Source organism: Pseudomonas sp. p50(2008), from assembly GCF_015351605.1.
Lineage (GTDB): Bacteria > Pseudomonadota > Gammaproteobacteria > Pseudomonadales > Pseudomonadaceae > Aquipseudomonas.
This window is the reverse complement of sequence record NZ_JACMYF010000008.1, coordinates 1-56,511: the sequence shown is the minus strand read 5'-3', so window position 1 is coordinate 56,511 and position 56,511 is coordinate 1. Positions and strand designations below refer to the sequence as shown.

Below are 56,511 nucleotides of genomic sequence, written 5' to 3'. Positions count from 1 at the left end.
AACGGCTGTTCGGGAAGCGGCTGGTCAGCTGGGCGAACTCGTTATAGGAGTCGCGAGCAGCGCCCGGGTCACGCTTGGTCATGTCCAGCGGCAGGAAACGCGACAGCAGGCCGACGTCCTGGTCGAAAGACGTCAGACCCTTCAGGTAATAAGCGTAATCCACGTTCGGATGCTGTGGGTGCAGGCGAATGAAACGCTCGGCAGCCGATTTCGCAGCCTCAGGCTCGGTGTTTTTGTAGTTGGCGTAAATGAGCTCGAGTTGAGCCTGATCGGCGTAGCGACCGAACGGATAACGCGATTCCAGGGCCTTCAGCTTGGCTGTGGCCGCGGTGTAGTTATCGTTATCCAGATCGTGCTGAGCCTGCTGGTACAGCTCGACCTCGCTCAGGTTTTCGTCTACGACTTCCTTCGATGAGCAAGCAGCGGTCAATGCGAGGATGGCGATCAGCAGCAGGTGTTTCACTTGCATGGCGGCTTGCGTCCCTATGACGGCCGCTGTCTTGGGCGAGGCCGTCCTGTTATGATGAGCGCCCCGTTGAAAAGCCTCGGGGCAAAAGACGCCGTATTTAACCACAAGCGCGCAGCCGAAACCAAAGGCTGTGCCGACGCCTAGTCTGAGCATGTCCGATAAAATTGAACTTCGCGCAGAGGTGCCGTCCGAATTGGGCGGCCAACGCCTCGATCAAGTCGCCGCACAATTATTCGCTGAGCACTCGCGCTCGCGCCTTTCCGCCTGGATCAAAGACGGCCGCCTGACTGTGGATGGGGCGGTAATACGCCCGCGAGACATCGTTCACGGTGGCGCCATTCTTGAGTTGACTGCCGAGCAGGAAGCTCAGGGCGAATGGATCGCTCAAGACATCGAACTGGACATCGTCTATGAAGACGACGACATCCTGGTGATCAACAAGCCTGCGGGCCTGGTGGTGCATCCGGCTGCCGGTCATGCCGATGGCACCTTGCTCAACGCCTTGCTGCACCATGTGCCGGACATTATCAATGTGCCCCGCGCCGGTATCGTGCATCGCCTGGACAAGGACACCACCGGTCTGATGGTGGTGGCCAAGACCATTCAAGCGCAGACACAACTTGTCACTCAGTTGCAGAGCCGCAGCGTAAGCCGGATCTACGAGTGCATCGTGATTGGTGTGGTGACCGCTGGCGGCAAGATCAACGCCCCGATCGGTCGTCACGGCCAGCAGCGCCAGCGCATGGCCGTGATGGAAGGTGGCAAGCAAGCCGTCAGCCACTACCGCGTGCTCGAGCGTTTCCGCTCCCATACTCACGTGCGGGTAAAGCTGGAAACCGGTCGTACGCACCAGATTCGTGTGCACATGGCTCACATCAACTACCCGTTGGTCGGAGATCCTGCCTACGGCGGTCGTTTCCGCATTCCGCCGGCAGCCAGTGTGACCATGGTCGAATCGTTGAAGGCGTTCCCGCGCCAGGCATTGCACGCGCGATTCCTGGAACTGGATCACCCGACGACCGGTAAGCGCATGAGCTGGGAATCGCCATTGCCGGACGATTTTGTCTGGTTGCTGACCCTGCTCAAGCAAGACCGTGAGGCGTTCATCGGATGAGTGACTGGCTGATTCCCGACTGGCCTGCGCCTGCCGGGGTAAAAGCCTGTGTTACCACCCGTTCGGGCGGCGTCAGTCTGGCGCCGTTCGACAGCCTCAACCTCGGTGATCATGTCGATGACAGCCCTGAAGCTGTTGCCGAAAATCGCCGACGCCTAACCGATTGTTTTTCTATTCAACCTGCCTGGTTGCAGCAAGTTCATGGCATTGCCGTGGCTCATACTGATCCGGGCGTGGTAGCCACGGCCGACGCGAGCTGGACGGCAACCCCGGGTATCGCCTGCGCGGCGATGACGGCGGACTGCCTGCCTGTGCTGTTCTGTGATCGTGCCGGCACTCGCGTCGCGGCAGCTCATGCCGGTTGGCGCGGGTTGGCGGCGGGTGTGCTCGAAGCAACTCTCGATACCCTGGCGTTGCCTTCAGCAGAAGTGCTGGTCTGGCTCGGACCGGCCATTGGCCCACAGGCCTTTGAAGTCGGCCCCGAAGTCCGTGAAACCTTCATCCAGCAGTTACCCGAAACCGAGAAAGCCTTTGTCGCCAGCCAAAACGTCGGCAAGTACATGGCCGACATCTATGAGCTGGCACGCCTGCGTCTGGCGGCTCGCGGAGTAACCGCTGTCTATGGTGGTGATTTCTGCACGGTCACCGATCCACGCTTCTTTTCTTACCGCCGTTCATCCCGTACCGGCCGGTTTGCCTCCCTTATCTGGCTTGAACGCTAGACTTCCCTGACCTGCATCAACTGATCAACGCTTGAAACTCCCAGAATCGACCGCATCTATAACGGTATCTGGCAGGTTTCTTCATTCAGGATGTTTTATAGGTCCGGCCTGCTCAAAAGGAAGGTGACTTATGCGTATCGATCGTTTAACAAGCAAATTACAGTTAGCGCTATCCGACGCCCAATCGCTGGCGGTTGGCCTTGACCATCCGGGCATTGAACCGGCGCACTTGATGCAAGCCATGCTCGAACAGCAGGGTGGTTCGATCAAGCCTCTGCTGATGCAGGTAGGCTTCGACGTCAACAGCCTGCGCAAAGAGCTGACGAAAGAGCTCGACCAGCTGCCAAAAATCCAGAACCCGACCGGCGACGTCAACATGTCGCAGGATCTGGCGCGCCTGCTCAACCAGGCCGATCGTCTGGCACAGCAGAAGGGCGACCAGTTCATCTCCAGCGAGTTGGTATTACTGGCGGCGATGGATGAGAACAGCAAGCTCGGCAAATTGTTGCTTGGCCAGGGTGTCAGCAAAAAAGCCCTGGAAAATGCCATCAACAACTTGCGCGGTGGTGAGGCCGTCAACGACGCCAACCACGAAGAGTCGCGTCAGGCGCTGGATAAATACACCGTCGACCTGACCAAGCGTGCCGAAGACGGCAAGCTTGACCCGGTTATCGGCCGTGACGACGAAATTCGCCGCACGATTCAGGTGCTGCAGCGTCGTACGAAAAATAACCCGGTACTGATCGGTGAGCCTGGCGTTGGTAAAACAGCCATCGCTGAAGGTCTGGCGCAACGGATCATCAATGGCGAAGTGCCGGATGGCTTGAAAGGCAAACGCCTGTTGTCCCTGGATATGGGGGCGCTGATTGCCGGCGCCAAATATCGCGGTGAGTTCGAGGAGCGTCTGAAATCCCTGCTCAATGAACTGTCGAAGCAGGAAGGGCAGATCATCCTGTTCATCGACGAACTGCACACCATGGTTGGCGCCGGTAAAGGCGAAGGCTCGATGGACGCGGGCAACATGCTCAAGCCGGCATTGGCTCGGGGTGAGCTGCACTGCGTGGGTGCTACCACGCTCAACGAGTACCGCCAATATATAGAGAAGGACGCGGCCCTCGAACGGCGCTTCCAGAAAGTCCTGGTAGACGAACCGAGCGAAGAAGACACCATTGCCATCCTGCGTGGCTTGAAAGAGCGTTACGAGGTTCACCACAAGGTGGCGATCACCGATGGTGCGATCATTGCTGCGGCCAAGCTCAGTCATCGCTATATCACCGACCGTCAGCTGCCGGACAAAGCCATCGACCTGATCGATGAAGCTGCCAGCCGCATCCGCATGGAGATCGATTCCAAGCCGGAAGTGCTGGACCGTCTGGAGCGTCGCTTGATTCAGCTGAAGGTGGAATCCCAGGCGCTGAAGAAAGAAAGTGACGAGCCGGCGATAAAACGCCTGGAAAAACTCCAGGAAGAAATCGCCCGCCTGGAGCGCGAATACTCGGACCTGGAAGAAATCTGGAACGCGGAGAAAGCTGAAGTCCAGGGTTCTGCGCAGATCCAGCAGAAAATCGAGCAGTCGCGACAGGAGCTGGAAACGGCCCGCCGCAAAGGCGACCTCAACCGTATGGCAGAGCTGCAGTATGGGGTTATCCCGGATCTGGAGCGCAGCCTGCAGATGGTCGACCAGCACGGCAAGAGCGAAAACCAGTTGCTGCGTAGCAAGGTCACTGAAGAAGAGATCGCCGAAGTCGTCTCCAAGTGGACCGGTATTCCCGTATCGAAAATGCTCGAAGGCGAGCGCGACAAGCTGATGAAGATGGAAAGCCTGTTGCACCAGCGTGTGATCGGCCAGGACGAAGCGGTGATTGCCGTTTCCAACGCGGTGCGGCGTTCGCGGGCAGGGTTGTCCGATCCGAATCGTCCGAGTGGCTCGTTCATGTTCCTCGGCCCGACCGGTGTGGGTAAAACCGAGCTGTGTAAGGCTTTGGCCGAGTTCCTCTTTGACACGGAAGAGGCGATGGTGCGGATCGATATGTCCGAGTTCATGGAAAAACATTCCGTGGCTCGACTGATTGGTGCGCCACCAGGGTACGTAGGGTATGAAGAAGGCGGTTACCTGACTGAGGCAGTGCGTCGCAAGCCTTACTCGGTGATCTTGCTGGACGAGGTCGAGAAGGCCCATCCCGATGTGTTCAACATCTTGCTGCAAGTGCTGGAAGATGGCCGCTTGACCGACAGTCATGGCCGCACGGTGGACTTCAAGAACACCGTGATTGTCATGACCTCTAACCTGGGATCGGTACAGATTCAGGAGTTGGTCGGTGACCGTGAGGCTCAGCGCGCTGCGGTGATGGACGCGATTTCCACACACTTCCGTCCGGAGTTCATCAACCGGGTCGATGAAGTGGTGATCTTCGAGCCTCTGGCTCGCGATCAGATCGCCGGCATCACTGAGATTCAGTTGAGTCGCCTGCGCAGTCGTCTGACTGAACGGGAACTGAAGCTTGATCTCAGTCCTGAGGCCATGGACAAGCTGATCGCGGTGGGTTACGACCCGGTATACGGCGCACGGCCGCTCAAACGAGCGATCCAGCGCTGGATCGAGAACCCGCTGGCACAGCTGATCCTTTCGGGTCGGTTCATGCCTGGCGATACCGCACAGGGTGTCGTGGAGAACGACGAAATCGTCTTCGTCTGATCCAAAGCGGCAGCAAAATAGAAGAGGCCTCGCATTGCGAGGCCTTTTTTTCGTTAGGCTGTTGAACTCAAAGGAAAAGGCTTGTAAAGTGCGCCCCGCAGTAAGTCACCCGGAAGGGTTTCTGCTCCCCAAGCAGAAATCTGAAATAAGTTGCAAATCATTAACTTGAAAGCAATTTAGGGGGTTGACAGAGGTGCTTAAGATTGTAGAATAGCGCGCCTCAGACACACGAACGCAGCGATGCGAACGGGTCGAAGAGAACGCTGTAAAGCTTCAATGTTGTAAATTGAAATATGTAGTTCCGTGATAGCTCAGTCGGTAGAGCAAATGACTGTTAATCATTGGGTCCCAGGTTCGAGTCCTGGTCACGGAGCCAATTTCAAACCGGGGTATAGCGCAGTCCGGTAGCGCGCCTGCTTTGGGAGCAGGATGTCAGGAGTTCGAATCCCCTTACCCCGACCATTTTTGGGTCGTTAGCTCAGTTGGTAGAGCAGTTGGCTTTTAACCAATTGGTCGTAGGTTCGAATCCCACACGACCCACCATTTTTGAAACCAGTTAACGCTGGGATCAGATCTTAAGATCGGAGGCCAAAAGCACTGATCGAAGAAGGCGACTGATAAGGTCGCCTTTTTTTTACCGGGGTATAGCGCAGTCCGGTAGCGCGCCTGCTTTGGGAGCAGGATGTCAGGAGTTCGAATCCCCTTACCCCGACCATATTAAAAATCCTCGTATCGAAAGATACGGGGATTTTTTTTGCCTGCTGGAAATGCACATAAAAAAGCCTCGCGTCTCTTGTTGAGAAGCGAGGCGTGGGTGCGACGTTCAGGGCTTAGCTGTTGTCCTTCAGGTGCTCGAACAAGCCTTTTGGCATTTTTTTGCCATTGGCTTCGTAATTAGCCTTCACGTTATCAAATGCCTCCTGCTCATCGATCTGCCCGTCATGATTGGTATCGATCTTGTCGAAGTCCGCTTTGGGCGCCACTTTCAAAAATTCTGCGCGGGATACTTTGCCGTCACCGTCGGTATCGGTCCGGGCCATCGACTCGTCGCCACACTTGCCTTCACCACATTTTCCTTCAGGGGTCTTCACGACCTGTTCGGCCGACGCCAGCAAATAGCCCTGAGTCAAAGGCTGGGAGGCAAATACGGAGCCGGACAACATCATGCCGCCGGCCAGTACAGCGCCGAGCAGACCAAAAGTGTTCTTGCCGAGAGTAGGGATGCGGGACATTAGAATTCTCCTGGGTTGCACGACACAACCGCTCGATAAAGGGTCTGGTAGCCAGAGCAGGCGGGTTGCCTTGCTCGGGTGTGGCCATTTAGCGGGATGGGTGTATCGCTACTGTGTCGCGCCAGGGGGAGGTTTGTAAGCGAAGGGGCTGTATCGGGGAGGGGATACAGTGGGACACAGTTTGCGCAGGTTAAACCGAGGCGACCGCATCGTCGGAATGCCGCCCAGACCAAGCCACGCTCCCACAGGTTTAGTGCTGGACCCGGATTCCAAGATCAACACCTAACCTGTGGGAGCGGGCTTGCCCGCGATGAGGCCCTGACGGGCGCCGAAATTTAATGCAGTTTCAAACGCGGCTCAGTCCCGCGCCCGATCTTGCTGCCCAGCATCAACATCGCCGTGCGAAACGCGCCATACAGCGCCATCTGGTGCATGCGATACAGCGACACATAAAACATCCGAGCCAGCCAGCCCTCAAGCATGACGCTACCGGTCAGGTTGCCCATCAAGTTACCCACAGCCGAAAAACGCGACAGCGAGATGAGCGAGCCGTAGTCGGTGTATTTGTACTCGGGCAACGCTTTGCCTTCGATGCGCAGCTTCAACGATTTGGCCAGCAATGACGCCTGCTGGTGCGCGGCTTGCGCCCGTGGCGGCACGTTGCGATCTGTGCCCGGTTGCGGGCAGGCCGCGCAGTCACCGAAGGCGAAGATGTTTTCATCGCGAGTCGTTTGCAGGGTCGGCAGCACCTGAAGCTGGTTGATGCGGTTGGTTTCCAGACCATCGATGTCCTTGAGGAAACCCGGTGCGCGGATCCCCGCGGCCCAGACTTTCAGGCTGGCATTGATCACTTTGCCATCCGCCGTAATCAGGCTGTCAGCCGTCACTTCACTGACTGCAGCATTGGTCATGACGTTGACCCCAAGTTTCTCCAGGGTTTTATGCACGGGCCCGCCAATTCGCTCCGGCAATGCTGGCAACACCCGTGGTCCGGCTTCAATCAGGGTGATGTGCATATTCTCTGGTTTGATCCGGTCCAGTCCGTACGCTGCCAGTTCATGGGCGGCGTTGTGCAGCTCGGCGGCCAGTTCGACACCCGTTGCACCTGCGCCGACGATGGCGACGCTGATTTGCTCGACCTTGTCGGTTTGTCCGGCGTGGGCGCGCAGATAATGATTCAGGAGTTGCTGGTGAAAGCGCTCGGCCTGTTTGCGGGTGTCGAGGAACAGGCAATGCTGCGCCGCACCCTGTGTGCCGAAATCGTTGGTGGTACTGCCAACGGCAATCACCAGCGAGTCATAACCCAGTTCACGGGCAGGCACCAGTTCTACGCCCGCTTCGTCATAGGTCGCGGCCAGCTGGATCTTCTTCTGGGTGCGATCGAGCCCGCTCATGCGCCCCAGCTGGAACTCGAAGTGGTTCCATTTCGCCTGGGCGACATAGTTGAGTTCATCTTCGGAAGAGTTCAGCGATCCAGCGGCCACTTCGTGCAACAGGGGTTTCCAGATATGGGTCAGGTTCGCGTCGACCAGCATCACGCTGGCTGTGCCGCGCTTGCCCAGAGTCTTACCCAGACGGGTAGCCAACTCCAGACCGCCGGCGCCGCCGCCAACGATGACAATACGATGAGTCATGGGGATATCTCGCAAGGCTAAAAGAAATCGGTGCAATTACCCGAGCGAGCGCGAGGCGGCTCATAGCGTCAGGTAACTGATGAAACGGCTCAACAAGCCCAAACCAATGGTCACTGCCAGCACCAGCACAAGGAGCATCCACGGCCGGAAGGGCCGGCGCTCGACTTGGTGTTGGGACAGGTGCAGGTACTCTTCGACATGCTTCTGGTCGTCCGGGTTCAGGCGGCTGGTCATAAAGGCCTCATCAGGTAGACGTTGCTGAATGTATAGAAGCTACAGGCTGATTTAACGCACGTTGAACGGAGCATAGCCGCTGTCCGGAATGGGCTCGACGCTCACGGTGTCGTTTAGGCGAATGATTCCACTTTGTAACACTCGAGCTGTGATTCCGCCATGTCCGCGAACGGCCTGAAACGTACCGGGGCCGAGGTTGTTCTGCAGGCGTGCACAGGGCTGGCACCAACCGGTGGTTTCGAAAATTGCCTGGCCAATCCGGAAGCGTCGACCCTTGAGGCTGAACAGATTGATCCCGCTGATGACCAGATTGCGTCGCAAATCCTGTGGTAACACCGGGTTATCGACCGAACGCCCCATGAGTGAACTGATCACCGCCAGGTGTTCCCACTGAATGAGCGTTACCTGCCGGGCATTACGCACGCCGGGGCGGGCGCGATCGCCGGTCAGGCCTGCCTCGAGGCGCGCTTCCACGGCATCGAGTTCGATCATCGGCACGTGCGGTTCCGGTCGCACGCCAATCCAGCGAACGTGGCCGGTTTGCGGGACTTCAGCGAGCAATTCCTGCAATGGGCTCACAGACTGATTCCAACGTCGAACACAATGCTGCGTCCCAGGTTGCTGCGCAGGAAGTCCGGGGCGTCCGGATGCGCGAACAGCACGCGGGCGAAGGTCGGCCCGACCAGCGACAACGAGCGCCAGCCTTGGCGCAGGTATTCGGTGGGCGGTGGAAAGTGGCTGTTGAGGTCGAGGACTTCACGCTTGAGGCTGGCAAAGGCAATGATGTCCAGTTCCCCCAGGTCCATGCCGCGCTCTTTGTAGTTGTGCGCTTTTTTACGCAGGGTCGGCGCCAGTCTCATCAAGAATTCATTGGCCGGAATGCGTTTGGGTTTTGCTTCGCGGCGCACCAGGGAGCTCAAGGAAAATGCGCTGCGTCGGCGCTGCAGTTCATCGCGCCATTCGTCATTGAGGCGTCGGCCTTCGTCGAGTACGAAGAACACCTCGAAACTGGCGTCGCGAAACAGCACGTCTGGCGGCTCCCCGGCGGGGGCGAATTCGTCGGCGCGGTAGGGAATGTTCAGGCCTTGCAGCAGGCGCTGGCAAACCCAACGCTCACGCTCCCATTTGCGGGCATTGGACAGGAACGCGTTGGCTTGCTCGGCCGCAATGGTCAGCAGGCGTAAGTAGTCTGAGTCATCCATAGGCCCAAGCTTAGCGTTCAAATGCGACAAGCAGAAAGCTTTGCATCAGGTGGAGCGACTTTTAGGCCGGTGTAGACTGCTGATATGAGCTGCACTCAGCCAAGGAGACTACGGTGGTGTTCAAAGGAGTAGGCACATGATCGGCGCCGAGTTGCTGTCACCGGAAAGTCTGACGGTGGGCTGGCTGATTTATTTACCTGTGGTGATGTGGGCGATCTGGCGTGCGCCGTGGGTCGAATTGTTCACCGACCGGCGGCGTCAGCATTTACTGTTTGGCACGGTGTTCGCACTGTTCATGCTTTGGCTGGTGCGTCGGGATTTCGACACTGGCGTGAGCTATCACTTCATCGGTCTGACGGCGGTCACTCTGCTGCTGGATTGGCCTTTGGCAATCATTGGCGGCCTGGTGGCGCAAATGGGCCTGGTTTTCCTCGGGCGTCAGGACCTTGCTGCCGTGGGGGTCAATGGCGCCTTGCTGATTTTGCTGCCGGTGCTGATTACTGAATGCTGCGCCATTCTGGTCGAGCGCGCGCAGCCGCGTAATCCCTTTGTCTACATCTTCGTGTCCGGGTTCTTTGCGGCGGCGGTGTCTGCGTTGCTGTGCCTTCTGCTTGCGCTTTGGCTGCTGTGGTTCGATGGGCGTTTTGCGATGCCGTATTGGCTGGAGGATTTTGTCGGCTATCTGTGGCTGATCATATTTCCCGAAGCGTTCATCAACGGCATGGTGGTCAGCGCATTGGTGGTGTTCTGCCCCGAGTGGCTGGAAACTTTCAATCGTACGCGCTACCTGTCGGCACCCTGGAAAGACGACGATCCAGAATCCTGATTCTGAATTGAAGTCTTTCGCCCTTGGATTTGAAGCTCCGCCTGGGTCGTCCTCTTAGTGACGGGGTTCGAAGTCTTCGCTGAACAGGTCATCTTCGGCGTCCGGGCTGACGGGAATCTTGTGTTCTTCGGACGCCCAGGCGCCCAGGTCGATCAGTTTGCAACGGTCCGAACAGAAGGGCCGGAAGGTGCTGGTGGCACTCCATTCGACAGGAGCGCCGCAAGTTGGGCAGTTGACGGTTGGGGTCTGGCTCATGACTGGCCTCCACGCAAAGTAAGGTAAAAGTGATGCAGGCGTTCGACCTCGCTGTGCAGCCAGGCGAGGTCGCGGTCGTTGATCACGACATCGTCGGCATGGCTCACGCGATCCTGACGGCTTGATTGAACCTTGAGGATCGCCTGGACCTGTTGCTCGCTGGTCTGGTCGCGCTGCAGGGTTCGTTCGATCTGAAGCTGTTCGGGGGCATCGATGACCAGGACACGTTGCGTCATGGCGTACTGGCCGGATTCGATCAACAGCGGCGACACCAGTATCGCGTAGGGCGATTGTGCCTTGCCCAGGTGTTCGACGATTTCCTTCGCGATCAGTGGATGCAGCAACGCTTCAAGCCACATGCGCTGCTCTGGCACTTCGAAGATCAGCTTGCGCAACGCCGCGCGATCCAGCTGCCCGTCAGCCTGTAAGACACCAGGGCCGAAGTGCTCGACGATTTTCGCCAGCGCCGGGCGACCGGGTTCCACCACCCAGCGCGCTGCGTGGTCGGCGTCCACCACGTGCACCCCAAGATCGATGAAGTGCTGTGCAGCCGCGCTTTTGCCGCTGCCGATGCCGCCGGTGAGGCCGAGTATCCAGGGTTTTTCCACAGGGGTATTCATTTCAAACCGACAAACTGCCAATAGAAGTCGGTTATTTGACCACCCCAGAGCAACGCAATCCAGCCGGCAATTGCCAGATAGGGGCCGAACGGGATCGGTGTGGAGGTTTTGGCATTGCGAAAACGCAGCAGGGTCACGCCGATGATGGCGCCCACGAAGGACGAAAGCAGCAGGGTCAGCGGCAGAATTTGCCAACCGCCCCAGGCGCCGAGCATCGCCAGCAGCTTGAAATCTCCGTAGCCCATACCGTCCTTGCCGGTGATCAGCTTGAATAGCCAGAACACCGACCACAACACCAGGTAGCCGGCGATCGCGCCCCACAGCGCCTCATGCAGCGGCACGAACAGGTCGAAACTGTTGACGATCAATCCCAGCCACAGCAACGGCAGCACCAGCACATCCGGCAACAGTTGATGTTCTGCATCGATGAGACTCATGGCCAACAGGCCCCATGTCAGCACCAGCACCAGGCAAGCCGGCCAGCCGAATCCGAAGTGCCAGGCAATAAACGCCGACAAAACACCGCAGGCCAACTCGGTCAATGGATAGCGCTTGCTGATCGACGCCGCGCAGTTTGAGCAACGTCCCCGCAGAAACACGTAACTGATGAGCGGAATGTTTTCCCAGGCTCGAATGCTGTGATCACAGTGCGGGCAATGGGAGTGGGGCAGCATCAGGTTGTAGGTCGGCTGCGGCGTATCCAGCGGTTGACCGAGTATGTCGTGAGCTTGCAGGCGCCAATCACGCTTAAGCATTTTCGGCAGGCGCCAGATCACCACATTCAGAAAGCTGCCCACCAGCAAACCGACCAGCAGGGCAAGCGCGACAAAAGCCATTGGGTACGCAGTAAGAATTTCATTCAAGGGCATGTCAGATCGCTGAGCCGAGTTGGAAAATAGGCAGGTACATGGCCACCACCAAGCCGCCGACGATAACCCCCAGCACCACCATGATGAACGGTTCCATCAGGCTGGTGAGGTTATCCACCATATTGTCGACTTCGGCTTCATAGAAACCGGCCACCTTGTCGAGCATGTCGTCCAGGGCGCCAGACTCCTCACCAATCGCTGTCATCTGGATCGCCATGTTTGGAAAAACGCCAGAGGTGCGCATGGCGAAGTTCAGCTGCATGCCCGTCGAAACGTCCTGCTTGATCCGCAATACCGCACGCTTGAACACGATATTGCCGGTCGCCCCGGCAACGGACTCCAAGGCTTCTACCAGTGGTACCCCCGCGGCGAAAGTGGTCGACAGCGTGCGGGCATAACGAGCGACGGCGGACTTGTACATCAAGGTGCCCACCAAGGGCAGCTTCAACAGCCACGTGTCCATCTGGTCGCGAAAAGCTTGAGAGGTTTTAAGCGCATGGCGTACACCGAAGATTGCAGCGATCAATAGCCCCAGTATGATCCACCACCACTCCTGCATGAACTCCGAGAGGCCGATGACCATGACGGTAAAGGCGGGCAATTCAGCGCCAAACCCCTTGAACACGGACTCAAACTGCGGCACCACTTTGACCAGCAGAATCCCCGTCACAATCAGCGCGATGAACACCACGAACAGCGGATAGGTCATGGCTTTCTTGATCTTGGCCTTGAGGGCTTCGCTTTTTTCCTTATAGGTCGCGACCCGTTCCAGAAGGGTATCCAGGGCGCCCGCCTGTTCGCCCGCGTCCACCAGGTTGCAGTACAGCTCATCGAAGTATTGGGGCTTTTTACGCAAGGCGGCAGCGAAGCTGTTACCCGCCGCGACTTCCTGTTTCACCTCGTCCACCAGTTTGCGCATGGCCGGATTCTCGAAGCCTTCGCCGATGATGTCGAACGATTGCAGCAGCGGCACGCCGGCTTTCATCATGGTCGCCATTTGCCGGGTGAACAGGGCGATGTCCTGGGCTTTGATACGTTTGCCCAGGTTGAGAATCGAGACAGACTTCTTGCGCACCTTGCCCGGGTTAATGCCTTGCTTGCGTAACTGAGCCTTGATCAGCGCCGGATTCTGACCGCTCAACTCGCCGGTCATTTTCGTGCCTTTCCTGTCGGTGCCTTCCCAGGCGTACACGCTGATTTTTACTGCTTTGACCGCCATGTTCAGTCCTTGGTGACCCGGTTGATTTCTTCAAGGCTGGTGATGCCTTGCATGGCCTTTTGCAGACCGGAAGTACGCAGATCATCGAAACCGTCCTTGCGCATCTGGATATCGATTTCCAGTGAATTGCCTTCGGCCATGATCAAGTGTTGAAGCGCCGGCGTGTTTTTCACCACTTCATAAATCCCGACCCGGCCTTTATAGCCGTTGTTACAGAGGTCGCATCCGACCGGTTCAAAGATCGTGAACGAGCCGATGCGTTCCTCGGGAAAGCCTTCCTTGAGCAATGCTTCGCGCGGAATATCGATGGGTTTCTTGCAGTGGCTGCACAATTTTCGCGCCAGGCGCTGAGCGATGATCAGGCTGACGGACGTCGCAATGTTGAAGCCCTGAACGCCCATGTTGTGCAGGCGGGTGAGGGTTTCCGCCGCACTGTTGGTGTGCAGGGTCGATAACACCAAATGCCCGGTCTGGGCCGCTTTGATGGCTATTTCAGCGGTTTCGAGGTCGCGGATTTCACCGACCATGATCACGTCCGGATCCTGCCGCAAGAATGAGCGCAAGGCCTGGGCAAAATCCAGGCCTTGCTTGGGATTGACGTTGACCTGGTTGACGCCTTCCATGTTGATTTCCACCGGGTCTTCGGCGGTGGAGATGTTGATGTCCACGGTGTTGAGAATGTTCAAGCCGGTGTAGAGCGATACGGTCTTGCCGGAACCCGTGGGGCCGGTGACCAGGATCATGCCCTGTGGCTGCCTCAGCGCGGCCATGTACAGGTCTTTTTGCGCGGGTTCGTAACCGAGCGCATCGATGCCCATTTGTGCGCTGGACGGATCAAGGATCCGGATCACCACTTTCTCGCCCCACAGGGTCGGCAGGGTATTGACCCGGAAGTCGATGGATTTGCTTTTGGACAGGCGCATTTTGATCCGCCCGTCCTGAGGCCGGCGTCGTTCGGAAATGTCGAGGCTGGCCATGACTTTCAACCGCGCGGCTATGCGACCGGCCAGTTGAATCGGCGGTTTGGCGACTTCGCGCAGCATGCCGTCGGTACGCATCCGTACGCGGTAGGTCTTTTCGTAAGGCTCGAAGTGCAGGTCGGAGGAGCCGCTTTTTATCGCGTCGAGCAGCATCTTGTGGACGAAGCGAACCACTGGCGCGTCATCGGCATCCTGTCCAGCGATCGCGTCCGCTTTGCCGTCGTCGGCTGAATCAATGTCCACGCCATCAAGGTCAACGTCGGCCATGTCTTCCAGGCCGGTGGAGTGGGTGTCGAAGAGTTTTTCGATGGCGTCGCTTAGCTTGTCATCCTCTACCAGAATGGCTTCGGTGGTCAGCCCGGTACTGAACTGGATGTCATTGATGACTTGATGGTTGGTCGGGTCGGAAACCCCCACGAACAACTTGTTACCGCGCCGCCAAAGGGGCAGGACCTGGTGTTGGCGCACGAGCTTTTCGCTGACCAGTCCTTTGGGCTGGGCTTCCTTGTCGAGGGCATTGAGGTCAAACAACGCCATGCCGAAATGCTCGGAAGCGATTTCGGCCACCTGCCGACTCTTCACCAGCCTGTTCTGCACCAGATGGCTGACCAGGGAGATGCGGTTGCGTTGGGCTTGCTGATACGCCTGTTGCGCGCTTTTGTCAGTCACCAGCTCGGCCAGGACCAATTGCTTGGCCAGGCCGCTAAGAGCGATGTCATTCATTGGGATACCGGACGCAGACAGTTCATGACTTATAGCCTAGTCAAGGGACGGAGCCAAACCAGCCGTGGTGAAGTGACAAAAAGTGTCAGATAGTGCGGTTTACGAGGGCCGATCAGGCAGATCATTTGCGCTTGCCCCCAGCGTGCAGGCGTTATGGAAATTGGCATGCGCTGTGCTGGGGTAAATTCAGATCATGAGATTCCGACTCATGCATGGAGCTTGTCTATGAATAACCAAAAAGGTTTTACCCTGATCGAGCTGTTGATCGTTGTGGCGATCATCGGGATCCTGGCGACGTTTGCCATTCCGGCTTATTCGAAATATCAGGCGCGGGCGAAGGTGACGGCGGGGGTGGCGGAGCTTTCGGCGCTTAAAGTGAATTATGAGGACAAGGTCAACTCAGGTACGGCTGCCCCTGCGGTTGCTGACATCACTTCGACGGCCACCACACAAAACTGCACAATTACAGTCGCTACAAGTCCGACTGGCATCGTCTGTACGCTTGTAGGAGCGCCCGCTCAAGTTTCTGCCGCGACCATTACCCTGACTCGTGATGCCACCAGCGGTTGGTCTTGCAAGACCAGCGCTGCGGCCGATTTCGCTCCAGCGGGTTGCCCTCATGGTTAATGGCAGCTGAATTTTTGTAGATGATAAAACCCCGCCTCGCGGGGTTTTTTTTGCGTTGTGTTTAGAGAAAGCGACGCTTCGTTCTCTAAAAAGTAAAAACTTCATAAATTCATGGCCTTAGGCCCACGCCAAAACCCGCAACTTGCATGTCCATTATTTCCAACTCATGCAAATTGCATGATTCCGAAAATCGGCCTGTTTGCTAACCTTTTGATTTATAACGAATATTTAGGTGTCTCAAAGTTGGCACAGCGTTCGCAATATACCCAGTAACCCTGCTGACAAGACACGCAGCAGACTTTCCAGAAAAACAGGAGTTACTCGTATGAAGAAGTTCGCTATCACTGCCGCTGCTGCTACCGCGCTGACCCTGACCATGGCCGGTTCCGCATTTGCACAAACTACCCAGGCTACCCAGTCACCAATGGTGCTGGCTGCTGGTGAAGTGACCGAAGCCAAAGAAGCTACTTCCGATACCTGGATCACTACCAAAGTCAAAGCTGACCTGGTTACCGAAAAAGGCATTCCTGGTACCGACATCAAAGTTGAAACCAACAAAGGCGTTGTTTCCCTGTCGTCCACTGTTGCAGTGACTGACGCTCAGAAAACCACCGCAGTGGCTATCGCCAAGAAAATCAAAGGCGTCAAAGCGGTCTCCGCTGACGGCCTGAAAGCCGAGTAAACGGCACGACTTCTCGCCTGAACCGGGAGAAGGCGCGATAGACGGGCCGAGCTATACGTCTGTCGCAGCTTTGGAGTTCATGCGAAGGCCACAAGGACGTGGCCATTACAGGCCTCGGCATTCGTGTCGGGGCCTGTTCTATTGTGGGAGCTTGAAAATGTAGTGCGCTCTCGCTCCTGTAGCCGCTGGCGAAGCCTGCGTCCGGCTGCGAAGCAGTCGTGAACTCTCGCGATGTGGTGCATCAGGAAGACCGCATGCTCTGTTTTTACGACTGCTTCGCAGCCGGACGCAGGCTTCGCCAGCTGCTACAGGGAATGTGCTGGCGTAGGGGATTTATCAGCTTCCGCGCTTGCTGGTGATCTGCACCAGGCGGTTACCTTCGAACCGCAAGTACTGATACATCCCGCCATTCGGCCCGTAAGTCCATTCTTCGACCTGGAATTCTTCCCGTCGGTTAGCGCTGCGCTTATAGCCCAGCGGGTCTCGTTCGACGGGCTCCCCGCACTTCTGCAAGACCTCGCTGGAACGGTCCCCGATACTGATCAATTGACTGCCGCAGCGTAGGGTGTTGGCTGCCGAGGCATGCCCCGCAATCAATGTCAGCGCCAGGCTGAATAACACTTTGCGAATCATCACTCAGCATCCAGGTGCAGCGGCGTAATGACCCGGCCGTCGCTTTCTGCTTCGCCAAGGTTGGCGTCAACGAAGTAAACGCGGTCATCGGCCAGTTGCCCCTTGTCGACCAGATAATCCTTGATGCTGCTGGCGCGGTCCTGACCCAGCTGACGTAACAGCACGTCACTCGAACTCCAGAACTTGATAACGCCTTCGCGCATTTTCGCGGTGCGTTCTTCCTTGCCCAGATCCTTCCACTCGGCAGGAGGTTGAGTCTTCAGGCGTGTGCGGTAGATCCCTTCCAGCAGTGCGCCCTTTTCGCCGTCCGGCACCTCCAGAAGAGAGGCTTGGGCCGGCACTTTGTCGCCGCGACGCTGGAGCATCTTGTAGTAGTTGTATTGGTATTCCCGCTCCAGACGTTGCTCGGCGATCAGCGGGCCGTCACTGCTGGCCGCCGCAGTCCCTTCAATTTCCAGGCGCAGGGCTGGGCGTTCCTTGAGGGCCTGGGACAGTTTGATCAATGCCTCTTCGGCATCCTTGCTCAAGTCACTTGAACCTGGGGCGAAGGAGACGGTGCCCAGATCCTGCGAGCCACCACCGCTGACCAGTCCGCCGATCAATTTGAAGGGGGCGGCAGCCGCTTTCACGATCAGGTTGCGCAGGGTTTGCCAGACGATCGGCATAACGCTGAACTGGGGGTTGTTGAGATCGCCAGTGACCGGCAGTTCGATCGAGATCTTGCCGTCGACGTCTTTGAGCAGCGCAATCGCCAGTTTCAACGGCAGGCTCACCGCATCGGGGCTGTCGACTTTTTCGCCCAGTTGCAGCTGTTCGACCACCACTTTGTTTTCGGCTTTGAGCTGGCCCTTGGTGATGAGGTAATGCAGGTCGAGATTAAGTCGACCCTTGCGGATGCGGTAACCGGCAAATTTGCCGGAGTAGGGCGTCAGTGTGGTCAGTTCCACGCGCTTGAAGCTGGTCGCAATGTCCAGGCTGGCCATCGGGTCGAACGGGTTGACCGCGCCCTTGATGGTCACTGGCGCATAGCGGTCGACCTTGCCCTTGATGTCGACGGTGGCCGGTTTCATCTGGCGGCTGTCGATGGTGCCAATCGCACCGTTGAGCTGTTGGATGGCGGTGGCAAAGTTTGGCGTCAGGCTGAAGTCGGCGAAGTTGGCCGACCCGTCATTGATGGCAATGCCGCCAATGTGAATGCCAAGGGGTTTGTCCTTGCTGGCCGGTTTGGCGGCAGTGGATTTACTGCCAGAGTCGGCCGGTTGCGGGATCAGCAAATCATCGACGTTGGTTGTGCGGTCATCGTTGATCATGAAGCGTACGTAAGGCTGGAACAGGTTGACCTTGTCGATCGACAAGCTGTCGCCATGCTGATAATTCAGACCTTCGACCACGACCTGTTGCCACTTTAGAAAGTCGCGGGTCTTCAGGGTATCGAGGGTGTGCAGTTGATCGATCTGAGCCCGACCGGTGACGCTGAGCGCGAGGGGCTCGGTGCTTTTCAGGTCGACAGCCAGGTCACTGCCCAGCATGCCGCTGCGCAGCTCGAGGCGAATAAAGGGGTTGATGTAGGACTGGGCGACACGCAGGTCGATATCTTTGGTTTGAACCTGGAGCTTCGCACTGACCGGCGCCAGATTGACGATGCCTTGCGCGGTGAGCTTGCCTTGCTTGCCGATGCCAGTGTCGAGCTTGAGGTCGAAAGGCGAGCCGTTGAGGCTGTCGAAGTTCTGCAGATCAACGTTCAGCGGTCCGACGTCCAGCGCCACGTTGGGCTGAGCCTGACGGTCCGCCAGGTGCACCTGGTAATTGCGCAGTTGCACGTCTTTGAGCAACACCTGCCATGGCTTGCCGGGCGCGGCAGGTTCAGGTTTCGGTGAATCGGCAGCGGCGGGTGTGCTGGCGGGTTCGGCGTCGGCTTTGACTTTGGCCGCCGGTTTGGACGGCTGGCTGGCGAACAGTTTTTGCCAGTCGAGCTGCCCGTCTGCTTCGAGGGCTGCCCAGGTTTCCAGTTTCTGGCTGCGAATCTTGCCGACCACCACTTGCTGCTTGGCCACGTCGACGGTGGTCTCCGTGACATCCAGACGCTCAAGTTTCGCCAGAGGACGACCGTCCGGGGCTTTGATGGCAAAGGGCGCGACACTGACCGCGACGTTGCTCAACAGCAGCTCGGTTTCCTTGGACAGGTTGAGTTTGTAGTCAGTGCTGAGGTTTACAACGCCGTTCTCAAGCACCAGTGGCAAGGCATCGCGAACGTAGGGCCAAAAGAGTTTCATCTGGCCGTTCGTGATTTTCAACTTACCTTCGGATGCAATCGGGATCAGGCTGAAATTGCCCGTCCAGTCAATTTGACCGCCTCCTGGCCCGACCGCGACCAGAGTCATGTCGGCGCTGTCATCGGGCAGGGTGCTGAGGTTGTTCAGTTCGAAATCGAGTTTGTCGTAGAGAAACTCAATGGGTTCGCTGGGCCGCGCATCCTGGAAGTGCACGTAACCATCCGCGAATTTGATGCGCTCTATACGCATCGGGAAAGGTTTGGCGTCAGGGTCTACGGGCGTCGGTTCACTCGCGGGCAGTTTGAACAGACCGATCAGATTGAGCTGGCCTTCCTTGTTGAAGAGGATTTCGGTCTTGGCTTTGTCCAGCTCGATATCGGACAGGTGCAGTGCTTTGGTCCAGAGGCTGTCGATCTGCAAATTGGCGTAGAGACGTTCGAAACCGACTTGTTCCTTGCCTGGCTCACCGAGGGTCAGCCCCCACAGGGTCACTTCAAGGCTGAACGGGTTGAGTTCGATGCGTTGCAGATGCGCGGGCACGGTGGCGTAGCTGGCCAGTTGCTGGTTGGCCACCCGAAGCACAATGCCCGGCAAAATCAGAAACCCCAGCAGGCTGTAGAGGGCCAGAGCAGTCAACAAAGCGCCAATAGCGCGAATCAATCCTTTGGGCATGTGCGGCTTCATCTGTCTGAATCGGAGTGCCTTGGAGTATGGCACGCGTTTCTGGTTCCGAAGTGAACAGGCTTTATGGGATTTGTCTGAAAATGTCGGCAGATGTCAGAGCTGCAGGATCAGCGTTTTCAAGGGAGGCTGCTGGTCCATCGACGGGAAATCGGCGCCGGGCTTCATCACGGTCCACTCACGAACCGGCCGTCCAGCCTTCTCGGCACAACGCAGTACCTGCTCGCGCCAGTCGTCCATGCTGACTTTCGCCAGGTTGTTGCAGCAGATCAGCACGCCGTTGTCGGCGGTGGTCAGCAGCGCTGGTTTGAGCAGGCTCTGGTAGTCGCGCAGCAGGTCGACGGTGCCGAACGCGCTCTTCGCCCATGCCGGTGGATCAAGCAGCACCAGGTCGTACTGACGTTGTTCCAGGCGCTGATAGCTTGGTAGTTTCTGCCCGCGACGCTGGCTGATCGGCAGACCGGCCAGTTGGCGGATCGCCGGGAAATAATCGGACTGGACGAATTCCATGGTCGGCAATTGCGGGTTGAGCAGGCCATTCTCGCGACCGACTGCCAGGTTACCCTCGGCAAAGTCCAGGTTGCACACTTCGCGCGCGCCACCGGCCGCAGCACTGAGGCCGACACCACAGGTGTAGGCGAACAGGTTGAGTACGCTTTTGTTGCTGCTGTGTGCCTTGACCCAGCCACGGGTGTTGCGCAGGTCGAGAAACAACAGCGGGTCCTGACCCGCGTGACGACCGCGGACCCGGTAGTTGAGCCCCCACTCGTGACCGACCAGGTCCTGCAACGCGGCTTCGTCGGCTTGGTAGACCGTGTCTTCGCGGTCAATGCGTGAGTTGCCACGGGAGCGGTCGTTGTAGACCAGCAGCGTTTCAACGCCCAAGTGTTGATTGATCGTGGCATGCAACTGCAGCAGGGCGTCGCGTTCCAGCGCTTGGTGGAAGCTTTGCACCAGCAACTGTCGACCGTAACGGTCGATGGTCAAACCGCCAGCGCCTTCCTGGCTGCCATGGAACAGTCGGTAGCAATCGGTGCCTTGCTGATGCAGTTCGGCAAGCAGGTCCTGGCGCTGATCGAGGGCGGCGCGCAGCGCCTGATTCAAGGAAGACATGCTGGGCGCCTTGCAGGAGGTAATTTGGCGCGGGAGTTTAACACTGTGTGGAAGGGGATTGCCTGTGGCGAGGGCGGATACCCGGCTCAGGTCAGTAAGCCCATCCGCCGCTTGGCCCGTTGGACCGAGCCGTTACGGACAGCCCAGCGCAACATCGGCGCGCTGCGATTGACACTGGCGCGGATCAGTTTTCGTTGCAGCGGGCTCTGGTGGACACCCAGCATGTCGCTGGCCCAGTCCGGCAGCAGGTCGATCCCGGCTTGCATCATCAACCCGCCGAACGGCTTGGCCAACCGGCTGGGGGATGGCGCGTTCATGAGCAGCCGCAACACCTCGCGACTGCGCTCATCGCACAGCAACTGCGGACGGATGCGCTCAAGGTAGTTGGCAATGTCTTGCCGCGAGTGAGGTACATCACGGGCGCCTAACCGTTCGGCGACCAAAGCGATTTCGTCGTAATAGCGGTCCTGATCCGCCAAGGACAGGTTCGGATTTCGATACCGCAGGTGCGCAGCGAGAAAGTTGCTGACTTCGGCCACATGAACCCAGGTCAACAGATCGGGGTCGCTGGCAGCGTAGGGGCGTCCGTCAGGCGCGGTGCCGGTGACTTGAAGGTGAATGGTGCGGACTTTCTCGATCAACCAGTCGGCATCTTTTCGTGAGCCGAAGGTGGTGCCTGAGATGAACTGGCCGGTGCGGCGCAATCGGCCGAGCATGTCCTCGCGAAAATTCGAGTGGTCCCACACCCCGGCCAGCGCCAAGGGGTGCAAGGCTTGCAACATCAGCGCGCTGATACCACCAATCAGCATGCTGCTGAAGTCGCCATGAACTTGCCAGCTCACCGAGTCGGGACCGAACAGGCCGGGATCACCTTTGGGGTTTTCCAGGTCAAGTTTGCCGAGGGACAGACCGGTCAGGCTCATGATCTGGGTTTCGATGCGACTGCGGATGTATTCCATGGCGACTCAATGGCGAAAAAATTACGGACCTGAAATCCCCCTGTAGGAGCTGCCGCAGGCTGCCATCTTTTGATTTTGATTCTGAAAAACAAGATCAAAAGATCGCAGCCTGCGGCAGCTCCTGCGGGGGGCATTCCGAGTCCAATGTTATTGATTCAGACGCTTATCAACCAACTCCTGAACCACACTTGGATCGGCCAGGGTCGAGGTGTCGCCCAACGTGTCGAGCTCATTGCAGGCGATCTTGCGCAGAATTCGCCGCATGATCTTGCCTGATCGGGTCTTCGGCAAGGCCGGTGCCCACTGAATAAGATCCGGCTTGGCGAAGCTGCCAATTTCCTTGCTGACGTGGTCCAGCAGCTCTTTTTTCAGCTGATCATTGGGCTCGGTGCCATTCATGGGCGTGACGAAGGCATAGATGCCCTGACCTTTTACGTCGTGAGGGTAACCGACCACAGCGGCCTCGGCGATGCTGTCGTGCAGAACCAGCGCGCTTTCCACTTCCGCAGTGCCGATGCGGTGCCCGGAGACGTTGATCACGTCGTCGATGCGCCCGGTGATCCAGTAATCGCCATCCTCGTCGCGCCGCGCGCCATCACCGGTGAAGTAATACCCGGGGTAGGGCTTGAAGTAGGTGTCGACCATTCGTTGAGGGTCGCCATACACGCTACGGATCTGCGCCGGCCAGCTGGACTTGATCGCCAGTACGCCGCTGCCGGCGCCCTTGATTTCCTTGCCCGTTTCATCAAGTAACACCGGTTGCACGCCGAACATCGGTTGGGTGGCGCAACCGGGTTTGATGCGCTGGGCGCTGACCAGGGGGCTGAGCATGATGCCGCCGGTTTCGGTCTGCCACCAGGTGTCGACGATCGGGCAACGCTGCTCGCCGACGACGTTGAAGTACCAGTCCCAGGCTTCCGGGTTGATCGGCTCGCCGACGCTGCCGAGCAGTCGCAGGCTCGCCCGGGACGTTTCCTTCAGGGGCTCGGGGCCTTCGCGCATCAGCGAACGCAGGGCTGTCGGGGCGGTGTAGAAGATGTTGACGTGGTGTTTGTCGATGACCTGCCAGAAGCGCGAGCTGCTCGGATAACTGGGCACGCCTTCGAAGATCAGCGTGGTCGCGCCGTTGGCGAGGGGGCCGTAGACGATGTAACTGTGGCCGGTGACCCAGCCGACATCGGCCGTGCACCAGAAAACCTCGTTATCACGGTAATCGAGCACGTATTTGAACGTCATCGCCGCTTGCAGCAAGTAGCCGCCGGTGGTGTGCAGCACGCCTTTTGGTTTGCCGGTGCTGCCGGAGGTGTAGAGGATGAATAGCGGATCTTCAGCGTCCATCGGTTCGGGCGGACAGTCATCGCTGACATCGCGCAATGCCTGGTGATACCAGATGTCCCGGCCTTCGACCCAGTCCACTTCGCCTTGCGTGCGCTCGACCACGATAACGGTGCTGACGTCCGGACAGCTTTTCAGCGCCTGGTCGACCTTCTGTTTGAGCGGTACGGATTTGCCGCCACGCACGCCTTCATCTGCGGTGATGACCGTGCGGCAATCGGCGTCGAGTATCCGGTCGCGGACAGAGTCGGGAGAGAAACCGCCAAACACCACCGAATGCACTGCTCCAATTCGCGTGCAAGCGAGCATGGCGTAAGCCGCTTCGGGAATCATCGGCATGTAGATGCACACCCGGTCGCCTTTTTTGACCCCACGGCTTTTCAGCACGTTGGCCAGGCGGCAGACGTTGTGGTGGAGCTTTTTGTAGGTGATCTGGGCGGATTCGGCGGGATCGTCGCCTTCCCAGATGATCGCAATTTGATCGCCACGTTGTTTCAGGTGACGGTCGATGCAGTTGTAGCTGACGTTCAACTGGCCGCCGGAGAACCAGCTGGCTTCACCTGTTTTCAGGTTGTAGCGCTGGACAGTGTCCCAGGGGGCGCTCCAATCGAGGAAGCGTGTGGCTTGTTCGGCCCAGAAAGTACTGGGGTGTTCGATTGATTGGCGGTACAGGCGCTGGTAGTCGTCTTGACTCAGATTCGCAGCCCGGCGGACGGCATCGGCTTCGGGGAACGTGCTGATATCGAACATGACGGTTCCTTATTCTTGTTTTGCGACAAGATATAAAGATGCGCCGAGTAGTGGATCGGTTCAAGTCAGACACAAACCAATGTGGGAGCGGGCAGGCCGCTCCCACAAGGGATTGCTTACGATCAGCCGCGGTGACGACCGCGGAAATAGTTGATCAAGCCTTGGGTCGAGGCATCGTCAGCCGGAGTTTCTTCGCTGCCGACCAGGCGGTTGTAGACGCCTTTGCCGAGTTCTTTGCCCAGCTCCACACCCCATTGGTCGAAGGCGTTGATGCCCCAGATCACGCTTTGCACGAAGACTTTGTGTTCGTACATCGCCACCAATGCGCCGAGACGACGTGGGCTGATGCGCTCCACCACGATGGTGTTGCTTGGGCGGTTGCCCGGGATCACCTTGTGCGGCGCGACTGTGTGAATTTCTTCTTCACTCATGCCTTTGTCGCGCAGCTCGGTTTCGGCTTCCGCTAGTGTTTTGCCCAGCATCAATGCCTGGCTCTGGGACAGGCAGTTGGCGTACAGCCACTGGTGGTGGTCGGAGACCGGGTTGAAGCTGACGATCGGCACGATGAAGTCGGCCGGAATCAGTTGGGTACCCTGGTGCAGCAACTGGTGATAGGCGTGTTGGCCGTTGCAACCCACGCCGCCCCAGATGACCGGGCCCGTTTCGGTGGACACTGGCGTGCCATCCTGGCGAACACTCTTGCCGTTGGATTCCATGTCCAGCTGTTGCAAATGCTTGGTGATGTTACGCAGGTAGTGATCGTACGGCAGGATCGCGTGACTCTGTGCGCCCCAGAAGTTGCCGTACCAGACGCCGAGCAGCGCCAGCAATACCGGCATGTTCTGTTCGAAAGGAGCGCTCTGGAAATGCTGGTCCATGGTGTAGGCACCGGACAGCAGTTCCTTGAAGTTGGACATGCCGATGGCCAGGGCAATCGGCAGACCGATGGCCGACCACAACGAGTAACGGCCGCCAACCCAGTCCCACATCGGGAAGATGTTTTCTTCACGAATACCGAAAGCCACCGCTGCCGCGTTGTTGCTGGATACGGCGATGAAGTGACGATACAGCTCCGCCTCGGAACCGCCCTGAGCCAGGTACCAGGCGCGCGCTGCCTGGGCGTTCTTCAGGGTTTCGAGGGTGTTGAAGGATTTCGACGAAACGATGAACAGCGTGGTCTCGGCACGCAGCTTCATGGTCAGCTCGTGGAACTCACTGCCATCGATGTTCGCCAGGTAATGGCAACGCACGCCTTTCTGGGCGTAGGACAGCAGTGCTTCGGATACCAGTTCCGGGCCGAGGAACGAGCCGCCGATGCCGATGTTGACCACGTCAGTGATCGGCTTCTCGGTGTAACCACGCCACAAACCGTCGTGGATACGGCCCACGAGATCGGTGATCTGATTCAGTACCTTGTGCACTTCCGGCATCACGTTGACGCCGTTGACCGACAGCTTGTCGCCAACTGGACGGCGCAGCGCGGTGTGCAGGGCAGGGCGACCTTCGGACGAGTTGACGATTTCGCCTTCAAACAGCGACTTGATAGCGCCTTTGAGGTCGACTTCGTTGGCCAGACCCACCAGCAGGTTGCGGGTCTCGGCGTTGATCAGGTTTTTCGAGTAATCGAGAAACAGACCGCAGCTACTGAGGGTGAATTGGGTAAAGCGCTGCGGATCGGCATTAAACGCTTCGCGCATGCTGAAATCCTGCATGGCTTGGCGGTGATCATTCAACGCTTGCCAGGCGGGCAGAGCGGTCACGTCGTGAGGAGTGCGGTAGTACGCCATCGCTGCGGGTTTCCTTTTTACTTGAACGGCCTTTTGAACACTAAAAATACCGGATCGCTGCGGGTGGGCGTCCGGTCAACTGCGTCTTCACGTTTTCATGGCGCAGGGCGAATACAGTAACCTTCGCGCTGCGATCTGTCTTGACTTTGTCTGACCCGTCCCCGGTACTTTTTTATACATAAAGAAGAAGGTGAGCCGACAAACGGAAGGATGTGCGGGTTTTGGCTCGGTCAGGCGACCTGAACCGGGTAGGGGAAAGCTGAACCCGATTCACTGTCGAAGCAGTCGCGAATCTGCTGGGTCATCCAGCATCATGCTGGATGACCGACCGCACTTTCTACGCCGTAGCGTCGAGGTTGATGTGCAGGTTGTCGATCAGGCGCGTTGTCCCCAGATACGCGGCTACCAGAATGACCAGGTCCCGATCCTGCGGGGTTGCCGGACGCAAGGTCCGCGCTTCACGTATTTCCAGGTAATCCGGACGCAGCCCGGCGGTTTCCAGCTGTTTGATCTGGGCATCGATGAGCGCCGGGAAATCCCTGTCGCCCTGTTTGATCGCCTCGCCAATTTGCGTCAGGCCTTGATACACCACGGGTGCAACGGAGCGCTGTTGTTCATTGAGAAAGCCATTACGCGAGGAAAGCGCCAAGCCATCGGCTGCACGAACAGTAGGCTCGCCAATGATCTGCACAGGCATGTTCAGGTCATGAACCAGGGACTTGATCACGGCCAATTGCTGGAAGTCTTTCTGGCCAAAGATCGCCAGGTCCGGCTGGACCATGTTGAACAGCTTGCTGACCACTGTCGCCACGCCTTCGAAGTGACCGGGACGACTGGCGCCGCACAGGCCTTCGGAGAGCTGTGGAACACTGACGCGGGTCTGACCTTGCATGCCGTCCGGGTACATCTCTTCAACGCTTGGCGCGAACAGCAAATGGCAGCCCGCCTGGAGCAGTTTTTCCTGATCCGCAGCGAGGGTTCTCGGGTATTTGTCGAGGTCTTCGCCGGCCCCAAATTGCAACGGGTTGACGAAGATGCTCGCGACCACGAAATCCACTCGTTGAGTGGCTTTGGTGATCAGCGCGATATGGCCGCTGTGCAAGTTGCCCATGGTGGGCACGAAGCCGATGCGCTTGCCTTCGCTACGGGCGCGGGCGACGGCGGCTCGAAGTTCGCGTACGGTTTTTACGGTGTTCATGCAGAGAATCCGTGTTCGATACCTGGGAAGGTCGCCGCTTTGACGTCAGTGACGTAGGCAGTCAAAGCCGCATCAATGCTGGTCTGACCGGCCATGAAGTTTTTCACGAATTTTGGCATGCGACCTGTAATCGACAACCCCAGCATGTCGTGCATCACCAATACCTGGCCATCTGTGGCGCTGCCTGCGCCGATGCCGATAACCGGGATCTTCACTGCCTGGGTGATTTCTTCGGCCAGCTCGCTCGGGACGCATTCAAGCAGCAGCATCGCTGCGCCGGCTTGTTCCAGCGAGATCGCATCGGCACGCATTTGTCGCGCCTGGTTTTCGTTACGTCCCTGAACTTTGTAGCCGCCCAGGATGTTCACTGATTGAGGTGTCAGTCCCATGTGAGCGCAGACGGGGATGCCACGCTCGGCCAGCAAGCGAATCGAGTCCGCAAGCCACAATGCCCCTTCAACCTTGATCATGTGCGCACCGGCCTGCATCAACAGCGCGCTGTTGGTCATGGCTTGTTCAGTGGTGGCGTAGGCCATGAAAGGCAGGTCGGCGAGGATCAATGCGTCGGTGTTGCCGCGTTTGACGCACGCCACGTGGTAAGCCATCTCAGCGGTGGTCACCGGCAGCGTGCTGTCATGACCCTGCAAAACCATGCCGAGGGAGTCACCCACCAACAGCACTTCGACGCCAGCCTGATTGCAGGCGTGGGCGAAGGTCGCGTCATAGCAGGTCAGCATGGTGATTTTTTCACCTTTTTGCTTGAGACCTTGCAGGGTGGTCAGGGTAATGGCTGGCATGAAAAGTTCCTCATTCAGGCGCTGTGAAAACTACTGCGAGTAACGCGCGTGATTCTTCGTTAAATACAGGCGCACGGTCTGTTGTCGTGCTTTTAAGGCCTGGATTGCGCCCTTCAACGCCGTGTTGGCGGCAACGGGACGCCTATAGTCGTGAGGAGAACTCGGGAAGTCAATTGCGTGTGTTACCGCATTGTTACGCATGAGGTGTTACCGGCGTAACTGATGCGATTCAGCAGACGGGATGCGGCGGCGGCATAAGTGGGGGCTCCGCGTTTCTATAGGAACAAAGCTTGCTCGTGATAGTGACGTGTCAGTCGACATGCGTGCCGTATTTCAGTCAGCTATCGCGAGCAAGCATTGCTCCTGTAGAGGGATTTCATCAATTTTGGGGAATGCGCTCCAGCCCGACAAACGGGCAAGCCTGGAGTAATTCGCCAAGTACCCGGCCATCGGCCAAACGCAGGTCCGCAGGCGCCAGTTCGGCCAGCGGATACAGAACGAACGCGCGTTCCTGCATATGGTAGTGGGGGACTTTGAGGCGAGGCTCGTCGATCAGTCGATCGCCGAACAGCACGATATCGAGATCCAGCGTGCGTGGCCCCCAACGTTCGAGGCGTTCGCGCCCCTGGTCATTCTCGATGGCTTGCAGCGCATCCAGTAGCTCCAGTGGCGGGAGGAGGCTGTCGAGGGCCGCAACCGCGTTGGTGTAACGCGGTTGGCCGGGCAGCAATGAATCGCTTTGATAAAACGCGGAAACGGCGACCAGTTCGGTGCATGGCAGTTGCGCCAGCGCGTCGACCGCGCTGCGCAATTGTTCGGCGGGGTCAGCCAGATTGCTGCCCATGCCGATGTAGATGCGTTCCATGAATTACTCGCCCGTGGTGCTCGGTGCGTCGGCTGTACGCTTGCGCTTTGCGCCACCGCTACGGCGTCGTTTGCGCGGCGCACCGGTGCCTTCGTCTTTGCCACTGAGGTCGCGGATCATGTCACGGCGCTCGCTGTCGTTGGCGTCCTGATAATCGGTCCACCATTCACCGAGGCCATCGGTTTGTTCCCCGGCGCTCTCACGCAACAGCAGAAAGTCATAACCGGCCCGGAATCGTGGGTTATCGAGCAACAGGTCGGCACGTTTGCCGCTGCGCCGTGGCAAGCGCTCCTGCATGTCCCAGATCTCGCGGATTGGCATGGTAAAGCGCTTCGGAATCGCGATGCGCTGACACTGTTCAGCAATCAGTTCGTGAGCGGCTTCCTGCATCGCCGGTATCGGGGGCATGCCACGCTCTTGCAGACGCAGCACGCGCGCCGGCAATGCAGGCCACAACAGCGCTGCAAACAGGAACGCCGGGGTCACCGGTTTGTTCTGCTTAATGCGCAGGTCAGTGTTGACCAAGGCTTCGCTGATCAGTGTGTGCGTGTAGGTCGGGTTGTATTCCAACGCTTCGGCACTGGCCGGGAACAGTGGGTCGAACAGCTGCAAATCGACCAGCATTTCGAAGGTGTCTGCGGCATGGCCAGAGAGGAACAATTTGAGGACTTCTTCGAACAGACGAGCCGACGGTATCTCTCGAAGCATCGGGGCGAGTTCGCGGATCGGCGCGGCGCTGTGCTTTTCGATGCCGAAATTCAGCTTGGCGGCGAAACGCACGGCGCGCAGCATCCGCACCGGGTCTTCCTGGTAGCGCTGCTTTGGATCGCCGATCAGTCGGATCAGATGATTGCGAATATCGTGGACGCCGTTGGCGTAGTCGAGAATGCGCTCACTGACCGGATCGTAATACAGGGCGTTGATGGTGAAATCGCGGCGCTGCGCGTCTTCTTCCAGGGTCCCGTAAACGTTGTCGCGAAGGATGCGCCCGCTCTCATTGCGTGAGGACTGGTTGCTGTCTTCTTCTTCATTGTTTTGCGGGTGATTGGCGCGGAAGGTCGCGACCTCGATGATTTCGCGGCCAAAATGGATATGCACCAATTTGAAGCGACGGCCGATAATCCGCGCGTTGCGGAATTCAGCTCTGACCTGTTCAGGTGTTGCACTGGTGGCGACGTCGAAATCTTTTGGCGTGATGCCGAGCATCATGTCGCGCACACAGCCGCCAACCAGATAGGCCTGGTAACCGGCGTTCTGCAGGCGTTCGACGATATTCACTGCGTATCGGCTGAATTGCGACTTCTGCAGCGAATGTTGGCTGCTGTTGAGCACTTCAGGCGTACTGCGAATGTGTTGCGTATGACGCTTGGGAGAACGGAATGACTGGAACAACTTCTTCAGCATGGGATGCACTGTTTGAAGGAATGTTCGGCCATAACGAAGAATGACCGCATGATGGGCGGGGATTCTAGCATTTAGTCGGGGGATGGTGTAGGAAGCTGCGCAACGGGATGAAGGGCGAATGATAGGACAGCGACGACAGGGGCCGCATGATCGTCAAATCCCGGAAACTACAAGGGGAGCCGAAGCTCCCCAAGAAGTAGTTGCATGCTCTATTTTTATTATTGGTTTCGGGCTTTTTGTTTTTGTTAAGTGCCCTCGTCATGGAGATTTTTCTTCATGACCCTCCCAATCGGGAGCCAAGAGCAAACGGATTGCTTTGGTCGCTGTGCTGCAGTGATCTATCGATCCAACCAGTTCAGGCTCTGTCTTAGGACAGTTTTTGTTGTTCTCGGCCTGGTCGTGGGGCAAGCCCCAAATACAACGCCTCTCCAAAAGAATCAGTTAGCTGCGCCTCTCGCCGTCTTGTTTTTATTGTGCGTGAGTCGATTCGTCTTATTTTTATTGTCTTGTGCATTGCTTGTTATTGTTCTTGTACTAAACATATAGCAGGGTGCGTGCCAACTTTTGCGAAGCCCAGCAAAACAAGGGGTTAGGCGCTGCATCGGGTATTCGCGAGGCCAAAAAAAGCCGGGGCTTCGTTACCGTAAGCCCCGGCTTCTGTTACGTGAAAAACCTGAGGTAACAGTTTTTTCACACAATCAGCTGTTACCTGCACATTCGAAAGGTGACGTTCAGCTTTCGCTGGCCACACCGGTCTTACGCCGTGGAATGCCCAGGCGCTGACGACGTTCCCACAGGCATTTACGACTGACCCCGAGTTTGCGAGCCAGCTCGGTCTCGGTCATATGGTCCTGATGCTCGAGTACGAAGTGCTGGAAGTAGTCTTCCAGTGACAGGTCTTCCGTAGGCTCATGACTGGTGTTACTGGCGCTGCCGCCCTGTTGGGGTGCGAGGCCGATGAACTCATCGTCATCCAGATCATTCAGTTCGATGTCGATCCCCAGCAGTTCAGCGGAAATCTCCGGGCTTTCGCAAAGAATGACGGCGCGCTCTACAGCGTTTTCCAGTTCACGAACGTTGCCCGGCCATGAATAGTGACGAATCGCTTGCTCGGCATCCGGCGCAAACTTCAGGTCGGTGCGGTTGACTCGCGCACTTTGTCGCGCCAGGAAAGCAGTGGCGATTTCGTTGACGTCTGCACCACGCTCGCGCAGCGCTGGCAATTTCAGGGCGATGACGTGGAGGCGGTAAAACAAGTCTTCACGGAACTGGCCGATCTTCGCCAGGCTCTTGAGGTCCCGGTGAGTCGCAGCGATCAGTCGCACGTCGACTTTCTGCGATTGCACGGAACCGACTCGGCGAATCTCGCCTTCCTGCAATACGCGCAATAGACGAGCCTGAGCTTCCAGTGGCAGTTCGCCAATTTCGTCGAGGAACAGCGTGCCGCCATCGGCAGCTTCCACCAGGCCGGCGCGACCGGCGCTGGCACCGGTAAACGCACCTTTTTCGTGGCCGAACAGCTCGGACTCGATCAGGCTTTCCGGAATGGCTGCGCAGTTCACCGAAATCATCGGTGCCTTGGCACGTTTGGACAGGTTGTGCAGCGCCCGTGCCACCAGTTCTTTACCGGTGCCGGATTCGCCCTGGATCAGGACATTTGAGTCAGTCGGGGCCACTTTGCGGATCTTGCTGTACAGATCCTGCATCGGGGGGCACGAACCGATGATGCCGATTTCGCCATTGCTGTTGTCGACACCGGTTTTTGCCGTGCCATTGCCCGCCTTGGCACTGGCAGGCTCACCCGCAGTGCTTTGCACCGATTGCCGGTCACGCAGGATTTTTGCGACTGCCTGAAGCATTTCATCGTGATCGAAAGGCTTGGCGATGTAGTCCACCGCGCCCATCTTCATCGAGTCGACCGCTGAGCGCAGGCTGGCGTAGCTGGTCATGATCAGCACCGGCGTACCTTGGCCGAGCTTGATCAGCTCGGTGCCCGGCGCGCCTGGTAAACGCAGGTCGCTGACGATCAGGTCGAACGTGGGGATAGTGAAACGTTCTTGTGCTTCCTGCACAGAACCGGCTTCGCTGACCTGGTACTGGTTACGTTCCAGCAGGCGGCGCAAGGCGGAGCGGATAATTGTTTCGTCTTCGACGATCAAAATGTGCGGCATTGATTCGATACTCTCGACGGTCTCAGTTCACAGCGGACGTCGCTTCGACATGACGCGGCAAGGTCACCCGAATACGGGTGCCGCGTTGGCTTTGAACATCAGCCGGGCTGTCGATGGTGATTTGTCCATAATGCTCTTCAACGATGGAATAGACCAGTGCAAGGCCCAGACCGGTGCCTTCGCCAGGGTCCTTGGTGGTGAAGAAAGGTTCGAACAATCGGTCCATGATGTTCTTCGGAATGCCACTGCCTTCGTCTTCCACGATCAGGTCGACCGTGTGCTCGCCGGCTTCGCTTTTAACGCGCACTGCACTGCCGGGAGGCGAGGCGTCGCGGGCGTTTGAGAGCAAGTTGATCAAGACCTGGGCGAGTCGCTGCGGGTCGCCTTCGACCCAGTGATCGGGGTCGCACAGGTTGTAGAACTGCACTTCGAAATTGCGTCTGTTGAGGGCCAGCAGGCCTATCGCGTCCTGGGCGACTTCCGCCAGACAGACGGGCTCGTCGCTGTGCTGGTGGCTGCCGGCATGGGCGAAGCTCATCAGTGACTGAACGATGCGCGACACCCGCTTGGTCTGCTCGAGAATCTGGCCGCTGATTTCCTTCAACTCACTATCGTCCTCACGCTCTTCGCGCAGGTTCTGCGCCAGGCAGGCGATACCGGTGATCGGGTTGCCAATCTCGTGGGCCACGCCGGCGGCGAGTCGACCAATACTGGCCAGACGCTCGGAGTGCACCAGTTTGTCTTCGAGCATCTGGGTTTCAGTCAGGTCTTCTACCAACAGCACCAGGCCACTGTTACCCGGCGCGAGGGGCTCATCGATGGCGGCTTTGTGCAGATTGAGCCAGCGGGTCTGGCCGTCGAGCGCGAGATGCTGTTTGTGCAAGTGCTCGTCCGGCAGGTTGATGAAGCCTTGCAGCAGTTCTTTCCATGGATCGGCAATGGTGCTCAGGCGTGAACCGACCACGCGTTGGGCGGCAATTCCGGTGAGCTCCTCCATAGCTTTGTTCCACATCAGGATTTCCTGGTCCTTGGCGAGGGAGCAGACACCCATCGGCAACTCTTGCAACGTCTGGCGGTGGTAACGACGCAAAGCGTCCAGTTCCGCTGCCAGCCCGGTCAGACGCGAGTGGTAATCCTCTAAACGGCTTTCGATGAAGTGAATGTCTTCAGTCACGTAGTTTTCGCCGCCGGCCTTGTAAGGCAGGAAGGTTTCGACCATGTCCTGAGCGACGCTCGGCCCCATCAGGCCAGACAGGTTGGCCTCGATCCGATCCCTTAAACGGCGCAACGCGTACGGGCGGCGCTCATCGAATGGCAGGTAGAGATCGCGCAACGCCTGCTCGACTTCCTTTTGCGCAGCCTTCGCACCCAATGGTTTGGCCAGTTGGGTGGCAAATTCTTGTGGAGAGGCGGCGTGCAATTCGCGACGTTGCGGTCGGCGGACGTTGTCCACAGCGCAGGCTTCTGCGGCGCTGGCTTCTTCAGGACTGGCATTGGTGAACAGTGAAATCAGTGTGAACATCAGGACGTTGGCAGCCAGCGAAGCGATGGCCGCCATGTGCCAACTGGTGTCGTCCAGCACGTAAATCATGTTCAGGAGCGGAATATAGAAGCCCTGCAAATTGCCGACCAGCGGCAACAGCATCGTCACCAGCCACACCAGGATCCCGGCCAGCAAACCGGCGATAAAGCCGCGACGGTTGGCGGTCGGCCAGTACAGGACCGACAGCACACCCGGCAGGAACTGCAATGTCGCCACAAACGCGACGATGCCAAGGTTGGCCAGATCCTGCTCGGCGCCGAGCAGCAGATAGAAACCGTAACCGGCCATGATGATGGCGACGATCAGCGCGCGTCGCGTCCACTTCAGCCAGCGATAAATGTTGCCTTCGGCCGGCGGCTGGTAGAGCGGCAGCACCAGGTGGTTGAGTGCCATCCCGGACAGCGCCAGGGTAGTGACAATGATCAATCCGCTGGCGGCCGATAATCCGCCGACATACGCCAGCAGTGCCAAAGCCTTGCTGTTGGCGGCAATACCGATTCCCAGGGTGAAGTATTCCGGGTTAGTGGTGGCGCCAAGCTTCAGTCCGGCCCAGAGAATCAGCGGGACGGCCAGGCTCATCAGCAGAAGAAACAATGGCAAACCCCAGCTCGCACTGACCAGCGAGCGAGGGTTGAGGTTCTCGGTAAACGTCATGTGATACATGTGCGGCATCACGATCGCCGATGCAAAGAACACCAGCAGCAGCGTGCGCCACGGACCTTCCTGCAACGGTGTATGCAGGGCAGCCAGCGCCGTCTGGTTTTGCAGCAGCCAAAGCTCAAGTTGCTGCGGACCATCGAACACGCCGTACAGCGCATAGAGGCCGACGCCGCCAATGGCGATCAGTTTGATTACCGACTCGAAGGCAATCGCGAACACCAGGCCTTCGTGTTTTTCGCGGGTAGCGATATGGCGTGAGCCGAAGAAAATGGTGAACAGGGTAATCAGCGCACAGAAGCTCAGTGCCACGCGATGCTGGACCGGCTCGCGAGTGAGAATGCCGATGGAGTCGGCCACGGCCTGAATCTGCAACGCCAGCAACGGCAGCACGCCAATCAACATGAAGATCGTCGTCAGTGCTCCGGCCCACGTGCTGCGAAAGCGGAACGCAAACAAGTCCGCCAGCGAAGACAATTGATAGGTGCGGGTGATTTTCAGGATCGGATACAGCAGCACCGGCGCCAGCAGGAAAGCGCCCGAAACACCGAGATAGCTGGACAGGAAACCGTAACCGTATTGATAGGCCAGGCCCACGGTGCCGTAAAAAGCCCAGGCACTGGCGTAAACACCCAGCGACAGGGTGTATGTCAGTGGGTGGCGAATGATCGCCCGGGGAATCATGCCCCGTTCGCTGATCCAGGCTACGCCGAACAGCACGGCCAGGTAGGCGGCGCTGATCAGGATCATCTGGGTCAGGCTAAAGCTCATCGGCATCTTTTTGGCTCTGCAGGATGAAGGTCACGACGATCAGAATCAGCCAGAGCAGATAAGGGCGATACCAGGCACCGGTGGCGTCGATCCACCAATCCATGATGGCTGGGGAGAACAGATAAATCCCCACTACCAGGAGCAGGACCAAGCGATAGATGTACATCCCGGCCTCTCTTTTTTATGCGCGTGCCCGAAAACGTGCGGCGATGGTAACGGATGGGCGCGCCACTGCAAGTGTGATCACTGCAGTTGCGCTTCGGGAAGGTCAAGTGTTCGCGGGATCAGCAGTGCATCCCAGTGGCCAATAGCCCAGTCGAGCACTTCCCTGGGCGTTGCGTACGACAATTCGGTCCACGGATTTTGCCCGAGCGCGCGCAGGGCACGCAGCAACAAAGGTGTTGCCTGATCGGCTGTCAGGGGCGGAGAGCGGTAGGACTTGCCGAGCTTGTTGCCATCGGGCTGAGTGATCAGCGGGATATGCAGATATTTCGGTTGCCGCAAGCCGAGCAGTTCTTGCAGGTAGAGCTGCCGGGGTGTGGAGTCCAGCAGGTCGGCGCCACGGACAATATCAGTGATGCCTTGCCAGGCGTCGTCCAGCACCACCGCGAGTTGATAGGCATAGAGTCCGTCGCGGCGGCGAATCACGAAATCACCGACGTCACGACCCAGGTGCTGGCGATACTCGCCTTGCACGCGGTCTATAAAGTGGTATTCCAGTTCGGGTACTCGCAATCGTATTGCTGCGTTTTCAGTGCTGTGCCCGGCATTGCGGCAGAACCCTGGATAAATGCCGTGATAAGGCTCCAGTTGTTTGCGCGAGCAGGTGCAGGCGTAAGCCAGGCCGTGGTTTAACAGACGATTGAGGACTTCGGCATAGGCGTCGTGCCGGTCGCTTTGGCGGATCATTTCGCCGTCCCACTCGAAACCGTAGCTCTCCAGGGCCTTGAGTATTGCAGCCTGAGCGCCGGGCTCTTCCCGAGGCGGATCGAGGTCCTCCATCCGCATCAACCACTGACCGCCCACCGAGCGGGCGTCGAGGTACGAGGCCAGCGCTGCGACCAGCGAGCCGAAATGCAGATGTCCGCTGGGCGTGGGGGCGAAGCGGCCGATGTAGGAGGTGGCGGTCATAAATGCGATCTATGTTGTTGGGCCAGACGCAAATCACTAGAGGGCGGTGGCCTTTGTGGCGAGGGCATTTATCGGAATGCCGCACCACCCCGTTCTGCTGCGAAGCAGTCGCAAACCAGTAAATGCGCTCTATCTGATGCATCGCGATTACAGAGTTTGGGGCCGCTACGCGACCCACGGGGATAAATCCCCTCGCCACGAAGGTCCGCTCCCTCAAGGGAGGCCTGCTGGTTTGAATTTTGGAAACAAAAACGGAGCGTTCGCACGCTCCGTTTTTCGTTCAGGTCGACATTACTTGCCGACTTGCTTTTCCTTGATTTCCGCCAGGGTCTTGCAGTCAACGCACATATCGGCGGTAGGGCGGGCTTCCAGTCGCTTGACGCCAATCTCGACGCCGCAGGACTCGCACCAGCCATACTCTTCGTCTTCGATCAATTGCAGGGTCTTGTCGATTTTCTTGATCAACTTGCGCTCGCGGTCGCGGGCACGCAGTTCGAGGCTGAATTCTTCTTCCTGGCTGGCACGGTCTGCCGGGTCCGGGAAGTTGGCCGCTTCGTCCTTCATGTGATCAACCGTACGGTCGACTTCCTGCATCAAGTCCTGTTTCCACTTGTTCAGGATCTTGGTGAAGTGCGCGCGCATGGGCTTGCCCATGTATTCCTCACCCTTCACTTCTTTGTAGGGTTCGAAGCCGCTGATCGACTGGTTTTGCTGCTTTGCTTGGGTGGGCATGAAATGGACCGCCTCTACTCTTGTAATCCATTGCGCAGGATTGCTCCATCACCGACACCTGCCGGCCCTGCGGCTGCAAGCGGGCGAACTTACCAGATCAAATCGGACCGCGCTACTCCCGGATGTCGAGGTAATGGCCCGATGCTCTTGCAAATAGTTGCAAAGCCTTGTCTGGTGGTGCTGGAGACCTGATCAAATATTGATTTTAGTCAAACCTGGGATACACGCTTGAGTCGTTTGGGACCGGCGTTATGAGCGTCTGACCGCTTTAGGTTCTCGCTCGTTCCAGTGCTTGGGTAGAATCAGTTCTTTTTACCGTTGAAGGAAGGCCAATGGCTCAGTCCTACAGTGCCCGCAGTCGCGCGATCGAACCCTTTCATGTGATGGCGCTGTTAGCGCGGGCCAATGAATTGCAGGCCGCAGGCCACGATGTCATCCACCTGGAAATCGGCGAGCCTGACTTCACCACCGCCGAACCGATTATTCAGGCGGGCCAGGCTGCACTCACCGCCGGAAAGACCCGTTACACCGCCGCACGGGGTATTCCCGAACTGCGTGAAGCCATTTCGGGTTTCTATCAACAGCGGTATGGATTGAACATCGATCCGCAGCGAATTCTCATCACACCCGGTGGATCCGGGGCGCTGCTGCTGGCCAGCGCCCTGTTGGTGGACCCGGGCAAACATTGGTTGTTGGCGGATCCGGGTTACCCGTGTAACCGGCATTTCCTGCGACTGGTGGAAGGTGCGGCGCAGTTAGTACCCGTCGGTCCGGACGTGCGTTATCAATTGACGCCTGACCTTGTGGCTCGCCATTGGGACCATGACAGCGTCGGTGCCCTCGTGGCCTCGCCTGCCAACCCGACCGGGACCATTCTGACCCGCGATGAGCTGGCGGGCTTGTCCGCCGCAATCAAGGCGCGACACGGTCATCTGGTGGTCGACGAGATCTATCACGGCCTGACTTACGGCACCGACGCCGCCAGCGTGCTCGAAGTCGATGACAGCGCGTTCGTGCTTAATAGTTTTTCAAAGTATTTCGGTATGACCGGGTGGCGCCTGGGTTGGCTGGTTGCCCCGGAGGCAGCCGTCGGCGAACTGGAGAAGCTCGCTCAAAACCTCTACATCAGCGCCCCGAGTATGGCCCAGCATGCGGCGCTGGCTTGTTTTGAGCCTGCCACCATCAGCATCCTCGAAGAGCGCCGCGCCGAGTTTGGTCGTCGTCGTGATTTCCTGCTGCCTGCGTTGCGCGAGCTAGGTTTCGGTATCGCTGTAGAACCTGAAGGCGCGTTCTATTTGTATGCAGATATCACCAAGTTCGGCGGCGATGCCTTCGCGTTCTGTCGTCATTTTCTCGAAACTGAACATGTTGCGATCACCCCGGGTCTGGATTTCGGTCGTTATCAGGCCGGCCATCACGTGCGATTTGCTTACACCCAAAGCCTTCCTCGGCTGCAGGAAGCGGTCGAGCGGATCGCCCGCGGATTGCGGAGCTGGCAAGGCTGATGCGTTTTCATCCTCCCCTTGAAGAAGGTCGCCTGATTCGGCGTTACAAGCGCTTCCTCGCTGACATCGAAACTGTAGACGGCGAGTTGCTGACCATTCATTGCCCGAACACCGGCTCGATGCTCAATTGCCAGGTTGAGGGCGGGCAGGTCTGGTTCAGCCGCTCCAATGACCCGAAGCGCAAGTTGCCCGGCACCTGGGAAATCGGCGAAACCCCGCAGGGCCGGCTGTTTTGCGTGAACACCGGGCGCGCCAATGGTTTGATTGAGGAGGCATTGCGTGCCGGGGTCATCACCGAACTGAACGGCTTCACCGAGCTCAAGCGCGAAGTGGCTTACGGCCAGGAAAGCAGTCGCATCGATTTCCGTCTCGATTACCCGACCGGGCCGGCCTATGTGGAAGTCAAGAGTGTCACGCTGGGCTTTGATGGCTCATCGGTGGCTGCGTTTCCCGATGCGGTAACCCAGCGGGGTGCCAAGCATTTGCGCGAGCTGGCACACCTGGCTCGGGACGGGATCCGCGCGGTGCAGCTGTATTGCGTGAACCTGAGTGGCATTGATGCCGTGCGTCCCGCGCACGAAATCGATTCGGCTTATGCGGCAGCGTTGCGCGAAGCGGTGGCGTGCGGGGTCGAGGTGCTGGCATACGGTGTGAGATTGAGTCATGAAGAAATGGTGGTCGATCGACGTCTGGAACTAATGCTTGAAGATTAAAGGCTGATCCAGATGCCTTGTTCATCTTCGTGGCTAGGGACGCTGGTCAGAAACTGTCCGGAACACGGGCCGGCGACGCACTCGCCGTCTTCGATCAGAAACAGTGCGCCGTGGGTGGCGCACTGGATCAGGCTGTTGCTCGGATCAAGAAACTGGTCGGGTTGCCATTCCAGTCCGACGCCACGATGCGGGCAACGGTTGAGGTAGACATAAACCTGTCCACTTCGGCGCACCGCAAGGAGCTTCTGGCCGTCAATGTCAAAGCCACGGCTGCTGGAATCGGCGAGCTCCAGGCCTGCGCAAAGATACTTCATGTCTATCCTCAAGCACGCCTGCCCGTGACTGGATATGTCAGAGCTTGACGTTCAAATGCAAACAATTATCAAATGCCGGCTCCGCCCGTTGGGTGCAGGTGCCGACGCCGAGAATACTTGGCCTGTCAGCTCCACGCCTGGAAAAACTTTAAAGGAAGCTGTTTATGCGCCTGAGTCCCCGCGTTGCTGCGCTCTGTGTTGGCCTCCTCGCCAGCCACCACGTTGCCGCAACCGAGTTGCCACAACGTTGGGTCAGTGCCGGTGGCGCCCTGTCGGAGTGGGTCAGCGCGCTGGGTGGTGAGTCGAAGTTGGTCGGTGTCGATACCACCAGCCAGCACCCGGAAACACTCAAGGCACTGCCGAGTATCGGTTACCAGCGGCAATTGTCGGCTGAAGGCATTTTAAGCCTGCGCCCGCAAATATTGGTCGGCACCGAAGAAATGGGGCCACCGCCGATACTGTCGCAGATCCGCAACGCGGGAGTGCAGGTCGAACTGTTCTCAGCCCAGCCTGATTTGCCTGCTTTGCAGAGTAACCTGGAGCATTTGGGCAAGTTGCTGGGTGCCGAAGGCCGGGCTTCGAAACTGTTTCAGGCTTACCAGCAACAGCTTGATCAACAAAAGGTCCGGATCACCCAGGCGCAGTTGAGTCAGCCGTCACCGGGTGTGCTGGTGCTGATCGGTCACGCGGGCGGCAAGCCACTGATCGCCGGCAAAGACACCAGCGCGGATTGGCTCCTGCAACGCGCCGGTGGGCATAACCTGGCGACGCATACCGGGTACAAGCCGTTTTCCGTCGAATCCCTGATCAGCCTGGACCCGGAAGTGCTGGTGTTTGCCGATCGCGCGCTGAGTGGCGAAGAGGCGCGTGCCGCCTTGTTTAAAGAAAACCCTATTCTGTCTTCGACACGTGCGGCCAAGGACGGGCGCGTCATCGAGCTCGATCCGACGTTACTGGTCGGCGGGCTGGGGCCGCGGTTACCCGATGAACTGAAAAAGCTGTCTGACGGTTTCTTCCCCGGCACCGCCAAACAATGACGGTTCTGGTTAAACCGCGTGCATTGTTCATTGGCCTGAGCCTGCTGTGCTTATTGGCGATCTGGTTGTCGCTGGCGCTTGGGCCGGTCAGTCTGCCGTTGCTCGACACATTGCGCGTAGCGTTGCGCATGATCGGCCTGCCCATTGCGCCAGAGGGCCTGGAGCAGGCGGAGCTGATCCTCGGGCAAATACGCCTGCCGCGAACGTTGTTGGGTTTGGCGGTGGGAGGCGTGCTGGCGTTGTCCGGCGTGGCCATGCAGGGTCTCTTTCGTAACCCACTGGCCGATCCGGGGTTGGTGGGCGTTTCCAGCGGCGCGGCGCTCGGCGCGGCGATTGCCATTGTCGGTGGTTCGGCGTTTGGCGGTCTGCCGGAGGCTTTCGGGCCTTACCTGTTATCGCTGTGCGCCTTTCTCGGCGGCCTGGGTGTGACGGCGCTGGTGTATCGGTTGGGTCGGCGTAACGGTCAGACCAACGTTGCAACAATGTTGTTGGCAGGCATTGCTTTGACTGCTCTGGCAGGATCTGCCGTTGGGCTTTTCACCTATCTGGCGGACGACGCCACCCTGCGTACCCTGGCGTTCTGGAACCTGGGCAGCCTCAACGGCGCCAGTTATTCGCGACTTTGGCCATTGCTGTTGATCAGCGCCGGTGTGGCGCTGTGGCTGCCACGTCGTGCCAAAGCCTTGAATGCATTGTTACTGGGAGAGTCCGAAGCCGGGCACCTGGGCATCGACGTTGAAAGGCTCAAGCGCGAGCTGGTCTTCTGCACGGCGCTGGGAGTAGGGGCCGCTGTGGCGGCGGCAGGAATGATTGGCTTTGTCGGGTTGGTGGTGCCGCATCTGGTGCGTCTGCTGGCCGGCCCTGATCATCGAGTGCTGTTACCCGCCTCGGTGTTGGCCGGCGCCAGTCTCTTGCTGTTTGCTGACCTGGTAGCGCGGCTGGCACTGGCGCCTGCCGAGCTGCCCATTGGCATTGTTACGGCGTTCATTGGTGCTCCGTTCTTTCTGTACCTGCTCCTCAGAGGACGCGCCTGATGCTGCGAACGCAAAATCTGCAAATCCGCCGCGGCCGCAAGACCGTGCTGATGGATATCACGCTTGAACTCAAACCGGGGGAAGTCCTGGGTGTGCTGGGACCTAACGGTGCCGGCAAGAGCACGTTGCTTGGCGCCTTGTGTGGCGAGTTAAAGGCTGATCACGGAAACATCTGGCTCGACGAGCATGAGTTGAGTCACTGGACCGGGCCGTTGCGAGCCCAGCGTCTGGCTGTATTGCCGCAGGTATCGACGCTGGACTTTGCCTTTCGTGTCGAAGAAGTGGTCGGCATGGGGCGTTTGCCTTATCAGAGTGGTCGTGTCCGGGATGACGAAATTGTCGCGGCGGCCTTGAACGCTGCCGATGCCGCCCATTTGCACGGCCGAAGTTACCTGGCCCTGTCCGGAGGTGAGCGTCAGCGAATACATCTGGCGCGGGTGTTGGCACAGCTCTGGCCAGGTGAAGCGGGGCAGACCTTGCTGCTCGACGAGCCCACGTCGATGCTCGATCCATTGCATCAGCACACCACACTGCAAGCTGTGCGCGAATTCGCCGATCGTGGTGCGGCGGTAATGGTGATCCTGCATGATCTGAACCTGGCAGCGCGCTATTGTGATCGACTGTTGCTGCTCGAAGGCGGACGACCTGTTGCGCTGGATACGCCGGAACGGGTGTTACGTCCTGATCGACTTCAGGCGGTGTTCGGTCTGGAAGTACTGGTGCAGCAGCACCCGGAGCGCGGGCATCCGCTGATTATCGCCCGCTAGATCCATTACTGGGGTGAATCCATGCGCTTAATGCTGATGCTGGGAGTGTTGTTGCTGAGTGCCTGTACCCATGTTTCAGCGCCGCCACCTGTGGTGGGTGAGATTCGCGACCTGCACAGTGGTCAGTCTTTGACGGCGCAGGAGCTGATTGCGGCGTTGGCCAAGCCCTCACGCCTGATCGTGGGTGAGCAGCACGACAACCGCGACCACCACGAGCTGCAATTGTGGTTGTTGCAGTCGTTGGGGGATAGGCGGCCTCAGGGCAGTTTGCTGTTGGAGATGCTCACGCCGGATCAGCAACCTCGCGTGGATGAGGTACGTCACGCTGCGACGCCACCGACTGATTTGCCCGGATCTCTGGACTGGCAGTCTGGCTGGGAGTGGGACCTGTACGGGCCTATCGTTCGATTTTCCCTGACTCAACCGTACCCATTGCTGGCGGCAAATCTGGACGTGCCTGAAGTACGTGCCATCTACACAACCCCACCTACGCTGAGCGGTTCGCGTTCCAATGCATCGTCCGTGAGGGACGAGCTTCTGAAACAAGTCAGTGACTCGCATTGCGGTCTGTTACCCGCGTCGCAAATGCCTGCAATGCTGGCGGTTCAGCAGCAGCGCGATAGACGCATGGCTGAGCGCTTGCTTGCCGCCCCCGAGCCTTCGGTGCTGTTTGCCGGCGCGTTTCATGCGCGCAAGGATGTTGGCGTGCCTATCCATCTGCTCGATCTGGGAGCACCCGAAGCACCGACAGTATTGATGCTGGCTCAGCAGGGTAGCGAGGTCACGTCGCAAATGGCCGATTACGTTTGGTACACCCCGGACAAGCCAACCCCGGATTACTGTGAGCAGATGCGAAAACAGTTCGGCAAGCCGTCGAAGAAGTAAGTCTGTACGGGGGGCTTTTCGACAGGCAAAAAAAGACCCGGCAAGAGCCGGGTCAAATAACCGTGATTAGCCTGATGAGGAGATATCTGAGAGTCCGAACCAAGGGCTGTTCAAATATCGACCAGTCTCGCGACCAGTTGTGATAATCATAGCGATTCTCATTACCATGTCAACAATTGATTTTTCATCGCCTTTAAATTCGACAGAAATTCAATCTAGAGGCCCGAAATCATTGGGTTTCACGTCTATTCAATTTTTGTGACGGGACGAAATAGCCTCCAGTTGCTTGTTCAACGCTTCCTTTCGTTCTGCAGGAATGTCGTTCCAGTGCACATCCATCAGGGCGCCTTCGATTGCATACAACAACACCTTGGACGCCCGAAACCCGCGCGTTCGCACGGCTCGATAGGCATCCACCGCCCCGAGGCGACGCAAGTCCGAGGCGCTGTGGATGCCCACGGCATGCAGCCATTGCGCCGACGTCTTGCCAAGATTCTTCAGGTGTTGCAGTTCATCATTCATCAAGCCTCCTTGCGACGGCCGAATGGTGCGTGGGCAAGCTTCTCAGGAGTGTAGCCATCAGTAGGAAAAGCGTGATTCTTTGGTCGGTTTCAGGGCAAATGCTTCTAAGAAACATTGGCGCCGAGTCCAAGGAAATACGTGAATCGAATCGAAAGAGGGTGCCGGAATCGAGTGGATCGGATGTTACGACCCGTAGTCCAGCGCAAAGCGGGGGCGCTGGACCGTTCGGTTAACAGGTCGTTTTTAGCGAGTGCGATATCGCAGACGGGTTCCGAAGTTCATCGACATAAGGATCTCGTCCGCACTCAGTTCTGCGGGGAAATAGGCACCGGAAATCTGCGCGTGGGCCAGGCTGGCGCCTTCGAGTGAGGATTTGCGAAAGTCGATGCCGCGCAAGTCGGCGGAGCGAAAATAAGCGTCGGTGAAGTCGACACCTTCGGCATTCAACTCACGCAGGTCCAGGCCGCGGAAGTCACCACCGATCATGTCGATGGTTCCTTCCTCGGGGCGTTCATTGTTGAAACCTGTGATGTCGTCTTTGTGCAGCAAGGCATAAAGCGGAGTGTCGAGGAGTTTGGGCTGGCTCATGTCACATCACCTGTTGGTTTTATGACGCCAGTATAGTGCCACTATTTGACAGCCGTGAAGCCACGCTGGCCCCACGGCTGAAATATCCTTACAGGCCGGGCAGTCGCTGGCGAATTTGCGCTACGACAGTGTCGAGCGTCCCGCTTTCGTTGGTTTGAACCCGTTTGCTGCACAGAATCTCTGCAGGTGTCAGGGCTTCGCGATTGGCCTGCTGATCGGCGATTACCGCGAGGTTAGCGTCGGAAGGGTCGGTTTTATCGGCTTGGCGCAATGCCAACCACCCCTCGATGACCGCTTGTGGGGCGTTGCAATCAAGGATCAAAAACGGCGCGCCAGTGGACTCGGCGATTTTCGCTGCGCCGTCGCGTTGCTCACGCTTGAGGTAAGTGGCGTCGACTACGACAGGGAAGCCGGCACGCAGGATCACGGCCGCGATTTCATGCAGGCGGGTATAGGTTGCGGCGCTGGCGTCGGCGCTATAAATGCCGGCATGCGGATCGTTTGTCACGGTCTGCTCGCCGAACAGGCGCTTGCGTTCCACATCGGAGCGCAGGCGAATCGCGCCCAGTGCTTCCACCAGGCGCATTGCCACACGGCTCTTGCCGACAGCAGAAACACCGTGGGTGATGGCCATGAAACGCGAAGGAATGGTGCTGTAGCTTTCAGCCAGGTTGGCGTAGTTGCGATATTGACGCAGCGTTGTCGCGCGCTGCACAGGGTCGGCTTCGGCTGGCATGCTGAACAGGGTGACCTTGGCACGAACCAGCGCGCGGTAGGCCTTGTAGAAGTTCAGCAGTTCAAGGCCCTGGTAATCGCCGGTCAGTTCCAGGTATTGGCTGATGAAACGGCGCGCCAGACTTTTCAGACCGCGGTCTTCAAGGTCCATCGCCAGGAAACCGGTGTCGGCGTAGACGTCGGTGAAGCGGAACGGCTCGTTAAATTCGATGCAGTCGAAGATCACGACTTTGCCGTCAATCAGGGTGGCGTTACCCAGATGGATATCACCGTGGCATTCGCGGATAAAACCGTCGGCCTTGCGCTGGGCAAACAGCGGTTTGAGGCGTTCGAAGCTGCTTTCCGCCCAGGCTTGAAGGGCATCAAGTTGCAGCAGATCGGCCTTGTCGCTGAGGAATGGACGGATTTGCTCGAAGTTCTGACTGACAGGGGCCATCACGCTGTCCGGCTGACCGGCTTCATGTTCGGCGGGGACTTTCGGCGCGTTGAGGTGGAAATGAGCAATTTGCGCGGCCATCTCGTCGATGTGCGCGGTGGTCAGTTCACCATTGGCCTGCAGCGTGCTCAGGAGATTAGCCTGCGGAAACTGGCGCATTTTCAGGGCAAATTCGATGGCCGGTCCTTCACCACCCAGTTGGGGGGCATCTGCGCTGCCAGTTATCGGCAACACTTCAAGATACAAATCGCTGGTCAAACGTTGGTTAAGTCGCAGCTCTTCGCCGCAAAAATGCTCGCGAGCGTCGAGACTGGTGAAGTCGAGGAAGCCGAAATTCATGGGCTTCTTCACTTTATAAGCAAACGGGCCGGTGAGCAGGACCCAGGAAATGTGGGTCTCGATGACCTGGAACCCTTCTACGGGATGCGGGTAGAGGGCCGGGTTTTGCAGGGCAGCGATCAGGGACTGGCTCACAGGCGATCCTTCAGAGTCTGGGAAAATTCACGGTCGCCATTATGGCCGCAAGTCCGCCCGACGCAAACCTCGGAGGGCTTCTGTTGAGTATGAATAAAGTGCGTATAATCCGCCGCCATGACTCGTACTCGATCCCCCCGCACTCCAAAAAAACCACCTTCCAAGGGCATGCGCCCCTGGCTGGGATGGGCCCTTAAACTCAGTCTGGTCGGCCTTGTGGTGCTCGCCGGTTTCGCGGTTTACCTCGACGCCATCGTCCAGGAGAAGTTCTCTGGCAAGCGCTGGACAATCCCGGCCAAGGTCTACGCCCGCCCGCTGGAACTGTTCACCGGCCAGAAACTGAGCAAAGAAGATTTCCTCACCGAACTGGACGCTTTGGGCTACCGGCGCGAAAGCGTGAGCAATGGGCCGGGCGCTGCGTCGGTCAATGGCAACACTGTCGACCTGAACACCCGTGGCTTCCAGTTCTATGAAGGCATGGAGAAGGCCCAACCGGTGCGTGTCCGGTTCTCGGGTGACTATGTCGCCGAGCTCTCCGCGACGAACGGTTCGAAGCTGTCCGTTGTCCGGCTTGAGCCGCTGATGATCGGTGGGATCTATCCGAAAAATCTCGAAGACAGGATTCTGATCAAGATCGATCAGGTCCCGCCGTACCTGCTGGAAACCCTCGTCGCAGTTGAAGACCGGGATTTCTACAGTCACTGGGGCGTTTCGCCCAAGTCGATCATGCGAGCCCTTTACGTCAACACCTCTGGCGGCAGGATGACGCAGGGCGGCAGTACGCTGACGCAACAACTGGTCAAGAACTTCTACCTGACCAGCGAGCGCAGCCTGTCTCGCAAACTCACCGAAGCCATGATGGCGATGTTGCTTGAGTTGCATTACGACAAGCGGGAAATTCTTGAGGCGTACCTCAATGAAGTGTTCGTCGGTCAGGATGGGCAGCGCGCGGTACACGGTTTTGGCCTGGCCAGTCAGTTCTTCTTCGGGCAGCCGTTGTCCGAGCTGAAACTGCATCAGGTTGCGTTGCTGGTCGGTATGGTCAAGGGACCGTCCTATTACAACCCGCGTCGCAATCCTGAGCGCGCGCTTGAGCGGCGAAATCTGGTGCTCGACGTGCTTGAGCAGCAAGGCGTTGCCACCGCCGAACAGGTTGCTGCAGCGAAGAAAATGCCACTGGGTGTGACTACGCGCGGCAAATTGGCTGATAGCTCGTTCCCGGGTTTCATCGATCTGGTCAAGCGTCAGCTGCGCCAGGATTATCGTGACGAAGACTTGACTGAGGAAGGCCTGCGGATTTTCACCAGTTTCGACCCGATTCTGCAGATGAAAGCTGAAGCATCGGTCAACGATACGTTCAAGCGTCTGTCCGGGCGTAAGGGGTCCGATGAAGTTGAAGCGGCCATGGTCGTGACTAACCCGGAAACAGGTGAAGTCCAGGCCATGATCGGCAGTCGGCAGGCCAGTTTTGCCGGTTTCAACCGCGCACTGGATGCGGTCAGGCCGATTGGCTCGCTGATAAAGCCGGCGGTTTATCTGACCGCCCTTGAGAAGCCAAGCCAGTACACGCTGACCAGTTGGCTGTCCGATGATGCTTTTTCCGTCAAGGGGGCTGACGGTCAGGTCTGGAAGCCGCAGAACTATGATCGCCGCTCCCATGGCACGGTTTTCCTTTATCAAGGGTTGGCGCATTCCTACAACTTGTCGACCGCGCGTCTTGGGTTGGCGGTGGGTGTACCCAACGTGCTCAAGACGCTGGCGCGCCTTGGTGTGACTCGTGAATTTCCGGCTTTCCCTTCGATGTTGCTCGGGGCGGGAGGTTTGACTCCGATCGAAGTCGCGACCATGTATCAGACCCTGGCCAACGGTGGTTTCAATACGCCGATGCGCGGGATTCGTAGCGTGCTGACTGCTGAAGGCGAGCCGCTCAAGCGTTACCCGTTCCAGATCGAGCAACGCTTCGATCCGGCGTCCATTTATCTGATTCAAAGTGCCATGCAGCGGGTCATGCGTGAAGGTACCGGCAGTTCGGTTTACAACGTGTTACCGAAAACCCTGACGCTGGCCGGCAAGACCGGTACCAGTAACGACTCTCGAGACAGCTGGTTCGCAGGGTTCAGTCAGGACTTGCTGGCGGTGGTGTGGTTGGGGCGCGATGATAACGGCAAGACGCCGTTTACCGGCGCTACCGGTGCATTGCAGGTCTGGTCCAGTTTCATGCGCAAGGCCGATCCGTTGCCGTTGGACATGCCGCAGCCCGACAACATCGTGCAGGCGTGGGTCGATTCGCGCACGGGGCAGGGTTCGGATGCCAGCTGCCCAGGCGTCGTGCAGATGCCGTATATTCGCGGCAGCGAACCACCTCCTGGTGCCGCCTGCGGTGGCGAAAGCCCTGCTTCTGGCGAAACGGTGATGGATTGGGTCAAAGGCTGGATGAATTAAGCAAAGAGGGTTTCAAGTGAACAAGTGGTTGATTCCAGCGGTTACCGCCGTGGCTTTGCTCAGCGGTTGTTCCACCGTGCAGCGTGGTTCGATTCCGGTAGTGGATTCGGGCAGCGCCGTGTCCAACAGCGAACGTATTCAGGCGAATGGCGGTTTCCGTCAGACGACAGTGAAACGTCCTGCACAAGCCCAGACCCAGGCGATCCCGCAAGGTGATACCGGTGTAGTGGTCATGGTGCCCGGTGGCGGGGCGGTAGCATCGGCGCCGATCAGTACGTCGCCGATCACGCCGGGCCCTATTACTCCGGGGCCGATCGACACTTCGCCAGTACAGTCGGCGCCGATCAATCAGGGTAGCTACAACATGCCGTCGACGCCGAGCGGCATTCCCTCCGCCAGTACGGGAGGGGGCTTGTCTGCCGATGAGCAACTGGATGGTCCGGTATTGGCGCTGTTGACGACCGCGCAGCAGCAACAGGCCGGTGGTGATCTGAACGGTGCGTCGTCCAGTCTTGAGCGTGCTCAGCGAGTGGCGCCTCGGGAACCGCAGGTGCTTTATCGTCTGGCTCAGGTCCGCATGGCCCAAGGCGATGCGGCACAGGCTGAGCAGTTCGCGCGACGTGGCCTGACCATGGCCAACGGTCGTCCGGATCTTCAGGCCAGTTTGTGGGGTTTGATCGCTCAGGCGCGTGAAAAACAGGGTGATTCCGCTGGCGCCGCATTGGCCCGTCAGAAGGCCAAGGTTTCGCTGTGATGGACGAACGCTTCCCGAAGATCGCCGAACAGTTGCTGTTGATCGAGCGCGAGTTGCGTGTTCAGGGCTGGTGGGACGAGGTTTCTCCATCGGTCGAAGCGCTTTCCAGTGTCGAGCCCTTTTCGGTCGACACCCTGGATTTCGAGCAATGGCTGCAATGGATCTTCCTGCCGAGGATGAAAGTGATCCTGGAGCAGGATCTACCGTTGCCCAATGCCTCGGGGATTCAGGAAATGGCCGAAATGGTTTTCGCTGCCCGTAACGTCCAGGGCAAAGATCGTCAATTGCAGGTGCTGCTCAAAGAGTTCGACCTGCTGATCACGGCCTCGCGCTAAGGCCGATTCATTGTTGGATCTGTAAGGCTTGTAGGAGCTGTCGATTGAAACGAGGCTGCGATCTTTTGATCTTGTTCTTGAAAAGCAAAATCGAATATCACAGCCTCGTTTCACTCGGCAGCGCCTACAGCTATCTATCCGCACCTATTGGCAGTTCTCCGCAATCTGTTTCTGTGCTTCGCTTGTTCGCTCCTTACGCTGTTGATCGGTCAGGCGACGCATCTCGCCACCCACATCCTCTCGTAGCCTTGGATTGTTCTGCAGTTGAGCAAGGTTGGTGCGTGCCTGTTCGCAGAACACTTTCAACTGGGCCTGTTGATCAGCGACCTGCTCTTTCACCGATTTGTCGATTGCCTGCTGATCGCCTATGACGTTGCTGCGTGCAGGTAGCGTCGATTTGCTTGCAGGCGCAGAGGGCGTGACCACTGTTGTCGACGCCTGGCCTTGGGGTGGTTGAGCGTCGAAATGGGTAACGCCTTGGGCGTCGACCCATTTATAGATTTGACCGGCCATACACAAAGGGCTGATCAACAGACTGACCATCAATAAAGTTCGCATGCCATTTCCTTGCCATGAGTTGCGCAATTGAAGCTAACACAGTTGCTGTTTAGCGGTTTTTTCTTGCTTTCTCATGCGCTTACTTCAATAAAGCACATAGACGACTTGACTTGGAGAGGGCGAAACAGAAGAATCCAAAGTCCGCTGTAGAGGGACTGCCAGAAGCAGACCCACTCAGCAGATCATGAGGCGCACATCCGCGCCGACCTGTTACACCCGCAACGCGTTACCTCGCGCTGGGTGGGAAAGGCCCGCAACACTTGGGACGATCCCAATACTTGCTCAGTCAGTGCTGACGTAGTCGGCGACCACCGTCGCTCATGCTCTGCTGAGAAGTAAACCTATTAAGACCCGTCCTCTTTGAAGTGGGCGGTATTCTGGCGTTTTAGAGGTGAACAACGTGGAGCTTTTATCTGGCGGTGAGATGCTCGTCCGCTTTTTGCGTGACGAAGGCGTCAAGTACATCTACGGGTACCCGGGTGGTGCTCTTCTTCATGTTTACGACGCGCTGTTCAAAGAACCGGAAGTGACTCACATCCTGGTTCGTCATGAGCAGGCTGCGACCCATATGGCTGACGGCTATGCCCGCGCAACCGGTAAAGCCGGTGTGGTGCTGGTAACTTCCGGGCCGGGCGCAACCAATGCCATTACCGGTATTGCCACGGCGTACATGGACTCCATTCCGATGGTGATCATTTCCGGCCAGGTGCCTAGCACCATGGTAGGCACCGATGCGTTCCAGGAAACCGACATGATCGGTATCTCCCGGCCGATCGTGAAGCACAGCTTCATGATCAAGCACGCATCGGAAATTCCGGAAGTCATGAAGAAGGCGTTCTACCTGGCGCAATCCGGTCGTCCTGGTCCGGTCGTTGTCGATATCCCGAAAGACATGACCAACCCGGCCGAGAAGTTCGAATACATCTTCCCGAAAAAAGCCAAGCTGCGTTCCTACAGTCCGGCTGTCCGCGGTCACTCCGGGCAAATCCGAAAGGCAGCAGAGATGCTCCTGGCGGCCAAACGTCCTGTGTTGTATGCGGGCGGCGGCGTGATCCTTGGTGGTGGCTCCGCGCCGCTGACCGAGCTGGCGAAGATGCTTAACCTTCCAGTGACCAATACCCTGATGGGTCTCGGTGCCTACCCTGGCACGGACCGTCAGTTTATCGGCATGCTCGGCATGCACGGCAGCTACACCGCTAACCTGGCGATGCACCATGCCGATGTGATCCTTGCTGTTGGCGCTCGTTTCGACGATCGCGTGATCAATGGCCCGGCCAAGTTTTGCCCGAACGCCAAGATCATTCACATCGACATCGACCCGGCTTCGATTTCCAAGACTATCAAAGCCGATGTGCCTATCGTTGGCCCGGTCGAGAGTGTCCTGACCGAAATGGTCGCGATTCTCAAGGAGATCGGCGAGACCCCGAACAAGGAGTCCGTTGCCAGTTGGTGGAAGCAAGTTGACGAATGGCGCGGTGACCGCGGCCTGTTCCCTTATGACAAGGGCGACGGCAGCATCATCAAGCCGCAGACCGTGATCGAAACCCTGTGCGAAGTGACCAAGGGCGATGCCTATGTCACCTCAGACGTGGGTCAGCACCAGATGTTCGCCGCGCAGTACTACAAGTTCAACAAGCCGAACCGCTGGATCAACTCCGGTGGCCTGGGCACCATGGGCTTCGGCTTTCCAGCGGCCATGGGGATCAAGTTGAGCTTTCCGGATGATGACGTCGCCTGTGTGACGGGCGAGGGCAGCATCCAGATGAACATTCAGGAGTTGTCGACCTGCCTGCAGTACGGTTTGCCGGTAAAAATCGTCATCCTGAACAACGGTGTGTTGGGCATGGTTCGCCAGTGGCAGGACATGAGTTATGGCAGTCGCCACTCGCATTCCTACATGGAATCGTTGCCTGACTTCGTCAAGCTGGCAGAGGCCTATGGTCATGTTGGCGTACGCATCACCGACTCGAAAGATTTGAAGTCGAAGATGGAAGAGGCGTTCGCCATGAAAGACCGTCTGGTGGTTATCGATATCTCGGTGGACACCAGCGAGCACGTCTATCCGATGCAGATCAAAGACGGCTCCATGCGCGATATGTGGCTGAGCAAGACGGAGCGTACTTAATCATGCGGCACATTATTTCCTTGCTTCTGGAAAACGAACCTGGCGCTCTGTCTCGTGTAGTCGGCCTGTTCTCGCAGCGCAACTACAACATCGAAAGCCTGACAGTGGCACCGACCGAAGACCCGACACTGTCGCGTCTGACGTTGACCACGGTTGGTCATGACGAAGTGATCGAGCAGATCACCAAAAACCTGAACAAGTTGATTGAAGTGGTCAAATTGGTCGACCTGTCGGAGAGTGCTCACATCGAGCGCGAGCTGATGCTGGTCAAGGTCAAGGCCACCGGCGCCCAGCGCGCCGAGATCAAGCGCACTACCGATATTTATCGTGGGCAGATCGTCGATGTCAGCGCCAGCGTGTATACCGTTCAACTGACCGGTACCAGCGACAAGCTCGACAGCTTCATTCAGTCCATTGGCACTGCCTCGATTCTGGAAACCGTCCGCAGTGGCGTGACCGGGATTGCTCGCGGCGACAAAGTACTCAGCATCTAAACCAAATTAGTGAATGGCCTGAACGGCCTGGATATATAGGGGAATTTCATGAAAGTTTATTACGAAAAAGACTGCGACCTGTCGATCATCCAGGGCAAGAAAGTTGCCATCATTGGTTACGGCTCCCAGGGTCACGCTCAAGCGTGCAACCTGAAAGACTCCGGCGTTGACGTTACCGTTGGCCTGCGTAAAGGTTCGGCTACCGTTGCCAAAGCAGAAGCCCACGGCTTGAAAGTGACCGACGTTGCTTCGGCTGTTGCTGCTGCCGACCTGGTCATGATCCTGACCCCGGACGAGTTCCAGTCCGCTCTCTACAAGAACGAAATCGAGCCGAACATCAAGAAGGGCGCCACCCTGGCCTTCTCCCACGGTTTCGCGATTCACTACAACCAGGTTGTTCCGCGTGCCGACCTCGACGTGATCATGATCGCGCCGAAAGCACCGGGTCACACCGTGCGTTCCGAGTTCGTCAAAGGCGGCGGTATCCCTGACCTGATCGCTATCTATCAGGATGCTTCCGGCAACGCCAAGAACGTTGCGCTGTCCTACGCTGCTGGCGTTGGTGGCGGCCGTACCGGCATCATCGAAACCACTTTCAAGGACGAGACTGAAACCGACCTGTTCGGCGAACAAGCCGTTCTGTGCGGCGGTACCGTTGAGCTGGTAAAAGCCGGTTTCGAAACCCTGGTCGAAGCTGGCTACGCGCCGGAAATGGCCTACTTCGAATGCCTGCACGAACTGAAGCTGATCGTTGACCTCATGTACGAAGGCGGTATCGCCAACATGAACTACTCGATCTCCAACAACGCCGAGTACGGCGAGTACGTGACCGGTCCGGAAGTGATCAACGCCGAATCCCGTCAGGCCATGCGCAACGCCCTGAAACGTATTCAGGACGGCGAATACGCCAAGATGTTCATCAGCGAAGGCGCGACCGGCTATCCTTCGATGACCGCCAAGCGTCGCAACAACGCCGCTCACGGTATCGAAATCATCGGCGAGCAACTGCGCTCCATGATGCCGTGGATCGGTGCCAACAAGATCGTCGACAAAGCCAAAAACTAAGTCGCACGGTTGAACGGAAAACGCGGCCTAGGCCGCGTTTTTTCGTTTGGGAGTCCGGTTCTGGTATAAAGCTGCATCGTTTGTGGCCGAACCGTCGTCCCAGACACTTGTCGAAACTTTCCACCCTGTTGCAAGGTAATGTCCATGAGCGAACGTCCCGAAGAGCCAAACCAGGCTTCTGACGCCGAAAGCCTGCTGCCCATCGATGAACATATCGAAGAAGGGCATGACGCTGAAGGTCGTAAAGTCCGGCATCGTGGTATCTATCTTCTGCCGAATCTTTTCACTACTGCGAATCTGTTCGCAGGGTTTTATTCCATCATCAATTCGATGAGCGCCCAGGCGGCATTGAGTGCGGGTGATTCAGTCAATGCGAGCAAGTATTTTGCTTTCGCTGCGATTGCGATCTTTGTCGCCATGGTCCTCGACGGGCTTGATGGCCGTGTTGCTCGCATGACCAATACACAAAGCGCTTTCGGCGCCGAGTACGACTCTTTGTCGGACATGGTTGCCTTTGGTGTTGCGCCGGCATTGCTGGCGTTTGGCTGGGCGTTGGGCGACATGGGCAAGGTTGGCTGGATGGTTGCCTTCATCTATGTAGCTGGCGCTGCTTTGCGCTTGGCACGCTTCAACACTCAGGTTGGCACTGCGGATAAGCGCTACTTCATCGGTCTGGCCAGTCCGGCTGCTGCGGGTGTAGTTGCTGGTATTGTCTGGGCCTTCAGCGATTACGGCATCCAGGGCTCCAAGATGTCTTTCCTGGTGGCATTGATGGTTGCCGCTGCCGGTATGCTGATGGTCAGTAACATCAAGTACAACAGCTTCAAGGAGCTGGATCTGAAGGGGCGTGTCCCTTTCGTGGCGATCCTGGCTGTGGTCCTGGTGTTTGCGGTAGTGTTCAGCGATCCACCACGCATTCTGCTGCTGGTTTTCCTTGCTTATGCAGCCTCCGGTCCGGTGCAATATCTCTTGAGACTTCGCCGGCACAAGAACGCGTAACATCCCTCATACTCCGCAGTCTATTGGTGTATCTGTTCTCCAATACTGCGGAGTAGCCATGCTGATCAAAATTCCTAAAGCGTCCGACTGTCATGAGTCTGACGTTACGCCTGAATCTCTCTATCTTTCCCGTCGTCATGTGCTGGGTGCTGCCGTGGCCGGCCTGGCTGTCAGCAGTCTCCCTCGCTGGGCTGGTGCTGATGAGGCTGCGCGATATGCCGACGTCGAGCCTGGCAAGGCGCCTTCCTGGTTTGCGGACAAGCTGCTGTCCACTAAATGGGGGGCAGTGAACGTCAAGGATGAGGCTATCACCCCGTTCAAGGACGCGACCCATTACAACAACTTCTATGAATTTGGTACCGATAAAGGTGATCCGGCGGCGAATGCCGGTGCGCTGAAGACCGAGCCATGGAGCGTCGTGGTGGATGGGGAGGTGGGTAAGCCGGGGCGGTATGCACTGGAAGATTTCATGAAGCCCTACCATTTAGAGGAGCGGATTTACCGACTCCGCTGTGTGGAGGCGTGGTCGATGGTCATTCCCTGGATCGGATTCCCCATTTCGGCGTTACTCAAAGAAGTCGAGCCAACCTCCAGCGCCAAATACATCCGCTTCGAAACCCTGCAGGACCCCAAGAGCATGCCGGGCCAGCGTTCCGGTTTTGCGTTGATCGACTGGCCTTATATAGAAGGGCTGCGCCTGGATGAGGCGATGAATCCGTTGGCGATTCTTGCGGTGGGCATGTATGGGCGAGAGTTGCCTAATCAGAACGGTGCGCCGCTGCGTTTGGTGGTGCCCTGGAAGTACGGCTTCAAGAGCGTCAAATCCATCGTGCGTATCAGTCTGGTGAGCGAGCAGCCGAAAACGACCTGGCAGAGTATCGCTGCCGATGAGTATGGCTTCTATGCGAATGTGAATCCCGAAGTAGATCATCCTCGCTGGACCCAGGCACGCGAGCGCAGATTGCCGAGTGGTCTGTTCAAACCCAATGTGCGCGACACCCAAATGTTCAACGGCTATGCGGATGAAGTCGCTTCCTTATATGCAGGGCTCGATCTGCGGAAGAATTACTGATGCGTTATCCGTTCTGGCGTATCGGGATTTTCATCGCTGCGGCGATGTGGCCTGTACTTTGGCTTTATCAGGCTTGGGAGGATGTACTGGGTCCTGATCCCGGGAAGGTGCTGGTCGACCGCTTGGGGCTGGGAACTCTGGTGTTACTCCTGATTACTTTGAGCATGACGCCTTTGCAGAAGCTTACCGGTTGGGCGGGGTGGGTAGCTGTACGGCGTCAACTGGGTCTTTGGTGTTTTGCATATGTGGTGCTGCATCTGAGCGGCTATACCGCTTTTATCCTCGGGTTCGATTGGTCGCAGCTGGGTGTCGAATTGCGCAAGCGGCCTTACATTATTGTCGGAGTGCTGGGGTTTCTCGGTTTGTTGGTGTTGGCAGTGACCTCTAATCGGTTCAGTCAGCGCCGTTTGGGGGGGCGATGGAAGAAGCTGCATCGCCTGGTCTATGTGATCCTCGGTCTTGGCTTGCTGCATATGCTGTGGATCGTGCGCGCTGACTTGAAGGAGTGGGTGATCTACGCCTCTATAGGTGTACTGCTATTGGTGATGCGAATCCCTTCTGTAAGCCGCCGAATTCCACGATTAACCAATAAAAAGGGATCTTCTGCACGAAAGGCGTAATTAAGGGTTGACGGCAGATTCAGGATGTCTATAATTCGCCCCACTTCCGGCGCAGTCGAAACGGAAAACTCCTTGGTAAACAAAGAGTTACGCGGTTTTCGGCAGTGAGTTGCTTCAGGTCATCGAAGCGCGAA

52 protein-coding genes and 4 tRNA genes (1 of these 56 only partly in view) are annotated in these 56,511 nt (G+C 57.9%); 25 read left to right on the top strand and 31 right to left on the bottom strand.

All coding sequences use genetic code 11. The annotated features are described in order from the left end of the window. Positions 1-469, bottom strand: partial view of an outer membrane protein assembly factor BamD gene (locus H7698_RS21860; protein ID WP_162437798.1) — the beginning only. Its footprint begins 554 nt before the window's first position; only the first 469 of its 1,023 coding nucleotides appear in the window; it begins with the start codon at positions 467-469; its stop codon lies beyond the left edge, outside the window. Between the two features lie 151 nt (positions 470-620). On the opposite strand from H7698_RS21860, the gene rluD reads away from it, so the two are divergent. The 7 genes from rluD to H7698_RS21825 all read left to right on the top strand — a co-directional run bounded on the left by rluD (position 621) and on the right by H7698_RS21825 (position 5,715). After that, complete coding sequence (gene rluD / locus H7698_RS21855) at positions 621-1,583, top strand: 23S rRNA pseudouridine(1911/1915/1917) synthase RluD (protein WP_007942311.1); 963 nt, start codon at positions 621-623, stop codon at positions 1,581-1,583. Next, a complete protein-coding gene (pgeF, locus tag H7698_RS21850; protein WP_194692793.1) occupies positions 1,580-2,305 on the top strand; it encodes a peptidoglycan editing factor PgeF in 726 nt (241 codons plus the stop codon). Before rluD ends, pgeF begins: the two co-directional genes overlap by 4 nt. 130 nt (positions 2,306-2,435) lie before the next feature. Continuing rightward, complete coding sequence (gene clpB / locus H7698_RS21845) at positions 2,436-5,000, top strand: ATP-dependent chaperone ClpB (protein WP_162437800.1); 2,565 nt, start codon at positions 2,436-2,438, stop codon at positions 4,998-5,000. A gap of 300 nt (positions 5,001-5,300) precedes the next feature. Further along, positions 5,301-5,376 (top strand) — tRNA-Asn (locus H7698_RS21840). A gap of 9 nt (positions 5,377-5,385) precedes the next feature. Then, positions 5,386-5,462: transfer RNA gene (locus H7698_RS21835), tRNA-Pro, on the top strand. Positions 5,463-5,467: 5 nt separating this feature from the next. Then, positions 5,468-5,543, top strand: a tRNA-Lys gene (locus H7698_RS21830). A 95-nt stretch (positions 5,544-5,638) separates the two neighbouring features. Next, positions 5,639-5,715, top strand: a tRNA-Pro gene (locus tag H7698_RS21825). 115 nt (positions 5,716-5,830) lie between these two features. Here the strand turns inward: H7698_RS21825 and H7698_RS21820 are convergent. From H7698_RS21820 to H7698_RS21800, 5 genes are all read right to left on the bottom strand, one after another. Beyond that, entirely contained in the window at positions 5,831-6,232 is a 402-nt protein-coding gene (locus tag H7698_RS21820; RefSeq protein WP_162437801.1) for an HvfA family oxazolone/thioamide-modified RiPP metallophore, read from the bottom strand. A 335-nt stretch (positions 6,233-6,567) separates the two neighbouring features. After that, positions 6,568-7,866 (bottom strand): NAD(P)/FAD-dependent oxidoreductase, encoded by a 1,299-nt coding sequence (locus H7698_RS21815; protein ID WP_162437802.1) that lies wholly within the window; start codon positions 7,864-7,866, stop codon positions 6,568-6,570. 60 nt (positions 7,867-7,926) lie between these two features. Beyond that, complete coding sequence (locus H7698_RS21810; RefSeq protein ID WP_162437803.1) at positions 7,927-8,100, bottom strand: DUF3094 domain-containing protein; 174 nt, start codon at positions 8,098-8,100, stop codon at positions 7,927-7,929. Positions 8,101-8,151: 51 nt separating this feature from the next. Then, positions 8,152-8,679 carry an MOSC domain-containing protein gene (locus tag H7698_RS21805; protein WP_162437804.1) on the bottom strand — a complete coding sequence of 176 codons (528 nt, stop codon included), beginning with the start codon at positions 8,677-8,679 and terminating at the stop codon, positions 8,152-8,154. Further along, positions 8,676-9,302 carry a DUF1780 domain-containing protein gene (locus H7698_RS21800; RefSeq protein WP_162437805.1) on the bottom strand — a complete coding sequence of 209 codons (627 nt, stop codon included), beginning with the start codon at positions 9,300-9,302 and terminating at the stop codon, positions 8,676-8,678. The genes H7698_RS21805 and H7698_RS21800 overlap by 4 nt, the downstream gene beginning before the upstream one ends. Before the next feature lie 136 nt (positions 9,303-9,438). On the opposite strand from H7698_RS21800, the gene H7698_RS21795 reads away from it, so the two are divergent. After that, a complete protein-coding gene (locus tag H7698_RS21795; RefSeq protein ID WP_194692792.1) occupies positions 9,439-10,128 on the top strand; it encodes an energy-coupling factor ABC transporter permease in 690 nt (229 codons plus the stop codon). Positions 10,129-10,182: 54 nt separating this feature from the next. Here the strand turns inward: H7698_RS21795 and yacG are convergent, their stop codons facing one another. Genes yacG through pilB form a run of 5 tightly spaced genes read right to left on the bottom strand, consistent with a single transcriptional unit; the run spans position 10,183 to position 14,794 of the window. Continuing rightward, positions 10,183-10,383 (bottom strand): DNA gyrase inhibitor YacG, encoded by a 201-nt coding sequence (yacG, locus tag H7698_RS21790; protein WP_123404924.1) that lies wholly within the window; start codon positions 10,381-10,383, stop codon positions 10,183-10,185. Next, positions 10,380-11,003, bottom strand: coding sequence for a dephospho-CoA kinase (coaE, locus tag H7698_RS21785; RefSeq protein WP_162437807.1), 624 nt, complete (start codon positions 11,001-11,003; stop codon positions 10,380-10,382). The genes yacG and coaE overlap by 4 nt, the downstream gene beginning before the upstream one ends. Further along, positions 11,000-11,872, bottom strand: a complete 873-nt coding sequence (locus H7698_RS21780; RefSeq protein ID WP_194692791.1) for a prepilin peptidase — start codon at positions 11,870-11,872, stop codon at positions 11,000-11,002. The genes coaE and H7698_RS21780 overlap by 4 nt, the downstream gene beginning before the upstream one ends. Before the next feature lies 1 nt (position 11,873). Then, positions 11,874-13,091: a type II secretion system F family protein gene (locus H7698_RS21775; protein ID WP_194692790.1), complete on the bottom strand. Its 1,218-nt coding sequence runs from the start codon at positions 13,089-13,091 to the stop codon at positions 11,874-11,876. A 2-nt stretch (positions 13,092-13,093) separates the two neighbouring features. After that, a complete protein-coding gene (gene pilB, locus H7698_RS21770) occupies positions 13,094-14,794 on the bottom strand; it encodes a type IV-A pilus assembly ATPase PilB (protein ID WP_194692789.1) in 1,701 nt (566 codons plus the stop codon). Between the two features lie 225 nt (positions 14,795-15,019). Between pilB and H7698_RS21765 the strand changes: the two genes are divergently transcribed. Next, a complete protein-coding gene (locus tag H7698_RS21765; protein ID WP_194692788.1) occupies positions 15,020-15,421 on the top strand; it encodes a pilin in 402 nt (133 codons plus the stop codon). 325 nt (positions 15,422-15,746) lie between these two features. Further along, positions 15,747-16,103 (top strand): BON domain-containing protein, encoded by a 357-nt coding sequence (locus tag H7698_RS21760; RefSeq protein ID WP_162437812.1) that lies wholly within the window; start codon positions 15,747-15,749, stop codon positions 16,101-16,103. A gap of 336 nt (positions 16,104-16,439) precedes the next feature. On the opposite strand, the gene H7698_RS21755 is transcribed toward H7698_RS21760, so the two are convergent. The 15 genes from H7698_RS21755 to dksA form a co-directional block, all read right to left on the bottom strand. After that, a complete protein-coding gene (locus H7698_RS21755) occupies positions 16,440-16,736 on the bottom strand; it encodes a DUF2845 domain-containing protein (RefSeq protein WP_194692787.1) in 297 nt (98 codons plus the stop codon). Next, on the bottom strand, positions 16,736-19,693 hold the full coding sequence (locus H7698_RS21750) for a DUF748 domain-containing protein (protein ID WP_194692786.1): 2,958 nt from the start codon (positions 19,691-19,693) through the stop codon (positions 16,736-16,738). Before H7698_RS21750 ends, H7698_RS21755 begins: the two co-directional genes overlap by 1 nt. Before the next feature lie 93 nt (positions 19,694-19,786). Then, positions 19,787-20,803, bottom strand: coding sequence for a class I SAM-dependent rRNA methyltransferase (locus H7698_RS21745; protein ID WP_194692785.1), 1,017 nt, complete (start codon positions 20,801-20,803; stop codon positions 19,787-19,789). 86 nt (positions 20,804-20,889) lie between these two features. Continuing rightward, positions 20,890-21,762 carry an oxygenase MpaB family protein gene (locus H7698_RS21740; protein WP_194692784.1) on the bottom strand — a complete coding sequence of 291 codons (873 nt, stop codon included), beginning with the start codon at positions 21,760-21,762 and terminating at the stop codon, positions 20,890-20,892. 147 nt (positions 21,763-21,909) lie between these two features. Beyond that, on the bottom strand, positions 21,910-23,847 hold the full coding sequence (gene acs / locus H7698_RS21735) for an acetate--CoA ligase (protein WP_162437817.1): 1,938 nt from the start codon (positions 23,845-23,847) through the stop codon (positions 21,910-21,912). Positions 23,848-23,969: 122 nt separating this feature from the next. Next, a complete protein-coding gene (gene pgi / locus H7698_RS21730; protein WP_162437818.1) occupies positions 23,970-25,634 on the bottom strand; it encodes a glucose-6-phosphate isomerase in 1,665 nt (554 codons plus the stop codon). 337 nt (positions 25,635-25,971) lie between these two features. After that, positions 25,972-26,832 carry a pantoate--beta-alanine ligase gene (panC, locus tag H7698_RS21725; RefSeq protein ID WP_194692783.1) on the bottom strand — a complete coding sequence of 287 codons (861 nt, stop codon included), beginning with the start codon at positions 26,830-26,832 and terminating at the stop codon, positions 25,972-25,974. Further along, entirely contained in the window at positions 26,829-27,629 is an 801-nt protein-coding gene (panB, locus tag H7698_RS21720) for a 3-methyl-2-oxobutanoate hydroxymethyltransferase (protein ID WP_162437820.1), read from the bottom strand. The genes panC and panB overlap by 4 nt, the downstream gene beginning before the upstream one ends. 379 nt (positions 27,630-28,008) lie before the next feature. Beyond that, positions 28,009-28,494, bottom strand: coding sequence for a 2-amino-4-hydroxy-6-hydroxymethyldihydropteridine diphosphokinase (folK, locus tag H7698_RS21715; protein WP_162437821.1), 486 nt, complete (start codon positions 28,492-28,494; stop codon positions 28,009-28,011). Between the two features lie 3 nt (positions 28,495-28,497). Beyond that, the gene (locus tag H7698_RS21710) at positions 28,498-29,898 is read right to left on the bottom strand and encodes a polynucleotide adenylyltransferase PcnB (RefSeq protein WP_194692782.1); all 1,401 of its coding nucleotides are present in this window, start codon (positions 29,896-29,898) and stop codon (positions 28,498-28,500) included. A gap of 731 nt (positions 29,899-30,629) precedes the next feature. After that, entirely contained in the window at positions 30,630-32,069 is a 1,440-nt protein-coding gene (locus tag H7698_RS21705) for a sigma-54-dependent transcriptional regulator (protein WP_194692781.1), read from the bottom strand. Positions 32,070-32,091: 22 nt separating this feature from the next. Next, the gene (locus H7698_RS21700) at positions 32,092-35,046 is read right to left on the bottom strand and encodes a sensor histidine kinase (RefSeq protein WP_162437824.1); all 2,955 of its coding nucleotides are present in this window, start codon (positions 35,044-35,046) and stop codon (positions 32,092-32,094) included. Then, positions 35,030-35,206: a hypothetical protein gene (locus tag H7698_RS21695; RefSeq protein ID WP_003176118.1), complete on the bottom strand. Its 177-nt coding sequence runs from the start codon at positions 35,204-35,206 to the stop codon at positions 35,030-35,032. Before H7698_RS21695 ends, H7698_RS21700 begins: the two co-directional genes overlap by 17 nt. Before the next feature lie 77 nt (positions 35,207-35,283). Next, a complete protein-coding gene (gluQRS, locus tag H7698_RS21690; RefSeq protein WP_194692780.1) occupies positions 35,284-36,171 on the bottom strand; it encodes a tRNA glutamyl-Q(34) synthetase GluQRS in 888 nt (295 codons plus the stop codon). 291 nt (positions 36,172-36,462) lie between these two features. Beyond that, the gene (dksA, locus tag H7698_RS21685; protein WP_007902025.1) at positions 36,463-36,903 is read right to left on the bottom strand and encodes an RNA polymerase-binding protein DksA; all 441 of its coding nucleotides are present in this window, start codon (positions 36,901-36,903) and stop codon (positions 36,463-36,465) included. Positions 36,904-37,235: 332 nt separating this feature from the next. Here dksA and H7698_RS21680 point away from each other — a divergent pair, with 332 nt between their 5' ends. Together H7698_RS21680 and sfsA are read left to right on the top strand one after the other, a co-directional pair. After that, positions 37,236-38,408: a pyridoxal phosphate-dependent aminotransferase gene (locus H7698_RS21680; protein WP_194692779.1), complete on the top strand. Its 1,173-nt coding sequence runs from the start codon at positions 37,236-37,238 to the stop codon at positions 38,406-38,408. Further along, on the top strand, positions 38,408-39,121 hold the full coding sequence (gene sfsA / locus H7698_RS21675) for a DNA/RNA nuclease SfsA (protein ID WP_162437827.1): 714 nt from the start codon (positions 38,408-38,410) through the stop codon (positions 39,119-39,121). Before H7698_RS21680 ends, sfsA begins: the two co-directional genes overlap by 1 nt. Here sfsA and H7698_RS21670 read toward each other — a convergent pair. Further along, entirely contained in the window at positions 39,118-39,435 is a 318-nt protein-coding gene (locus H7698_RS21670) for a Rieske (2Fe-2S) protein (protein WP_194692778.1), read from the bottom strand. The genes sfsA and H7698_RS21670 overlap by 4 nt on opposite strands. 164 nt (positions 39,436-39,599) lie before the next feature. Between H7698_RS21670 and H7698_RS21665 the strand changes: the two genes are divergently transcribed. The 4 genes from H7698_RS21665 to H7698_RS21650 are packed head-to-tail and all read left to right on the top strand — an operon-like array spanning position 39,600 to position 43,158. Continuing rightward, positions 39,600-40,472 carry a heme/hemin ABC transporter substrate-binding protein gene (locus H7698_RS21665; protein ID WP_194692777.1) on the top strand — a complete coding sequence of 291 codons (873 nt, stop codon included), beginning with the start codon at positions 39,600-39,602 and terminating at the stop codon, positions 40,470-40,472. Beyond that, complete coding sequence (locus H7698_RS21660; protein WP_194692776.1) at positions 40,469-41,506, top strand: FecCD family ABC transporter permease; 1,038 nt, start codon at positions 40,469-40,471, stop codon at positions 41,504-41,506. Before H7698_RS21665 ends, H7698_RS21660 begins: the two co-directional genes overlap by 4 nt. Further along, a complete protein-coding gene (locus tag H7698_RS21655) occupies positions 41,506-42,273 on the top strand; it encodes a heme ABC transporter ATP-binding protein (RefSeq protein ID WP_194692775.1) in 768 nt (255 codons plus the stop codon). Before H7698_RS21660 ends, H7698_RS21655 begins: the two co-directional genes overlap by 1 nt. Positions 42,274-42,294: 21 nt before the next feature. Beyond that, entirely contained in the window at positions 42,295-43,158 is an 864-nt protein-coding gene (locus H7698_RS21650; RefSeq protein ID WP_194692774.1) for a ChaN family lipoprotein, read from the top strand. 249 nt (positions 43,159-43,407) lie between these two features. On the opposite strand, the gene H7698_RS21645 is transcribed toward H7698_RS21650, so the two are convergent. The 3 genes from H7698_RS21645 to H7698_RS21635 form a co-directional block, all read right to left on the bottom strand. Beyond that, entirely contained in the window at positions 43,408-43,680 is a 273-nt protein-coding gene (locus H7698_RS21645) for a TfoX/Sxy family protein (RefSeq protein WP_007971093.1), read from the bottom strand. Between the two features lie 243 nt (positions 43,681-43,923). Further along, positions 43,924-44,268, bottom strand: coding sequence for a pentapeptide repeat-containing protein (locus H7698_RS21640; RefSeq protein WP_194692773.1), 345 nt, complete (start codon positions 44,266-44,268; stop codon positions 43,924-43,926). An 88-nt stretch (positions 44,269-44,356) separates the two neighbouring features. Next, positions 44,357-45,913 carry a bifunctional aminoglycoside phosphotransferase/ATP-binding protein gene (locus H7698_RS21635; RefSeq protein WP_194692772.1) on the bottom strand — a complete coding sequence of 519 codons (1,557 nt, stop codon included), beginning with the start codon at positions 45,911-45,913 and terminating at the stop codon, positions 44,357-44,359. 117 nt (positions 45,914-46,030) lie between these two features. On the opposite strand from H7698_RS21635, the gene mrcB reads away from it, so the two are divergent. From mrcB to H7698_RS21620, 3 genes are read left to right on the top strand one after another with little or no spacing between them, the layout of a single operon-like run. Beyond that, positions 46,031-48,355: a penicillin-binding protein 1B gene (mrcB, locus tag H7698_RS21630; RefSeq protein ID WP_194692771.1), complete on the top strand. Its 2,325-nt coding sequence runs from the start codon at positions 46,031-46,033 to the stop codon at positions 48,353-48,355. Between the two features lie 16 nt (positions 48,356-48,371). Beyond that, positions 48,372-49,109, top strand: a complete 738-nt coding sequence (locus tag H7698_RS21625) for a tetratricopeptide repeat protein (protein WP_194692770.1) — start codon at positions 48,372-48,374, stop codon at positions 49,107-49,109. Continuing rightward, the gene (locus tag H7698_RS21620) at positions 49,109-49,444 is read left to right on the top strand and encodes a YqcC family protein (protein WP_162437837.1); all 336 of its coding nucleotides are present in this window, start codon (positions 49,109-49,111) and stop codon (positions 49,442-49,444) included. The genes H7698_RS21625 and H7698_RS21620 overlap by 1 nt, the downstream gene beginning before the upstream one ends. A gap of 144 nt (positions 49,445-49,588) precedes the next feature. Here H7698_RS21620 and H7698_RS21615 read toward each other — a convergent pair whose 3' ends face one another. Continuing rightward, entirely contained in the window at positions 49,589-50,002 is a 414-nt protein-coding gene (locus H7698_RS21615) for a DUF4124 domain-containing protein (RefSeq protein ID WP_194692769.1), read from the bottom strand. Positions 50,003-50,402: 400 nt separating this feature from the next. Here H7698_RS21615 and H7698_RS21610 point away from each other — a divergent pair, with 400 nt between their 5' ends. The 6 genes from H7698_RS21610 to msrQ all read left to right on the top strand — a co-directional run bounded on the left by H7698_RS21610 (position 50,403) and on the right by msrQ (position 56,377). Further along, positions 50,403-52,127, top strand: a complete 1,725-nt coding sequence (locus H7698_RS21610) for an acetolactate synthase 3 large subunit (RefSeq protein WP_162437839.1) — start codon at positions 50,403-50,405, stop codon at positions 52,125-52,127. Positions 52,128-52,129: 2 nt separating this feature from the next. Continuing rightward, the gene (gene ilvN, locus H7698_RS21605; protein ID WP_003176102.1) at positions 52,130-52,621 is read left to right on the top strand and encodes an acetolactate synthase small subunit; all 492 of its coding nucleotides are present in this window, start codon (positions 52,130-52,132) and stop codon (positions 52,619-52,621) included. Positions 52,622-52,669: 48 nt separating this feature from the next. Further along, positions 52,670-53,686 (top strand): ketol-acid reductoisomerase, encoded by a 1,017-nt coding sequence (gene ilvC, locus H7698_RS21600; protein ID WP_007948647.1) that lies wholly within the window; start codon positions 52,670-52,672, stop codon positions 53,684-53,686. A 144-nt stretch (positions 53,687-53,830) separates the two neighbouring features. Beyond that, on the top strand, positions 53,831-54,685 hold the full coding sequence (gene pssA, locus H7698_RS21595) for a CDP-diacylglycerol--serine O-phosphatidyltransferase (RefSeq protein WP_162437840.1): 855 nt from the start codon (positions 53,831-53,833) through the stop codon (positions 54,683-54,685). A 58-nt stretch (positions 54,686-54,743) separates the two neighbouring features. Continuing rightward, positions 54,744-55,757, top strand: coding sequence for a protein-methionine-sulfoxide reductase catalytic subunit MsrP (gene msrP / locus H7698_RS21590; protein WP_194692768.1), 1,014 nt, complete (start codon positions 54,744-54,746; stop codon positions 55,755-55,757). After that, the gene (msrQ, locus tag H7698_RS21585) at positions 55,757-56,377 is read left to right on the top strand and encodes a protein-methionine-sulfoxide reductase heme-binding subunit MsrQ (protein ID WP_194692767.1); all 621 of its coding nucleotides are present in this window, start codon (positions 55,757-55,759) and stop codon (positions 56,375-56,377) included. The genes msrP and msrQ overlap by 1 nt, the downstream gene beginning before the upstream one ends. Positions 56,378-56,511: the final 134 nt, after the last annotated feature.

Excerpts from the sequence above, each read along its gene's own strand:
- rluD (WP_007942311.1), top strand. The coding sequence starts at position 621 with ATGTCCGATAAAATTGAACTTCGCGCAGAGGTGCCGTCCGAATTGGGC.
- pgeF (WP_194692793.1), top strand. The coding sequence starts at position 1,580 with ATGAGTGACTGGCTGATTCCCGACTGGCCTGCGCCTGCCGGGGTAAAA.
- clpB (WP_162437800.1), top strand. The coding sequence starts at position 2,436 with ATGCGTATCGATCGTTTAACAAGCAAATTACAGTTAGCGCTATCCGAC.
- H7698_RS21820 (WP_162437801.1), bottom strand. The coding sequence starts at position 6,232 with ATGTCCCGCATCCCTACTCTCGGCAAGAACACTTTTGGTCTGCTCGGC.
- H7698_RS21815 (WP_162437802.1), bottom strand. The coding sequence starts at position 7,866 with ATGACTCATCGTATTGTCATCGTTGGCGGCGGCGCCGGCGGTCTGGAG.
- H7698_RS21810 (WP_162437803.1), bottom strand. The coding sequence starts at position 8,100 with ATGACCAGCCGCCTGAACCCGGACGACCAGAAGCATGTCGAAGAGTAC.
- H7698_RS21800 (WP_162437805.1), bottom strand. The coding sequence starts at position 9,302 with ATGGATGACTCAGACTACTTACGCCTGCTGACCATTGCGGCCGAGCAA.
- H7698_RS21795 (WP_194692792.1), top strand. The coding sequence starts at position 9,439 with ATGATCGGCGCCGAGTTGCTGTCACCGGAAAGTCTGACGGTGGGCTGG.
- yacG (WP_123404924.1), bottom strand. The coding sequence starts at position 10,383 with ATGAGCCAGACCCCAACCGTCAACTGCCCAACTTGCGGCGCTCCTGTC.
- coaE (WP_162437807.1), bottom strand. The coding sequence starts at position 11,003 with ATGAATACCCCTGTGGAAAAACCCTGGATACTCGGCCTCACCGGCGGC.
- H7698_RS21780 (WP_194692791.1), bottom strand. The coding sequence starts at position 11,872 with ATGCCCTTGAATGAAATTCTTACTGCGTACCCAATGGCTTTTGTCGCG.
- H7698_RS21775 (WP_194692790.1), bottom strand. The coding sequence starts at position 13,091 with ATGGCGGTCAAAGCAGTAAAAATCAGCGTGTACGCCTGGGAAGGCACC.
- pilB (WP_194692789.1), bottom strand. The coding sequence starts at position 14,794 with ATGAATGACATCGCTCTTAGCGGCCTGGCCAAGCAATTGGTCCTGGCC.
- H7698_RS21765 (WP_194692788.1), top strand. The coding sequence starts at position 15,020 with ATGAATAACCAAAAAGGTTTTACCCTGATCGAGCTGTTGATCGTTGTG.
- H7698_RS21760 (WP_162437812.1), top strand. The coding sequence starts at position 15,747 with ATGAAGAAGTTCGCTATCACTGCCGCTGCTGCTACCGCGCTGACCCTG.
- H7698_RS21755 (WP_194692787.1), bottom strand. The coding sequence starts at position 16,736 with ATGATTCGCAAAGTGTTATTCAGCCTGGCGCTGACATTGATTGCGGGG.
- H7698_RS21750 (WP_194692786.1), bottom strand. The coding sequence starts at position 19,693 with ATGAAGCCGCACATGCCCAAAGGATTGATTCGCGCTATTGGCGCTTTG.
- H7698_RS21745 (WP_194692785.1), bottom strand. The coding sequence starts at position 20,803 with ATGTCTTCCTTGAATCAGGCGCTGCGCGCCGCCCTCGATCAGCGCCAG.
- H7698_RS21740 (WP_194692784.1), bottom strand. The coding sequence starts at position 21,762 with ATGGAATACATCCGCAGTCGCATCGAAACCCAGATCATGAGCCTGACC.
- acs (WP_162437817.1), bottom strand. The coding sequence starts at position 23,847 with ATGTTCGATATCAGCACGTTCCCCGAAGCCGATGCCGTCCGCCGGGCT.
- pgi (WP_162437818.1), bottom strand. The coding sequence starts at position 25,634 with ATGGCGTACTACCGCACTCCTCACGACGTGACCGCTCTGCCCGCCTGG.
- panC (WP_194692783.1), bottom strand. The coding sequence starts at position 26,832 with ATGAACACCGTAAAAACCGTACGCGAACTTCGAGCCGCCGTCGCCCGC.
- panB (WP_162437820.1), bottom strand. The coding sequence starts at position 27,629 with ATGCCAGCCATTACCCTGACCACCCTGCAAGGTCTCAAGCAAAAAGGT.
- folK (WP_162437821.1), bottom strand. The coding sequence starts at position 28,494 with ATGGAACGCATCTACATCGGCATGGGCAGCAATCTGGCTGACCCCGCC.
- H7698_RS21710 (WP_194692782.1), bottom strand. The coding sequence starts at position 29,898 with ATGCTGAAGAAGTTGTTCCAGTCATTCCGTTCTCCCAAGCGTCATACG.
- H7698_RS21705 (WP_194692781.1), bottom strand. The coding sequence starts at position 32,069 with ATGCCGCACATTTTGATCGTCGAAGACGAAACAATTATCCGCTCCGCC.
- H7698_RS21700 (WP_162437824.1), bottom strand. The coding sequence starts at position 35,046 with ATGCCGATGAGCTTTAGCCTGACCCAGATGATCCTGATCAGCGCCGCC.
- H7698_RS21695 (WP_003176118.1), bottom strand. The coding sequence starts at position 35,206 with ATGTACATCTATCGCTTGGTCCTGCTCCTGGTAGTGGGGATTTATCTG.
- gluQRS (WP_194692780.1), bottom strand. The coding sequence starts at position 36,171 with ATGACCGCCACCTCCTACATCGGCCGCTTCGCCCCCACGCCCAGCGGA.
- dksA (WP_007902025.1), bottom strand. The coding sequence starts at position 36,903 with ATGCCCACCCAAGCAAAGCAGCAAAACCAGTCGATCAGCGGCTTCGAA.
- H7698_RS21680 (WP_194692779.1), top strand. The coding sequence starts at position 37,236 with ATGGCTCAGTCCTACAGTGCCCGCAGTCGCGCGATCGAACCCTTTCAT.
- sfsA (WP_162437827.1), top strand. The coding sequence starts at position 38,408 with ATGCGTTTTCATCCTCCCCTTGAAGAAGGTCGCCTGATTCGGCGTTAC.
- H7698_RS21670 (WP_194692778.1), bottom strand. The coding sequence starts at position 39,435 with ATGAAGTATCTTTGCGCAGGCCTGGAGCTCGCCGATTCCAGCAGCCGT.
- H7698_RS21665 (WP_194692777.1), top strand. The coding sequence starts at position 39,600 with ATGCGCCTGAGTCCCCGCGTTGCTGCGCTCTGTGTTGGCCTCCTCGCC.
- H7698_RS21660 (WP_194692776.1), top strand. The coding sequence starts at position 40,469 with ATGACGGTTCTGGTTAAACCGCGTGCATTGTTCATTGGCCTGAGCCTG.
- H7698_RS21655 (WP_194692775.1), top strand. The coding sequence starts at position 41,506 with ATGCTGCGAACGCAAAATCTGCAAATCCGCCGCGGCCGCAAGACCGTG.
- H7698_RS21650 (WP_194692774.1), top strand. The coding sequence starts at position 42,295 with ATGCGCTTAATGCTGATGCTGGGAGTGTTGTTGCTGAGTGCCTGTACC.
- H7698_RS21645 (WP_007971093.1), bottom strand. The coding sequence starts at position 43,680 with ATGAATGATGAACTGCAACACCTGAAGAATCTTGGCAAGACGTCGGCG.
- H7698_RS21640 (WP_194692773.1), bottom strand. The coding sequence starts at position 44,268 with ATGAGCCAGCCCAAACTCCTCGACACTCCGCTTTATGCCTTGCTGCAC.
- mrcB (WP_194692771.1), top strand. The coding sequence starts at position 46,031 with ATGACTCGTACTCGATCCCCCCGCACTCCAAAAAAACCACCTTCCAAG.
- H7698_RS21620 (WP_162437837.1), top strand. The coding sequence starts at position 49,109 with ATGGACGAACGCTTCCCGAAGATCGCCGAACAGTTGCTGTTGATCGAG.
- H7698_RS21615 (WP_194692769.1), bottom strand. The coding sequence starts at position 50,002 with ATGCGAACTTTATTGATGGTCAGTCTGTTGATCAGCCCTTTGTGTATG.
- ilvN (WP_003176102.1), top strand. The coding sequence starts at position 52,130 with ATGCGGCACATTATTTCCTTGCTTCTGGAAAACGAACCTGGCGCTCTG.
- ilvC (WP_007948647.1), top strand. The coding sequence starts at position 52,670 with ATGAAAGTTTATTACGAAAAAGACTGCGACCTGTCGATCATCCAGGGC.
- pssA (WP_162437840.1), top strand. The coding sequence starts at position 53,831 with ATGAGCGAACGTCCCGAAGAGCCAAACCAGGCTTCTGACGCCGAAAGC.
- msrP (WP_194692768.1), top strand. The coding sequence starts at position 54,744 with ATGCTGATCAAAATTCCTAAAGCGTCCGACTGTCATGAGTCTGACGTT.
- msrQ (WP_194692767.1), top strand. The coding sequence starts at position 55,757 with ATGCGTTATCCGTTCTGGCGTATCGGGATTTTCATCGCTGCGGCGATG.